At 71.2% G+C, this 55081-nt stretch carries 56 protein-coding genes and 1 pseudogene (2 of these 57 only partly in view); 32 read left to right on the plus strand and 25 right to left on the minus strand.

The genetic code is table 11. The features are described 5' to 3' along the window. From ACZ55A_RS28345 to ACZ55A_RS28355, 3 genes are all read left to right on the plus strand, one after another. Positions 1 to 629, plus strand: the 3' portion of a protein-coding gene (locus ACZ55A_RS28345) for a TetR/AcrR family transcriptional regulator (protein WP_468845704.1). 172 nt of this gene lie to the left of the window's left edge; the window shows 629 of its 801 coding nt (coding positions 173-801); the start codon falls outside the window, past its left edge; it ends in the stop codon at positions 627 to 629. 455 nt (positions 630 to 1084) lie between these two features. Further along, positions 1085 to 2173, plus strand: coding sequence for a right-handed parallel beta-helix repeat-containing protein (locus ACZ55A_RS28350; protein WP_468845707.1), 1089 nt, complete (start codon positions 1085 to 1087; stop codon positions 2171 to 2173). Next, a complete protein-coding gene (locus ACZ55A_RS28355) occupies positions 2170 to 3198 on the plus strand; it encodes a methyltransferase (protein WP_468845709.1) in 1029 nt (342 codons plus the stop codon). The genes ACZ55A_RS28350 and ACZ55A_RS28355 overlap by 4 nt, the downstream gene beginning before the upstream one ends. A gap of 130 nt (positions 3199 to 3328) precedes the next feature. Here ACZ55A_RS28355 and ACZ55A_RS28360 read toward each other — a convergent pair whose 3' ends face one another. From ACZ55A_RS28360 to ACZ55A_RS28390, 7 genes are all read right to left on the minus strand, one after another. Further along, complete coding sequence (locus ACZ55A_RS28360) at positions 3329 to 3661, minus strand: TcmI family type II polyketide cyclase (RefSeq protein ID WP_468845711.1); 333 nt, start codon at positions 3659 to 3661, stop codon at positions 3329 to 3331. A gap of 56 nt (positions 3662 to 3717) precedes the next feature. Beyond that, positions 3718 to 4191, minus strand: a complete 474-nt coding sequence (locus ACZ55A_RS28365) for an SRPBCC family protein (protein WP_468845714.1) — start codon at positions 4189 to 4191, stop codon at positions 3718 to 3720. 1 nt (position 4192) lies between these two features. Beyond that, complete coding sequence (locus ACZ55A_RS28370; RefSeq protein ID WP_468845717.1) at positions 4193 to 4483, minus strand: acyl carrier protein; 291 nt, start codon at positions 4481 to 4483, stop codon at positions 4193 to 4195. 15 nt (positions 4484 to 4498) lie between these two features. Continuing rightward, the gene (locus ACZ55A_RS28375) at positions 4499 to 5749 is read right to left on the minus strand and encodes a beta-ketoacyl synthase N-terminal-like domain-containing protein (RefSeq protein ID WP_468845720.1); all 1251 of its coding nucleotides are present in this window, start codon (positions 5747 to 5749) and stop codon (positions 4499 to 4501) included. Further along, positions 5746 to 7014 (minus strand): beta-ketoacyl-[acyl-carrier-protein] synthase family protein, encoded by a 1269-nt coding sequence (locus ACZ55A_RS28380; protein WP_468845723.1) that lies wholly within the window; start codon positions 7012 to 7014, stop codon positions 5746 to 5748. Before ACZ55A_RS28380 ends, ACZ55A_RS28375 begins: the two co-directional genes overlap by 4 nt. Next, on the minus strand, positions 7011 to 7445 hold the full coding sequence (locus tag ACZ55A_RS28385) for a cupin domain-containing protein (RefSeq protein WP_468845726.1): 435 nt from the start codon (positions 7443 to 7445) through the stop codon (positions 7011 to 7013). Before ACZ55A_RS28385 ends, ACZ55A_RS28380 begins: the two co-directional genes overlap by 4 nt. Before the next feature lie 67 nt (positions 7446 to 7512). Continuing rightward, positions 7513 to 8631: a SchA/CurD-like domain-containing protein gene (locus tag ACZ55A_RS28390; RefSeq protein WP_468845728.1), complete on the minus strand. Its 1119-nt coding sequence runs from the start codon at positions 8629 to 8631 to the stop codon at positions 7513 to 7515. Between the two features lie 254 nt (positions 8632 to 8885). Between ACZ55A_RS28390 and ACZ55A_RS28395 the strand changes: the two genes are divergently transcribed. The 3 genes from ACZ55A_RS28395 (at position 8886) to ACZ55A_RS28405 (ending at position 11450) form a co-directional block, all read left to right on the plus strand. Next, a complete protein-coding gene (locus tag ACZ55A_RS28395) occupies positions 8886 to 10520 on the plus strand; it encodes an FAD-dependent oxidoreductase (RefSeq protein WP_468845731.1) in 1635 nt (544 codons plus the stop codon). A 170-nt stretch (positions 10521 to 10690) separates the two neighbouring features. Beyond that, the gene (locus tag ACZ55A_RS28400; RefSeq protein ID WP_468845734.1) at positions 10691 to 11002 is read left to right on the plus strand and encodes a hypothetical protein; all 312 of its coding nucleotides are present in this window, start codon (positions 10691 to 10693) and stop codon (positions 11000 to 11002) included. Continuing rightward, positions 10962 to 11450 (plus strand): glutathione peroxidase, encoded by a 489-nt coding sequence (locus tag ACZ55A_RS28405; RefSeq protein WP_468845740.1) that lies wholly within the window; start codon positions 10962 to 10964, stop codon positions 11448 to 11450. The genes ACZ55A_RS28400 and ACZ55A_RS28405 overlap by 41 nt, the downstream gene beginning before the upstream one ends. Positions 11451 to 11464: 14 nt before the next feature. Here the strand turns inward: ACZ55A_RS28405 and ACZ55A_RS28410 are convergent, their stop codons facing one another. Both ACZ55A_RS28410 and ACZ55A_RS28415 read right to left on the minus strand, forming a co-directional pair. Then, positions 11465 to 11887, minus strand: a complete 423-nt coding sequence (locus ACZ55A_RS28410; RefSeq protein ID WP_468845743.1) for an STAS domain-containing protein — start codon at positions 11885 to 11887, stop codon at positions 11465 to 11467. A gap of 243 nt (positions 11888 to 12130) precedes the next feature. Continuing rightward, positions 12131 to 12916, minus strand: coding sequence for a class I SAM-dependent methyltransferase (locus tag ACZ55A_RS28415; RefSeq protein WP_468845746.1), 786 nt, complete (start codon positions 12914 to 12916; stop codon positions 12131 to 12133). Between the two features lie 104 nt (positions 12917 to 13020). Between ACZ55A_RS28415 and ACZ55A_RS28420 the strand changes: the two genes are divergently transcribed. From ACZ55A_RS28420 to lnt, 6 genes are all read left to right on the plus strand, one after another. Further along, positions 13021 to 13554, plus strand: a complete 534-nt coding sequence (locus ACZ55A_RS28420; protein ID WP_468845749.1) for a winged helix-turn-helix transcriptional regulator — start codon at positions 13021 to 13023, stop codon at positions 13552 to 13554. Between the two features lie 183 nt (positions 13555 to 13737). Continuing rightward, positions 13738 to 15153: a GAF domain-containing protein gene (locus tag ACZ55A_RS28425; RefSeq protein WP_468845921.1), complete on the plus strand. Its 1416-nt coding sequence runs from the start codon at positions 13738 to 13740 to the stop codon at positions 15151 to 15153. 215 nt (positions 15154 to 15368) lie between these two features. Beyond that, positions 15369 to 15746: an AQJ64_40280 family protein gene (locus ACZ55A_RS28430; RefSeq protein ID WP_468845752.1), complete on the plus strand. Its 378-nt coding sequence runs from the start codon at positions 15369 to 15371 to the stop codon at positions 15744 to 15746. Between the two features lie 242 nt (positions 15747 to 15988). Then, positions 15989 to 18004, plus strand: coding sequence for an ABC transporter ATP-binding protein (locus tag ACZ55A_RS28435; protein WP_468845754.1), 2016 nt, complete (start codon positions 15989 to 15991; stop codon positions 18002 to 18004). A gap of 61 nt (positions 18005 to 18065) precedes the next feature. After that, on the plus strand, positions 18066 to 18548 hold the full coding sequence (locus ACZ55A_RS28440) for a nuclear transport factor 2 family protein (RefSeq protein ID WP_468845757.1): 483 nt from the start codon (positions 18066 to 18068) through the stop codon (positions 18546 to 18548). Positions 18549 to 18656: 108 nt separating this feature from the next. Further along, entirely contained in the window at positions 18657 to 20189 is a 1533-nt protein-coding gene (gene lnt, locus ACZ55A_RS28445) for an apolipoprotein N-acyltransferase (protein WP_468845760.1), read from the plus strand. Here the strand turns inward: lnt and ACZ55A_RS28450 are convergent. The 7 genes from ACZ55A_RS28450 to ACZ55A_RS28480 all read right to left on the minus strand — a co-directional run bounded on the left by ACZ55A_RS28450 (position 20158) and on the right by ACZ55A_RS28480 (position 26174). After that, the gene (locus ACZ55A_RS28450; protein WP_468845763.1) at positions 20158 to 21066 is read right to left on the minus strand and encodes a Gfo/Idh/MocA family protein; all 909 of its coding nucleotides are present in this window, start codon (positions 21064 to 21066) and stop codon (positions 20158 to 20160) included. The two genes, lnt and ACZ55A_RS28450, sit on opposite strands and share 32 nt — an antisense overlap. A gap of 282 nt (positions 21067 to 21348) precedes the next feature. Next, positions 21349 to 21879 (minus strand): hypothetical protein, encoded by a 531-nt coding sequence (locus ACZ55A_RS28455; protein WP_468845765.1) that lies wholly within the window; start codon positions 21877 to 21879, stop codon positions 21349 to 21351. A 141-nt stretch (positions 21880 to 22020) separates the two neighbouring features. Continuing rightward, positions 22021 to 22689 carry a uracil-DNA glycosylase gene (locus ACZ55A_RS28460; RefSeq protein ID WP_468845924.1) on the minus strand — a complete coding sequence of 223 codons (669 nt, stop codon included), beginning with the start codon at positions 22687 to 22689 and terminating at the stop codon, positions 22021 to 22023. 435 nt (positions 22690 to 23124) lie between these two features. Then, positions 23125 to 23895 (minus strand): SDR family oxidoreductase, encoded by a 771-nt coding sequence (locus tag ACZ55A_RS28465; RefSeq protein WP_468845768.1) that lies wholly within the window; start codon positions 23893 to 23895, stop codon positions 23125 to 23127. Positions 23896 to 23923: 28 nt separating this feature from the next. Then, the gene (gene fabG / locus ACZ55A_RS28470; protein WP_468845771.1) at positions 23924 to 24685 is read right to left on the minus strand and encodes a 3-oxoacyl-ACP reductase FabG; all 762 of its coding nucleotides are present in this window, start codon (positions 24683 to 24685) and stop codon (positions 23924 to 23926) included. Positions 24686 to 24957: 272 nt separating this feature from the next. Beyond that, a complete protein-coding gene (locus ACZ55A_RS28475) occupies positions 24958 to 25353 on the minus strand; it encodes a DUF3037 domain-containing protein (protein WP_468845773.1) in 396 nt (131 codons plus the stop codon). Continuing rightward, positions 25350 to 26174 (minus strand): HipA family kinase, encoded by an 825-nt coding sequence (locus ACZ55A_RS28480; protein WP_468845775.1) that lies wholly within the window; start codon positions 26172 to 26174, stop codon positions 25350 to 25352. Before ACZ55A_RS28480 ends, ACZ55A_RS28475 begins: the two co-directional genes overlap by 4 nt. Positions 26175 to 26434: 260 nt before the next feature. On the opposite strand from ACZ55A_RS28480, the gene ACZ55A_RS28485 reads away from it, so the two are divergent. Together ACZ55A_RS28485 and ACZ55A_RS28490 are read left to right on the plus strand one after the other, a co-directional pair. Beyond that, the gene (locus tag ACZ55A_RS28485) at positions 26435 to 28576 is read left to right on the plus strand and encodes a S9 family peptidase (RefSeq protein ID WP_468845927.1); all 2142 of its coding nucleotides are present in this window, start codon (positions 26435 to 26437) and stop codon (positions 28574 to 28576) included. A gap of 158 nt (positions 28577 to 28734) precedes the next feature. Further along, a complete protein-coding gene (locus tag ACZ55A_RS28490; protein WP_468845777.1) occupies positions 28735 to 29298 on the plus strand; it encodes a Rieske (2Fe-2S) protein in 564 nt (187 codons plus the stop codon). Positions 29299 to 29334: 36 nt separating this feature from the next. Here ACZ55A_RS28490 and ACZ55A_RS28495 read toward each other — a convergent pair whose 3' ends face one another. After that, positions 29335 to 29982, minus strand: coding sequence for a cysteine hydrolase family protein (locus tag ACZ55A_RS28495; protein ID WP_468845779.1), 648 nt, complete (start codon positions 29980 to 29982; stop codon positions 29335 to 29337). A 188-nt stretch (positions 29983 to 30170) separates the two neighbouring features. Between ACZ55A_RS28495 and ACZ55A_RS28500 the strand changes: the two genes are divergently transcribed. The 3 genes from ACZ55A_RS28500 to ACZ55A_RS28510 all read left to right on the plus strand — a co-directional run bounded on the left by ACZ55A_RS28500 (position 30171) and on the right by ACZ55A_RS28510 (position 33687). Beyond that, entirely contained in the window at positions 30171 to 30635 is a 465-nt protein-coding gene (locus tag ACZ55A_RS28500; RefSeq protein WP_468845930.1) for a pyridoxamine 5'-phosphate oxidase family protein, read from the plus strand. A 219-nt stretch (positions 30636 to 30854) separates the two neighbouring features. Further along, positions 30855 to 32315 (plus strand): acyl-CoA synthetase, encoded by a 1461-nt coding sequence (locus tag ACZ55A_RS28505; RefSeq protein ID WP_468845782.1) that lies wholly within the window; start codon positions 30855 to 30857, stop codon positions 32313 to 32315. Continuing rightward, complete coding sequence (locus ACZ55A_RS28510; RefSeq protein WP_468845785.1) at positions 32308 to 33687, plus strand: carboxyl transferase domain-containing protein; 1380 nt, start codon at positions 32308 to 32310, stop codon at positions 33685 to 33687. The genes ACZ55A_RS28505 and ACZ55A_RS28510 overlap by 8 nt, the downstream gene beginning before the upstream one ends. 25 nt (positions 33688 to 33712) lie before the next feature. Here the strand turns inward: ACZ55A_RS28510 and ACZ55A_RS28515 are convergent, their stop codons facing one another. Then, positions 33713 to 34621 (minus strand): LysR family transcriptional regulator, encoded by a 909-nt coding sequence (locus tag ACZ55A_RS28515; protein WP_468845788.1) that lies wholly within the window; start codon positions 34619 to 34621, stop codon positions 33713 to 33715. 75 nt (positions 34622 to 34696) lie between these two features. Between ACZ55A_RS28515 and ACZ55A_RS28520 the strand changes: the two genes are divergently transcribed. The 4 genes and pseudogenes from ACZ55A_RS28520 (at position 34697) to ACZ55A_RS28535 (ending at position 37548) form a co-directional block, all read left to right on the plus strand. Next, complete coding sequence (locus tag ACZ55A_RS28520) at positions 34697 to 35737, plus strand: DMT family transporter (RefSeq protein ID WP_468845791.1); 1041 nt, start codon at positions 34697 to 34699, stop codon at positions 35735 to 35737. Positions 35738 to 35883: 146 nt separating this feature from the next. Next, a pseudogene (locus ACZ55A_RS28525) lies at positions 35884 to 36087 on the plus strand (helix-turn-helix domain-containing protein); the annotation flags it as partial. Between the two features lie 175 nt (positions 36088 to 36262). After that, positions 36263 to 37150, plus strand: coding sequence for a hypothetical protein (locus tag ACZ55A_RS28530; RefSeq protein ID WP_468845794.1), 888 nt, complete (start codon positions 36263 to 36265; stop codon positions 37148 to 37150). Next, positions 37063 to 37548 carry a hypothetical protein gene (locus tag ACZ55A_RS28535; RefSeq protein ID WP_468845797.1) on the plus strand — a complete coding sequence of 162 codons (486 nt, stop codon included), beginning with the start codon at positions 37063 to 37065 and terminating at the stop codon, positions 37546 to 37548. Before ACZ55A_RS28530 ends, ACZ55A_RS28535 begins: the two co-directional genes overlap by 88 nt. Before the next feature lie 135 nt (positions 37549 to 37683). On the opposite strand, the gene ACZ55A_RS28540 is transcribed toward ACZ55A_RS28535, so the two are convergent. Next, entirely contained in the window at positions 37684 to 39021 is a 1338-nt protein-coding gene (locus ACZ55A_RS28540) for an aminotransferase class I/II-fold pyridoxal phosphate-dependent enzyme (RefSeq protein WP_468845800.1), read from the minus strand. A 35-nt stretch (positions 39022 to 39056) separates the two neighbouring features. Here ACZ55A_RS28540 and ACZ55A_RS28545 point away from each other — a divergent pair, with 35 nt between their 5' ends. Both ACZ55A_RS28545 and ACZ55A_RS28550 read left to right on the plus strand, forming a co-directional pair. Continuing rightward, positions 39057 to 39722, plus strand: coding sequence for a pyridoxamine 5'-phosphate oxidase family protein (locus ACZ55A_RS28545; protein ID WP_468845803.1), 666 nt, complete (start codon positions 39057 to 39059; stop codon positions 39720 to 39722). A gap of 10 nt (positions 39723 to 39732) precedes the next feature. Continuing rightward, positions 39733 to 40395 (plus strand): FMN-binding negative transcriptional regulator, encoded by a 663-nt coding sequence (locus tag ACZ55A_RS28550; protein WP_468845806.1) that lies wholly within the window; start codon positions 39733 to 39735, stop codon positions 40393 to 40395. 56 nt (positions 40396 to 40451) lie between these two features. Here ACZ55A_RS28550 and ACZ55A_RS28555 read toward each other — a convergent pair whose 3' ends face one another. The 3 genes from ACZ55A_RS28555 to ACZ55A_RS28565 form a co-directional block, all read right to left on the minus strand. Next, a complete protein-coding gene (locus tag ACZ55A_RS28555; RefSeq protein WP_468845809.1) occupies positions 40452 to 41429 on the minus strand; it encodes a DMT family transporter in 978 nt (325 codons plus the stop codon). A 178-nt stretch (positions 41430 to 41607) separates the two neighbouring features. Then, positions 41608 to 42786, minus strand: coding sequence for an EamA family transporter (locus tag ACZ55A_RS28560; RefSeq protein ID WP_468845812.1), 1179 nt, complete (start codon positions 42784 to 42786; stop codon positions 41608 to 41610). A 49-nt stretch (positions 42787 to 42835) separates the two neighbouring features. Beyond that, complete coding sequence (locus ACZ55A_RS28565) at positions 42836 to 43366, minus strand: peptidase (protein ID WP_468845814.1); 531 nt, start codon at positions 43364 to 43366, stop codon at positions 42836 to 42838. Positions 43367 to 43743: 377 nt separating this feature from the next. Between ACZ55A_RS28565 and ACZ55A_RS28570 the strand changes: the two genes are divergently transcribed. Continuing rightward, positions 43744 to 44172: a type II toxin-antitoxin system Rv0910 family toxin gene (locus ACZ55A_RS28570; RefSeq protein WP_468845816.1), complete on the plus strand. Its 429-nt coding sequence runs from the start codon at positions 43744 to 43746 to the stop codon at positions 44170 to 44172. Between the two features lie 64 nt (positions 44173 to 44236). Here ACZ55A_RS28570 and ACZ55A_RS28575 read toward each other — a convergent pair whose 3' ends face one another. Beyond that, positions 44237 to 44860 (minus strand): PadR family transcriptional regulator, encoded by a 624-nt coding sequence (locus ACZ55A_RS28575; protein WP_468845818.1) that lies wholly within the window; start codon positions 44858 to 44860, stop codon positions 44237 to 44239. Positions 44861 to 45209: 349 nt separating this feature from the next. Between ACZ55A_RS28575 and ACZ55A_RS28580 the strand changes: the two genes are divergently transcribed. From ACZ55A_RS28580 to ACZ55A_RS28605, 6 genes are all read left to right on the plus strand, one after another. Beyond that, positions 45210 to 45968, plus strand: coding sequence for a TnsA-like heteromeric transposase endonuclease subunit (locus tag ACZ55A_RS28580; protein ID WP_468845821.1), 759 nt, complete (start codon positions 45210 to 45212; stop codon positions 45966 to 45968). Then, positions 45965 to 48007, plus strand: a complete 2043-nt coding sequence (locus ACZ55A_RS28585; protein ID WP_468845824.1) for a Mu transposase C-terminal domain-containing protein — start codon at positions 45965 to 45967, stop codon at positions 48005 to 48007. Before ACZ55A_RS28580 ends, ACZ55A_RS28585 begins: the two co-directional genes overlap by 4 nt. After that, complete coding sequence (locus tag ACZ55A_RS28590; RefSeq protein ID WP_468845827.1) at positions 48007 to 49062, plus strand: TniB family NTP-binding protein; 1056 nt, start codon at positions 48007 to 48009, stop codon at positions 49060 to 49062. The genes ACZ55A_RS28585 and ACZ55A_RS28590 overlap by 1 nt, the downstream gene beginning before the upstream one ends. Then, positions 49059 to 49916 (plus strand): TniQ family protein, encoded by an 858-nt coding sequence (locus ACZ55A_RS28595; RefSeq protein ID WP_468845830.1) that lies wholly within the window; start codon positions 49059 to 49061, stop codon positions 49914 to 49916. Before ACZ55A_RS28590 ends, ACZ55A_RS28595 begins: the two co-directional genes overlap by 4 nt. Further along, the gene (locus ACZ55A_RS28600; RefSeq protein WP_468845833.1) at positions 49913 to 50950 is read left to right on the plus strand and encodes a hypothetical protein; all 1038 of its coding nucleotides are present in this window, start codon (positions 49913 to 49915) and stop codon (positions 50948 to 50950) included. The genes ACZ55A_RS28595 and ACZ55A_RS28600 overlap by 4 nt, the downstream gene beginning before the upstream one ends. A 359-nt stretch (positions 50951 to 51309) precedes the next feature. Further along, positions 51310 to 51621 carry a hypothetical protein gene (locus ACZ55A_RS28605; RefSeq protein ID WP_468845836.1) on the plus strand — a complete coding sequence of 104 codons (312 nt, stop codon included), beginning with the start codon at positions 51310 to 51312 and terminating at the stop codon, positions 51619 to 51621. 122 nt (positions 51622 to 51743) lie between these two features. Here the strand turns inward: ACZ55A_RS28605 and ACZ55A_RS28610 are convergent, their stop codons facing one another. Both ACZ55A_RS28610 and ACZ55A_RS28615 read right to left on the minus strand, forming a co-directional pair. Continuing rightward, positions 51744 to 52868, minus strand: coding sequence for an NAD(P)/FAD-dependent oxidoreductase (locus tag ACZ55A_RS28610; RefSeq protein WP_468845839.1), 1125 nt, complete (start codon positions 52866 to 52868; stop codon positions 51744 to 51746). Between the two features lie 312 nt (positions 52869 to 53180). Continuing rightward, on the minus strand, positions 53181 to 53591 hold the full coding sequence (locus ACZ55A_RS28615; RefSeq protein ID WP_468845841.1) for a RidA family protein: 411 nt from the start codon (positions 53589 to 53591) through the stop codon (positions 53181 to 53183). 445 nt (positions 53592 to 54036) lie between these two features. Here ACZ55A_RS28615 and ACZ55A_RS28620 point away from each other — a divergent pair, with 445 nt between their 5' ends. Continuing rightward, the gene (locus ACZ55A_RS28620; RefSeq protein WP_468845844.1) at positions 54037 to 54462 is read left to right on the plus strand and encodes a DUF6234 family protein; all 426 of its coding nucleotides are present in this window, start codon (positions 54037 to 54039) and stop codon (positions 54460 to 54462) included. Between the two features lie 132 nt (positions 54463 to 54594). Continuing rightward, positions 54595 to 55081, plus strand: the 5' portion of a protein-coding gene (locus ACZ55A_RS28625) for a PhzF family phenazine biosynthesis protein (RefSeq protein WP_468845847.1). It continues 335 nt past the right edge of the window; 487 of the gene's 822 nt are visible here — the first part of the coding sequence; it begins with the start codon at positions 54595 to 54597; its stop codon lies off the right edge, out of view.

The raw sequence follows: 55081 nt of genomic DNA on the forward strand, positions 1-55081 counted from the left end.
CGCTTTCCATGCGCGCGGTCGGCGAGCGGCTGGGGCGTACCGCCATGGCGCTGTACACATACGTGCCCGGCAAGAGCGAGCTGGTGGACCTGATGTACGACCAGGTGCTGGCGGAGCTGCCGGACGACTACGACCTCACGGCGGGCTGGCGGGCGGCGACGGTCTCCTGGGCCGAGGACACCTGGGAGTTCTACCTCCGCCACCCCTGGGTCCTCCAGGTCTCCCAGGCCCGCCCGGTACTCGGCCCGAACGAGTACCGCGCCCTGGAGGCCCTGCTGCGACTGCTGTACGCCACGGAGCTGAGCCCGGCGGTGCTGCGCCGGGTGGTGGGGACGCTGGTCCACTTCGTACGGGGTGCCGCGCAGACCGTCGTCGAATCGCGGCTGGCCGCGGCGGCGACCGGGGTGTCCGACGAGGACTGGTGGCTGGCCCGGTCCGGCATGCTCAGCGAGGTCGTGCCCGATTTCGCGGAGCGCTTCCCACTGCTGGTCCGGCTGGAGACCGAGGGCGCGGCCCCGGGCACGGACGATTCGGTGCCGTATCTGGAGCGCGAGGCGAGGGAGACCTTCGAGGTCGGGCTCGCCGTCGTGCTGGACGGGATCGAGGCGGCGATCGCCCGGGCCCGCTGAGCCCGCGGCCGTCCCGGTCACGGCCGTTGGGGTGATGAAGCGGGCGCAGGGGCCCCGGACGGGTGTCGTAAGGCGGGCCCCGGGCGTTGATCTTCCATGACCGTCTTCCGCGTCCGACCGTGGTTCCTGCCGACCAGCCTCGCGGCGTTCCTGACCGAGGTGGGGCCGGAGGAGCCGGCTGATGCACCGTCGGATTCCGGCGGCGACGGCCGGTCCGGCCCGCCGTCCGATACCCGGTCAGCTGATTCGGGGCCGGCCGGTTGTCATCCGTACGCCGATCGGGCCGGCACCGCCGACGACGACCCTTCCGGGCCCGCTGACCGGCCATGATGGGTGGCCCCGCGGGCGGCGGGGCAGTGAAGTTGACGGCGTGTCGAAAGTTGGCGGCCGCACACACCGTGGCCATCGGGTCACCCCGTGTGGCGAGCCGTGGTGATCGCCCATAACTTCGCCTCATGGCGCTACGACAGATGAAATACATGGGCTGTGTCGCCGCGATCCTGGTCGGCGGACTGGGCGCGGCAGACCCCTGCGACGCCGAGGGCCGGCACATCGTCCGCCCCGGCCAATCGATCCAGCGTGCGGTGGACCGGGCACGGCCGGGCGACACGATCGTCCTGCGGCCGGGTGTCTACCGCGGGAGCGTACTGATCGACAAGTCGCGACTGCGGCTCGTCGGCGCGGGCCGGAAGACGGTGATCAGACCGTCCGGCAGACGGGCGGAGAACGCCTGCGGACAGGGCGGCAACGGCATCTGCGTCGTCGGCCACAAGGGTCACCGCCTGCACGGCGTCAGCATCCGCTCGCTGACCGTCGAAGGGTTCAAGAAGAGCGGCATCTGGGCCTCCGGCACCGACCGGTTGTCCGTCCGCCGGGTGCTCGTACGGAAGAACGGCGTGTGGGGCATCGCGCAGGAGAAGTCCATCCGCGGTGTGATCGCGGACAACGTCATCACCAGGAACGGTGACGCGGGCATCTTCCTCGCCAACACGGTCAAGGAGGAAGGCGGAGCCACCAACACCCGGGGCACGCTGATCAGCCAGAACCGCCTCACCCACAACCGGATCGGGGTCACCGTCCGCCGGGTCAGGAATCTGACGATCGGCCACAACACGATGACCGGGAACTGCGGCGGCGTCTTCGTCGTCGGCGACGAGTCCCGTCCCCGGGCGGGTGCCCTGACCGTACGGAACAACGACATCTCCCGGAACAACAGGCACTGCCCCGGCAACAGCCGGCTGCCCTACATCCAGGGCTCCGGGATCGTGCTGACCGGCGCCGAGAAGGTGCTGGTGCGGCACAACCTCATCCGGGACAACAGGGGCAAGTCCCCGCTCTCCGGCGGTGTCGTCCTCTTCCACAGCTTCGTCAAGGCCCTCAACGAGCGCAATGTCATCGTCGACAACATCGTGCTGCACAACAAGCCGGCGGACCTGATCAACCACGACCCCGACGGCAAGGGCAACCGATTCATCCACAACACGTGCCGGACCTCGGAGCCGGCCCGTCTGTGCCGGTCTCAACGGGAGAATGAGGACCGATGACCACCGTAAGTCCCACGCCCCAGCCCGCCATGCGGCTGCGGGAGCTCATCTTCGGAGCGGCCTGTGCGGCAGCCGTACGGGCCGCGGCGAAACTCGGTGTCGCCGATGCGCTCGATGACCGGCCCGCCACGGCCGAGGAGCTGGCCGCCGCGGTGCACACCGAGCCGCGGCCACTGGAGCGGCTGCTGCGCGCGCTGTCCTGCTACGGGATCTTCGCGCAGACCGACGACGGCAAGTACGTCCACACGGACATGTCCCGGCTGCTGCGCGAGGACACCCCCAACAGCCTGCGCTACATCTCACTGTGGTGCACCGAGCCCTGGACCTGGGAGGCCTGGCCCCGGCTCGACGACGCGGTGCGCTCGGGCCGCAGCGTCTTCGACGACCTGTACGGCAAGAGCTTCTTCGACTATCTCCACGAGGACGCCCGGGAGTCCGCCCAGGTCTTCGACCGTGCCATGACCACCTCCAGCAAGCAGTCCGCCGAGGACCTCGCGGGGCTGCTCGATCTGAGCGGGGCGTCGTCGGTGGCGGACATCGGCGGTGGCCAGGGGCACGTCCTGGCCAGCCTGCTGGAGAAGTACCCGGGGCTGGAGGGCACCCTGCTCGACCTGCCCGCGGTCGTGGCGAACCCGGACCCCCGGCTGCGCACGGGCGGTCAACTCGCCTCGCGGGTACGGATCGTGCCCGGTGACTGCCGCGAGGAGATCCCCGTCCAGGCCGATGTCTACATCATCAAGAACATCCTGGAGTGGGACGACGACAGCACCCGCAGGACGCTCCAGAACGTCGTCAAGACCGCCCGTCCCGGCGCCCGTGTGGTGATCATCGAGAACCTCGTCGACGACAGTCCCTCGATGAAGTTCACCACCGCCATGGACCTGCTGCTGCTCCTGAACGTCGGTGGGGCCAAGCACACCAAGGCGAGCCTGGTCAGCCGGATGGCGGAGGCGGGGCTGGAGGTCGGCGACATCATGGCCGTCAACCCGTATCTGCACGCCTTCGAGTGCACCGTCCCCGCCTGACGAAGGCCCGGCGATGAAGACGCCCGTGCACGGCAGGCCGCCTGGCGAGGAGGCTTCTCCTCGCCAGGCGGCCGTGTCCGTCGGCGGACGGGCGCGGGAGCCGGGGGATCGCCCCGGCGCCGCGGGCTCGTCAGCCGTTGCCGTCGCGCGTCCAGCTGTAGAACTGCTGGGCCATCGCGTCCTTGGGGCTCCGCCAGGTCTCCGGGTCGTACGCGCTGACGAAGGCGGACAGTTTCTCACTCACCGCGCGGAACTCGGGGTGCTCGGTGACCTTGGCGATCTCCGGTCCCGGCGGCCGGTCGGATTCGATGAGGTGCAGATACACGTCACCGAACTGGAAGAGGGTCCGCCGCGAGACGCCGACCAGGTGCGGCAGTTCCGTACGGTCGGAGGCCTGGAAGACCTCGGCGATGTCCGGAGCCGAACCGGGCTTCATACGAGCGACGATCAGAGCGTGATGCATCGGGGAGATCCCTTCGTTGCCGCCGGGTGGCGGTCCGAACGCGGCGCGGCGGACGGTCAGTTGACGGTGGCGGAGCGCAGCTCGCGGTCGCGCTGCTCGATCTTGTCCCGGATGAGTTCCAGCTGGATCCGGGAGTTGCGGTTGATGAGCTCGGTCATCCCCTTGTCGTCGACCGGGGCGGTGGGCTTCATGGCGAAGTCCTGGGTCCAGTGCATCGACGTGCCGCCCGGGATCTCGGCGTACTTCCAGTGGATGTCCATGTGCTCGAACGGTCCGGTCTCCACGCGGCGGGCGCGGACGGTACGGGCCCTGCGGTCCATGACGCGCTCGGAGACCCAGCTCCAGACGGTGCCGTTGTCGTCCGGGTGCATCGTCAGCCGGAAGGTGGTCTTGTCGCCCTCCCGGGACAGCACCTCGACCGAGGCGTACTCGCTGAACAGCTTCGGCCAGTTCTCGATGTCGTTGGTGATGTCCCAGACGAGGTCGAGGGGCGCCGCGATGGTGATCTCGTTCTCGGTGTGGCCGGGCATATCAGGCTCCTGTCGTAGGCACGGTGGCCTTGTCGGCGTTGGCGTTGGCGTTGTTGGTGTTGACCAGGGCGAGGAAGTCGCGCGGCGTCTTGCAGCGCTCCGCGTCGGTCGGCATCGGCCGGCCGTGCCGGTTCTCCAGCTCGCCCACGATGCCGAGCAGCCCGAGCGAATCGAGGCCGAACTCGGCGAAGGGCATATCGGCGCGGTTGGCCAGGTCCTTCGGGTCGACGGTGAGGCCGGCGGCCGACTTCATCAGCGATGCCAGCTCATTGAGCGTCAGTTGAGCAGTCATGCGGGATTCTCCTTCTCACGAGGGGGACATGGAGCCCCGTCGCAGCACCATTGCCGCGTTCGAGCCCATCAGTCCCCGGCTCAGCACCAGCGCCGTCCGCAACTCGGCGGGCCGGGCCCGGCCGGTCACCACGTCAAGGTCGTGGCACACGTCGACGACGTTGGGGGTGGGCGGCACCACGCCGTTCTCCATGGCGAGCACCGCGGCCGCGATGTCCAGGACGGGGGCACCGCAGTACGCCCGCCCGGTACCGGTCTTGGGTGCGGTCACCGGGACCCGCGCGGCGTGCCGGCCCAGGGCGTCCGCGAGGGCCAGCGCCTCGGCCCGGTCGGCCGAGGGGACGCCGAGCGCATCCGCGAACACCACATCGATCTCCTCCGGGGCGCACTGCGCATCCGCCAGTGCACCGCGGATTGCATGGGCGAGCCCGGCACGGGACTCCTCCCACAGCGAGGCGCCGGTGAACGTCGCCGCGTGCCCGGCGAGCACGGCGCGGACGGTGGCGCCGCGGCTCTCGGCCGCCGCCTCCTCCTCGGCGACCAGCATCGCGCCGCCCTCGGCAGGCACGAAACCGCAGGCGTCACCGGTGAACGGGCGGTAGGCGCGGGCCGGATCGTCGAGTCTGCTCAGATCCTCGTAGCCGAGCTGGCAGACCACCGAGTAGGGGGCCAGCGGCGCCTCGGCGGCGCCCACGACGACGGCGTCGGTGCCGCGCCGTATGGTGCGGCAGGCGTGCGCCAGGGCATCCAGACCGCCCGCCTCGTCGCTGGCCACGACTCCGCAGGGACCCTTGAAGCCGCCGCGGATGGAGATCTGTCCGGTACTGGCCGCGTAGAACCAGGCGATGGACTGGTACGGGCCGACATGGCGGGAGCCCTGGCCCCAGAGCCGTTGCAGCTCCCGCTGGCCGAACTCGCCGCCGCCCGAGCCGGCGGCCGTGACGACCCCCACCGCGAACGGCGAATCGCCGTAGTCGGCGCGGCCGAGCCGGGCGTCGTCCAGCGCGAGGTTGGCCGCCGCCATGGCGAAGTGCGTGAACCGGTCGGTCTGGACGAGGTAACGCTCCTCGATCAGATCCGCCGGGTCGAAGCCGCGCACCTCACCGGCGACCTTGAGCGGCAGATGCTCGCACCCCTCGCGGGTCACCCGGTCCAGGACGCTGATGCCCTCCTTGGTCGCCTTCCAGAAGGCCTCGGTGCTCACCCCGTTGGGGGCGATCACGCCGATGCCCGTGACGACCGAGCGTCTGTCTTTGGGGCGTTTCATGCTGCCCTCCCGCCCTGTCGGGTCAGTACCACCGCTGACTGGAAACCGCCGAAGCCGCTGCCGACCGAGAGCACCGAGCGCAACGGCAACTCCCGTGCCGTCCTTGGCACATAGTCGAGGTCGCACTCCGGGTCGGGCGTCTCGTAGTTCGCCGTCGGCGGCACGACCTGGTGGGTCAGGGCCAGCACACAGGCGACGATCTCGATGGCGCCGATCGCGCCCAGCGAGTGGCCCACCATGGATTTGATGGAGCTCATCGGCACGTTGTAGGCGTGTTTGCCCAGCGACCGCTTGACCGCGGCGGTCTCGTGCCGGTCGTTCTGCTGGGTGCCCGAGCCGTGGGCATTGACGTAGTCGACCTGGGTGGCGTCGAGCGTGGCGTGCGCCAGCGCGTGGTTGATCGCCTCGGCCATCTCCAGGCCCTCCTGGGTGAGCCCGGTCATGTGGTACGCGTTGCCGAAGGTGGCGTAGCCGCGGATCTCGCAGTGCACGGTCGCACCGCGGGCACGGGCGTGCTCCAGCTCCTCCAGGACGAGTACGGCGCCGCCCTCCCCCATGACGAATCCGTCGCGGTGCGCGTCGAACGGCCGTGAGGCGTGGGCGGGGTCGTCGTTGTTCGCGGAGGTCGCCTTGATCGCGTCGAAGCAGGCCACCGTGATCGGGGAGATCGGTGAGTCCGAGGCGCCGGCGATACACACATCGACCCGGCCCTCCTCGATCGACTGGAAGGCGTACCCGATGGCGTCGAGGCCGGAGGTGCAGCCCGTGGAGACGGTCTGCACCGGGCCGTGCGCACCGACCTGTTCGGCCACCGCGGAGGCGAGCGAACTGGGGGAGAACGCCCGCTCCAGGTAGCGGCCGGCCGGCCGGTGGTCGACGTCCCACCGCCGGCCGTGGCTGCTGACGGCGACGTAGTCGTGCTCCAGGCGCGTGGTGCCGCCGACCGCGGTGCCCAAGGAGACCCCGATGCGCCACGGGTCCTCCTTCTCCGTGTCCAGGCCGGCCTCGCGCAGCGCCTCGTCGGCGGCGACCATCGCGAACTGGACGTACCGGTCCGAGCGGGCGATCTGCTCCTCGCTCAGCCCGTGTTGCCGGGGATCGAAGTCGCACTCGGCGGCGATACGTGAGCGGAAACCCTCCGGGTTGAAGAGGGTGATGCCCCGGGTCGCCGTACGTCCGGCGGACAGCAGGTCCCAGAAGGCAGGCACACCCACGCCGCCCGGGGCGACGATCCCGACGCCGGTGACCGCCACGCGGCGGGTCATGACACCGGCTCCGTGCGTTCGGGTGGGGCGGCCGGTGTGCCCTCCTCCGTGCCCTCGGTGTCGACGTGCCCGAGCTCGGGGCGCGGGGCCAGCGGACCGAGGTGGAAGACCATCCGGGCCTCCACGTCCCCCACATTGCGGAACCGGTGCCGCATATAAGGGGGAATCAGCAGCCCCTGGTCCGGGCGCAGCGGGTACGCCTCCCCGTCGAGGTCCACCTCGAGCGCGCCCTGCACGACGTACACGAACTCCTCGGAGTACGGGTGGTAGTGCTCGCCGATGCGCTCGCCGGGCTGCACGAGTGCCATGCCCATGAAGCCGCTCGTGGCGCCCACCGCGCTGGGTGTCAGCATGGCGCGCAGATCACCTCCGCGCCGGCGGTTGGGCTGGGTCTCGCTGAGGTCCACGATGCGTGGGCGGTGCGTGGTCATGGCTGATTCCTCCAGGGGCGTGAGGCCGGCGGTTGAGTGGGGTGGGACCTGCTGCGGCCCGGTGCGGTCAGGCGTCCGGAGCCCGGCGGTCGGTGATCAGGGCCATGTCGGAGCGCGCGAGGAAGCTCGCGATCTCGCGGTCGTTGGACAGACCGCCGGCCACATCGGTGTCGAGGAGGCGCCGCAGCACGGCCGTCTTGCGGGGGCCGCGCACGCCGAGCGACAGCATCGGATCGCTGTCGATGGGGATCCTCAGGTCGATGAGCCGGACGACGATGTCGTCGCGCTGGAAGATGGTGCTGCCGGCGACCGGACACGCCGGGTCGTCGGCGGCCAGCTCGTCCTGGCGGGCCAGCATCCTGGCCAGCGCCATACCGCAGCCCTCCTTGGCGGGGTAGTACAGCGCATGTCGCCGTACGCCCTCGGGCTGCTTTCCGTGGGCGGCGACATGGTGCACCGCGGGCAGCGCGGCGCGGGTGAAGAACACCCGGGCGGAGTTCGGATCGCTCAGATCGCGGTCCTGCTCCAGATACGGGTTGATGGCCTCCTCGACGGCCCGGACCTCGGGCTGACGCGAGACATGGCGCAGCGCGGCGACCAGGTCGCCCTGCACCTCCACCGCCCGTACGACGCGGTTGCCGTGCATGAACAGGGAGGTGCGGCGCAGCCGGGTGGTGTCGTCGACCCGGGCCTCGGGAGAGGTGTAGCCGGCCAGGATCTCGGCGACCTTCTCCTCACTGCCGGGCTTCACGGTGAAGGTCAGGGCATGCCGGACCACACCGTCGCCGACGCGGGGGTTTGCCTGGAGCCGGCCCTTGGGGGGCTCCGGGGTGAGGCTGGCGATGTTCGAGGTCTCCCGCAGGACGCTGAAGCGCAGCGAGCGGGTGTCGCGGACACAGCTGTGCAACGGCTGGACCATCTTGACGTGTTCCTCGCTGTTGACCCACGCGAGGAAGGGCGGTGCGCTCTCCCATTCACTGGTGATGAGCCACTGCGAGGGGTTCTCGATGGACTGGCACAGCTGGTCGGTGATGTGCCCGGGGACGGACGCGACCTGGTTGCGCAGGTGCTCGTAGGCTTCCAGGAAGCGCTGTTGGGCTCCGTCATGGAGATCCAGGAGCAGCACGACCCGGAGCCGGGAGCCGTCGAAGGCTGACTGGGATATTCGTTCCGACAGCGTTGTCATCGTCTACGCATCTCCTTCGGGGCCCCATGGCCCCTGTGGTGCGTCGTCAGTTGCCGGTGCGATCCGGACGACTGAGCCGGATGGTGGGGGCGGCCTGCCCGGTGATCCGGGGGCGTCCCGGATTCGATCGTCGCCGCCGCCCACGGGCGGCGCGAGATCTATGAGCCATGCAGGTGAACCGTGATCGAACAGGTCCGCGGACGGGCATTCGTGCTCCATCTGCCCTCAATGCGCCCTTGGAGCTGGAGCACGCAATGAATCCCACCGTCGAAGACCGGGTCCCGGTACTCGTCGTGGGCGGGTCCCTGGTGGGCCTGTCCGCGTCGCTGTTCCTGGGACGTCTGGGTGTGCGGCATCTGCTGGTCGAGAAGCACTCGGACACCTCGCATCACCCACGTGGCCGAGGCAACAACGTCCGCACGATGGAGCTGTTCCGGGTCGCCGGAGCCGAAGAGCGGATCCGTGAGGCGGCGTCGACGCTGGCCGACAACCACGGCATCCTCCAGGCCCCCTCCCTCACCGGCGACGAGCAGGAGTGGTTGTTCAAGGAGATCGACCCGGGCGGCGGGCTGGCCCGGTTCAGCCCGGCGAGCTGGTGTCTGTGCAGCCAGAACGACCTGGAGCCCGTACTGGTGCGCTGCGCCCGCGAGCACGGCGGTGATCTGCGGTTCTCCACCGAGCTGGTCTCCTTCGAGCAGGACGCGCGGGGTGTGACCGCGCTCCTGAGGAGCCGGGAGACCGGCGAGGAGTCCACGGTGCGCGCGGACTATCTGGTCGCCGCCGACGGCCCCCGCAGCCCGGTCCGCGAGCGGCTGGGCTTCGGTCAGACGGGGCCCGGCGACCTCTTCCACAACGTGAGCATCACCTTCCGCGCCCCGGGCCTCGCGGACGTGGTGGGCGACCGCCGGTTCATCGCCTGCTACCTGACCAACCCCGAGGCCGACGGCGCGCTGCTGCCGGTGGACAACCACAAGGACTGGGTCTTCCACGCCCCCTGGCACCCCGACCAGGGCGAAACCCTGGAGGACTTCACCGACGAGCGGTGCATCGACCACATCCGCCGGGCGACGGGCGCGCTGGACCTCGACATCGAGATCACCGGCAAGGCCCCCTGGCACGCCGCCGAGCGGGTCGCGGAGCACTATGCGGCCGGCCGGGTCTTCCTCGCCGGTGACTCGGCCCACGAGATGTCCCCCACCGGGGCCTTCGGCTCCAACACCGGTATTCAGGACGCCCACAACCTCGCCTGGAAGCTGGCGGCCGTACTGAAGGGTGCGGCGGACCCCGCGCTGCTGGAGACGTACGAGACGGAGCGTCAGCCGGTGGCGCGCGAGACCAGCGCCCGTGCCTCGGCCCGCTCCGCCGAGCACAGCCACCCGGGGTACTCCCCGGCGCCCGGCGTGGCCGGCGGCCGGCAGCGCGGGGTGCTCACCGTCGCCCTCGGCTACTGCTATCCGCACGGCGCGGTGGTGGGCGCCGACCCCGAGCTGCCGGTGGTGCCCGAACAACTGCGGCTCACGGGCGAACCGGGCACCCGCGCCCCGCACATGTGGCTGCACAAGGGCGGTGAGCGCTGCTCGACTCTGGACCTCTACGAGAAGTCCTTCGTCCTGCTGAGCGGTTCCGACGGCGATATGTGGCGCACCGCGGCCAAGGGCGTCATCCAGCGCTTCAACGTCCCGCTGGACTGCTATCTGATCGGCACCGAGCCGGACGACGACATGGCCCCCGGGGAAGACACCGACTGGGCCGAGAAGCACGGCACCACGCCCGAGGGCGCGGTGCTGGTCCGCCCCGACGGCTTCGTCGCCTGGCGGGCGGAGGGCATGGTGGCCGACCCGGAAGCGGCGCTCCAGAAGGTGTTTGCGTCACTCCTGTGCAGGAACTGACCCAAGAGGTGTGACGCACGGGGCTGCTGATGCCCAAGGGACCGGCGGGGCCTCCGCCGGTCCCTTCGCGTCGCGAACGTATCTTCTGCCCGTCACCACCGCAGGGGCATCTGCGGTCCGTCCCGGCCACGTCCCGCAACCCGGGGGCCGATTTCCGGTTGAGTCCGGGCATGGACGCCAAGAAGCCCGCCTCGCACCCGTTCCATCGCATCTCCCTCCCCCATCAGCCACCGCCGCTGCCGCCGCCCGCTCCCCAGCCACGGCGTCGCACCGAGGAAGAGACGCCGATCTTCGACCAGTTGCTCAAGGAGTGGCGCTCGGGCATGCTGCGCCCGAGCGTTTCCTGGCCGGTCGACGATCCGGGGAAGATCCGGACGGGCGCCGCTGTTGGGACCGATGATGGCCGTCCCTATCCGCGGAAACGTGACAAGGAGCCCCACCGTGAGCCTGTACGACATCCCGCTGCGCACCCTGAACGGTGAGCCGGCCTCGCTCTCCGACTACCGGGGCAAGGCCCTGCTGGTGGTGAACGTGGCGTCCAAATGCGGGCTGACCCCGCAGTACACGGGCCTGGAGCGACTTCAGCAGCGCTACGGGGACCGTGGTTTCACCGTGCTGGGCTTCCCCAGCAACCAGTTCGCCGGCCAGGAGCCGGGCACCGCCGAGGAGATCGCCACCTTCTGCTCGGCGACGTACGGCGTGAGTTTCCCGCTGTTCGAGAAGACCGACGTCAACGGCGCACAGCGGCATCCGCTGTACGCCACGCTGACCGGCACCGCGGACGCCGAAGGGGCGGCCGGCGATGTGCAGTGGAACTTCGAGAAATTCCTGATCGACGCCGAGGGCGGGATCGCCGGGCGCTTCCGGCCGCGTACGGAGCCCGAGGCCGACGAGCTGGTCGCCGCCATCGAGGCGGTGCTGCCGGCCTGAGCCCGGCGGCGCGGTCAGGCCACGGCGATGTCCGTGCCGCCGCCCCCTCCGGCGGTCGTGTCGGGGGCGTCCGGGGCCGCTTCGCCGGCCATGCCGTCGTCGGGGACGATCTCGAAGTCGCCGGTGAGCCCGGTCATCCGCAGCAGGCGTGCGACGCTTCCGTCGGTGACGACGCCGGTCAGCCGCAGCCGGCCGCCCCGCTGCCGGGTCCGGTAGCGGGCGCGGCTGAGCAGTGACAGCCCGGCGCAGTCGATGAAGGTCACCTCGCGCACATCGACGACGAGGTCGGAGCCCCTGGCGGCGGTGAGCTCGTCGAGCTGGTGGGAGAGCACCGACACGGCGAAGATGTCCAGGTCACCGCGGAGTTCGAGGAGGACCGTGCCGCCCGCGGTGCGACGCGGGCCCACAAGCCTCGGGTAGTACTGACCGTCTTCCATCGGCCCGACCCACTTTCGTGCCGGGGCGCGGGATATGGCCACGCGTCCCCGGCGGAGACGTTCGGAAGGTGTGGGGGCGCCCGGCGCGATCCGGGCGGGTCGGCCCGTTTCCGGGTCGTCGGTGGTGCGGTTGCGTAACGGCGGTGCCACTACGTTTCTGCAGCTGGCGCCCGTATGTTGTCTACGGCTTACCCGCCGACCGCCCCCCTCAAGTCCCGGCGCACGCCACATACGCAGGTTGTCTCAAAGTCGCCCCTTGTGCGCATGGCCGATATACGTGACCAAGGGCCTGCTCCCCGGCGCGAGTTCACAGCCGACCGCCCCCTCGATGCCCTCGTCGTCGAGGCGGCCGCTGCGGCGCGCCAGGATCCCGGTCACCAGACTGCGCAGACTGCGCGGCCGGAAGTCGCAGAGACCGCCGTCGGCCAGGCCGTGGCGTGCCAGGAGCGCGCCGACCTCCGCCGGCGTGCGCAACCGGCGCGCGGCATAACGGCCGGCCGGCATGACCCGCGTCAGCGGAAGCCGCTGGAACGCCACGAGGTAGACGAACCGGGAGACGACCGTACGGTTGACGGTGTCGTAGACGAGGACCCCGCCGGGAGCCAGGGCCTGCGCGGCCTGCTCCATGACCCGGTCGGGGTCGGTGGTGATCTCCAGGGTGTCCGCGAGGTAGACGAGGTCGAACGCGGCCGCCGGGACGTCGAGTTGCTCCGCGGGGGCGGTGCGGTGCTCGACGTCGAGGCCGTCGTGTGCGGCGGCCGCCGCCCGGGCCAGCGCGGTCGCGGACGCGGACGGATCAACGGCGGTGACCGCGAAGCCCAGTCCGGCCAGTCCGTGCGCCAGCAGTCCGCGGCCGCTGCCCACGACCAGCGCGCGCCCCGACGGCGCCCGCCCCAGACCCTCCAGAACTCCTGTGGTGTACGCCAGCCGTACGGCCTGGAAGGCGGCCGCGCGGATCTGCCGCCCGTCGACCACCCCCGGGCCGGCCGAGTCCAGTGCGATCAGTGGAGCGCTGCCCCTGACGGTCATCGCGTCCCCCTAGGACCTGGGATCGAGCAATCCGAGTTCCCTGAGGGAACCCAAGGAGCATCTCACACCCGAGTTCCCTCGGGGAACTTGGGTACGGTGGACCCATGACCCGCACCCCGCTCTCCCACGTGGCCTGCTCGATCGCCCGCGCCACCGACCTGTTCGGCGACGCCTGGACGGCGCTGATCATGCGCGACGTACTGACCGGGATCGGCCGCTTCGACGACCTCGCCCTGGACCTCGGCATCTCCCGCAAGGTCCTCACCGCCCGGCTGTCACGACTGGTCGAGGAGGGCGTGCTGGCCCGCGAGCGCTATCAGGAGCGGCCGCCGCGCGAGCACTACGTCGCGACGGAGAAGGGCCGGGAGCTCTACCCGGTCCTGCTGGCGCTGATGAACTGGGGCGACCGCTGGTACGCGGGCGAGGCCGGCCCCCCGGCCCGTATCCACCACCTCGACTGCGACCGGGACACCACGATGGTCGCCGCCTGTGCGCACTGCGGCGGGCCCTTGACCGCGGACAACACCACCCAGCTGCCCGGCCCCGGGGGCCGGACCGGTCCCGGCACCCAGGTGATCGGCCCGCTCATCGCGTCCCGCACACCCGGACGGCCGGCGGAAACCGACCCGCCCGTATGAACCCGTTTCGGGCGTTTTAGACTGGCCGGACCGCCCGAAAGAGTGAGGTGTGTCCTGAAGTCGCCCGACCCGGCAGCCGAGCCCCCCGCGGACGCCGCGGCCGATCTCGCCGAGCGCACCGCGCAGAACCTACGCGAGCTGGCCGGCGGGCCGGTCACCCGGCTCCCGGAGCTCCTGGAGGCGATGGCCGCGGTCGGCTCCGACCACGATCTGCACCGTGCGCTCACCCGCATCGCCGAGACCACGGCCGCCCTCACCGGCGCGCGCTATGTCGCCCTCGGCATCCGCGCCGAGCACGGCCACGGGACCGGCAGCCTGATCACCCACGGCGTCCCTCCGGCCCCGGACGGCCGGCCGGCCCTGGCGGCCTCCCTGGAAGTGCCCATCACCTTCCACGGCGAGCTCTTCGGCAGTCTCGCCCTCATGGGGAAGCAGGGCGCCACGGCGCACGGCGAGCCGGCCGACGGACGGTTCACCGAGGAGGACCTTCACCTGGTACGGGTACTGGCCACCGAGGCCGGCATCGCGATGGGCAATGCCCGGATGCACGCCGCCGCCCGGCAGCGCACCCGCTGGATCGACGGCGCCGCCTCCGTCACCACGGCCCTGCTGGCCGGACCCGAGACCCACTCGACGACCGAGGACGCCCTCACCGTCGTCGCCGAGAAGGGCAGGGAGCTGGCCGAGGCGGCCACCGGAGCGGTCCTGCTGCCGCACGCCGAGGGCGGAATGGAGGTGGTGGCGATCTCCACCCAACTGTCCGAGGCGGTACGGACCGAGGCGTACCGCGGCCGGATCCCGCCGGAGAGCCCGGTCCTCCACCAGATCAACGCCGGGCTCGCGGTCTTCGCCGACGACTTCGCCACCGATCCCCGTTCGATCTCCCCGCTGTCACGCCACTACGGCCCGACGATGCTGCTGCCGCTGCGCAGCAACGGGCGGGTGCTGGGCGCGCTGGCGCTGTGCCGGATGCCCGACGGGCGGCCCTACAGCCACTCCGAACGCACCCTGGGAACCCAGTTCGCCGCCCAGGCCGCGCTGGCGCTGGTACTCGCCGACCGGCACCGCGACCGCGAACGACTCGCCGTCTACGAGGACCGCGACCGCATCGCGCGCGACCTCCACGACCTGGTCATCCAGCGGCTGTTCGCCACCGGCATGCTGCTGGAGACCGCCCAGCGCAAGGCCCGGATACCGGAGGTGCGGGACGGCGTCGGCCAGGCGGTCGACGAGCTGGACGCGACGATCCAGGAGATACGGACGGCGATCATCGCGCTCCAGCAGGGGCCGCCGGACGCACCGCCGGGACTGCGTACCCGCATCCTGCGGGAGGCCGGCGCGGCGACGGCGGCGCTCGGCACCCGCCCGTCCGTGCAGTTCGTCGGCCCGGTCGACGCCCGCATCGACGACGCCTGCGGCCGCGCCCTGCTGACCGCGCTCCGCATGGCCCTGGCGACGGACCGGCCGGCCCGCACCGAGATCGTCGTGGACGCCACCGCCACCCTCCCCGACGGCCGCCCCGCCGCACGCCTGACGGTCACCCGCCCTGACACCTCCGCCACCCCTTTCGTCTGGGAACGCCACCTCCAGGGGTCCTAGCTCACCTTGGCTTGTGCCGCGGCGCAGTTGAGGCTCTTTCACCGGGACGCCTGGGCCGTTGCGTTCGGACCATCGGCTCGTGCGTGCGGGCCATCAGCTCGTTTGCCGGCCGGCGTGCAGGGGACGCGGAGGGTGCAGCCGCAATTCTGTGGCCAATGCCAGGCCTGGGCGCCAAGAATGGCGTCTTCAATGGAGGGCCGGAGCCGGGAGCGGACATGGACGCAGTGGTGGAGTGGGTGGACGCACGCGAGAGGCTGCCGAGGCCCGGGATGCCTGTGGCAGCGGCGACGACGGGCCGCTACCCGCCCGACAGCGCGGCGGAGCGCGAGACCGGGGTGGGCCAGGAATTCTGGCTGGTGCTGCCCATGTACTTCACCCCCCGCCACTTCGCTGAGGACGGGACCGAGTACCGCGACTGCTTCGTCGACTCCGACCGTGTCGTTCGCCTGCCCTACGGCCGCCCCTGCGACGAACCCGTCACCCACTGGGCAGCGCTGCCCACCCTGCCGGGCATGGCCGTGCACGGGGTGCTGGGTGAGGGCGTGCGGACCGCTCTCAAGAACGCCTGGGACGAGGGAACGGCAGGGGGATGACGCGCCCGCCATCAGGTAACGGTCGTTGGCCAGGCCGCGTTGGCCTCCGAAGTCGGTGAGGCGCGGCGGCAGCAGGAGCGTCGCGGTACCGCCGGCGGAGCTCGGGAGCTCGCCGGTGAACGCCCCGGAGGGTGGTCGCAGGGGAATGAGTTGACCTCAAGTTTGGTTGAGGTCTTAGGTTTCTTTTATGTCGCCGGTCACTCACGGCGATCCCGTGACGACCCGGCACACAGGAGGCCACCATGGACATGGAAGTCACCGCCTGGCATGCGATGCACACCACGATGACCGCGCAGCAGGGCCGACGAAGGTTCTCGCGCGGGACGCTGCGCCGCATCCTGGCGTTCGCGCGGCCGCACCGGCGGCACCTGGTGTGGTTCCTCGTGCTGAGCACGGTGACCGCGATGCTCGCAGTGGCGACACCGTTGCTCGCGGGCCGGGTGGTGGACGCGATCGTGGGCGGCGACTCGGCGGCCATCGTCGTCGGACTGTCCGGGCTGATCGCCGTGATCGCGGTCGCGGAGGCCGGCCTGGGGCTGCTGACCCGCTGGCTCTCGGCCAGCATCGGCGAGGGACTGATCCTGGATCTGCGGACCACGGTGTACGACCACGTCCAGCGGATGCCGATCGCGTTCTTCACCCGTACCCGCACCGGCGCGCTGGTCAGCCGGCTCAACAACGATGTGATCGGCGCCCAGCGGGCCTTCAGCGACACCCTGTCCGGGGTCGTCAGCAATATCGTGACGCTGCTGCTCACCCTCGGCGTGATGCTGACCCTGTCATGGCAGATCACGCTGATCGCACTGGTCCTGCTGCCGGTGTTCGTACTGCCCGCCCGCCGGGTCGGCCGGCGGCTCGCGGACCTGCGGCGGGAGGGCGCCGACCACAACGCGGCGATGGGCACCCAGATGACCGAGCGGTTCTCGGCGCCCGGCGCCACCCTCGTCAAGCTGATGGGCCGTCCGGACCGCGAGTCCGCGGAGTTCGCCACCCGGGCCCGGCGGGTGCGCGACATCGGCGTCCGGTCGGCCATGGTCCAGACGTACTTCGTCACCGCGCTCACCCTGGTCTCCGCCCTGGCACTGGCCGTCGTCTACGGCCTGGGCGGCTTCCTCGCCCTCCAGGGCCGGCTGGAGGCCGGTGCGATCGTCTCGCTCGCCCTGCTGCTCACCCGGCTCTACGCCCCGCTGACCGCGCTGTCCGGTGCGCACATCGAGGTGATGAGCGCGCTGGTCAGCTTCGAGCGGGTCTTCGAGGTGCTCGACCTCAAGCCGCTGATCACCGAGAAGCCGGACGCCCGCCCGGTACCCGAGGGCCCGGTGTCGGTGGAGTTCGACTCCGTACGCTTCGGCTACCCGTCCGCCGACAAGGTCTCGCTGGCCTCTCTGGAGGAGGTCGCCACCCTCGACACCCGGGGCGGCGAAGAGGTCCTGCACGACATCTCCTTCCGCGCCGAACCCGGCCAGATGGTCGCGCTGGTCGGCTCGTCGGGCGCCGGCAAGTCGACCGTCGCCCAGCTGCTGCCGCGGCTGTACGACACCGACGCCGGCGCGGTCCGGCTGTCCGGGGTGGACGTCCGCGAGCTGAGTTCCGCCGCGCTGCGCGAGGCGCTCGGCATGGTCACCCAGGACGGCCACCTCTTCCACGACTCCATCCGCGAGAACCTGCTGCTGGCCAAGCCTGAGGCGACCGAGGACGAGCTGTGGGACGTGCTCCGCCGGGCCCGTCTGGAGGAGTTGATCGCCGGGCTGCCGGACGGTCTGGACACCGTGGTCGGCGAGCGCGGCTACCGCCTCTCGGGCGGCGAGCGGCAGCGGCTGACCATCGCCCGGCTGCTGCTGGCCCACCCCCGGGTGGTGATCCTCGACGAGGCCACCGCCCACCTGGACAACACCTCGGAAGCGGCGGTGCAGGAAGCCCTCACCGAGGCGCTGGAGGGCCGTACGGCGCTGGTCATCGCGCACCGGCTGTCGACCGTACGGGCCGCGGACCTGATCCTGGTCGTCGAGAGCGGGCGGATCGTCGAGCGCGGGACGCACGAGACGCTGCTGGCGGCCGACGGGCGGTACGCGGAGCTGTACCGGACGCAGTTCACGGACTCGGAGGGCCGGCAGGAGGCCGGGGAGCGGGCCGCGCTGGAGGCCGAGGACGAGGCCGCGGAGGTCGCCGTGGAAGAGGCCACGCGGGTGGCCGTGGCGCAGGCCGGCGGCTCGGATTCCGGCCCGGAGCCGGTCGCGGAAACGGCTCTGGTGAACTGAAGCCTCACCGGAAGGCCCCCGCCCCTTGGCGGGGGCCTTCCACATGCCGAAAACTGAGGAGATGACGCAGCGCGCGGAACACTCCATGGTCATGGACCGCCTCGCCCTCGACGATCTGATCACGGCCTACGCCATCGCCGTGGACGACGGCGACTGGCCGGGCTACCGGGCCCTGTTCACCGCGGACGGCCGGGTCGACTACCGCTCGGCGGGCGGCATCGAAGGCGGTGCCGAAGAGGTCGCTACCTGGCTCGCCGAGATGCTCCAGCACTTCGTGATACGGCAGCATCTGATCGTCAACCGCCGGGTCACCCTGTCCCGGCGGGACGGCGCAGCCGGCGATACCGCGACCGTGCGGGCCGACTACCTCAACCCGATGCGGCTCGCCGGCTCGGACGAGGACTCCGAGGGCGGCCCCACCGCTCCCAACTACACCTGCGCCGGCCGCTATGTCTTCACCGCCCGGCGTACCGCGGACGGCTGGCGGCTGACCGGGGTCGTGGTCCACGAGAAGTGGCGGGAGGTACGGCCCGCGGGCGACTGAGCCACCTGGCGGCTCGAATCGGCCGACCCGGCGACACCCCCTTTCCTTGATCGGTCCGCCCCCGCACACTGGCCGTCCGACCGGCGGCAACCGGCACCAGGAGGCCGTATGGACAGATCGCCCGGCCCTCGGGCGTGGTGGCTCGGCTCTCCTTGGGGCCGGGGGGCGGCCGCGGTGCTCGCCGGGGCCCTGCCGGCGCTCACCTTTCCCGCTCCCTCCTGGTGGTGGCTGGCCTTCTTCGCGCTGGTGCCCTGGCTGCTGTTGGTGCGGTCGGCGCCCACGTACGGCCGCGCCGCGCTGGACGGCTGGCTGGGCGGAACCGGCTTCATGCTGGCGGTGCACCACTGGCTGCTGCCGAACCTGCATGTCTTCATCCTGGTGCTGGCACTGCTGCTGGGGGCGCTGTGGGCGCCCTGGGGGCTGCTGGTGCGGGCCCTGCTGGGCGGCGCGCCCGGCAGCGGGACGTGCGCCGCCGCGCTGGTGCTGGTGCCGTCCGGCTGGCTGATGGTCGAACTGGTCCGCTCCTGGGAGTACTTGGGCGGGCCCTGGGGGCTGCTGGGCGCCAGTCAGTGGCAGGTACCGCCCGCGCTGCGGCTGGCGTCGCTGGGCGGGGTGTGGCTGGTCAGCCTGCTGATCCTGGCGGTGAACACCGCACTGGCCGAGCTGATCGCCCGCCCGGCGGTGCGCCTCCCCGCCGTCGCCGGACTGCTGGTGTGCGCCCTGGCGGCCACCGCGGCCTGGTTCTGGGCACCGGTCCCCCGCCCCGCGGGCACGGTCCGGATCGCGGTGGTCCAGCCCGGCCTCACCGGAACCCCCACCGAACGGCTGGCCCGGAGCGAAGCACTCACCCGCGCGCTCGCCGGCCGCGGGGTGCGCCTGGTCGTCTGGGGTGAGAGCAGCCTCTACCGGGACCCCGTGGACCGCCCCGAGCTCGCCGCCCGGCTCGCCGCGCTCTCCCGGCAGACCGGCGCGGAGCTGCTGATCAACGCCGATGCCCCGCGCAACGGCGGACCGGGCATCTACAAGACCGCGGAGCTGATCGGGCCGGCCGGGCCGACCGGCGACCGCTACGCCAAGATGCGGCTGGTGCCGTTCGGCGAATACATACCGCTGCGCTCCGTACTGGGCTGGGCGACCCGCGTCGGCAAGGCGGCCACCGCCGACCGGATACGCGGCCCCCACCAGGTGGTGATGCCGGTGGCCTCCGCGGGCGGGCTGCGGACCGGGCCACTGGTGTGCTTCGAGACCGCCTTCCCCGACATGAGCCGCCATCTGGCGCGCGACGGTGCGCAGGTGCTGGTCGCCCAGTCCTCGACCTCGACGTTCCAGGGCAGCTGGGCGCCCGCACAGCACGCCTCGCTGGGTGCGCTGCGCGCCGCGGAGACCTGGCGGCCGATGGTGCACGCCACGCTCACCGGCGTCAGCGCGGTGTACGGCCCCCGGGGCGAGCGGATCGGCGAGCGGATGGGCACCGACCGCAGCGCGGCGGCCGTCTACGACCTTCCGCTGGCCGAGGGCACCAGCCCGTATACCCGCTTCGGCGAATGGCCGGTGTACGGGGCGGTGGGCGCGCTGGTGCTCGCGGGGGTGTACGCGGGCCTGCGCGCGCTCAGCAGGCGGACCGCCCAACCGCCTCGGTGATCACCCGTTCGCACAGTTCATGAGTGCGCAGCGCGTCCTGGGCGGACGGCTGCCTGCCGGCCCGTACGTCGTCCAGGAACGCCAGAACAATCTGCTCGATGCCGCGCTGCCGGGCGACCGGCACCCAGTCGCCGCGGCGCCGGATCGTGGGCTGCCCCTTGTGGTCGATGACCTCGGCGAGGTTGACGACCTGACGCTTGGTGTCCTGGCCGGAGACGTCCAGGATCTCCTCCGCGGAGCCGCTGAGACGGTTCATGGTGCCGAGGGCGGTGAAGCCGTCACCGGACAGTTGCAGCACCACATGGTGCATCAGTCCGTCGCGGATCCTGGCCCGGACGTCGATGTGGTCGACCTCGCCGGGGACGAGGAACCGCAGGGTGTCGACGACATGGATGAAGTCGTCCAGCACCAGCGTGCGCGGGTCCTCGGGCAGTCCGACGCGGTTCTTCTGCATCAGAATCAGATCGCGGGCGTGCTCACGGCACTGGGCGTAGGCGGGCGCGAAGCGCCGGTTGAACCCGACCGTGAGGCCCACCCCGCGCTCCTCGGCGAGCGCCACGATCCGCTCGGACTCGGCCAGCTCATAGGAGAGCGGCTTGTCGACATACGTCGGAACCCCCGCCTCCAGCAGCCGGGTCACTATCCCGGGGTGCGCGGAGGTCGCCGCGTGCACGAAGGCCGCGTCCAGGCCCGTGGCGAGCAGCGAGTCCAGGTCGGCGTGGAGCTGCCGCCCGGTCAGGTGGTGCGCGGCGCCGACCCGTTCGAGGGTGGCCGGGGTGCGGGTGTGCAGATGCAGTTCGATCCCCGGTTGCAGGCCCAGTACAGGGAGGTACGCCTTCTGGGCGATATCGCCGAGTCCGATGCAGCCGACCTTCACTCGTACTCCTTGGGTAGGGCCATGGTCCTGGTCCCCCGCGCCCCGGCAGCATACGTGCCACCCGGCGGCCGCCGGTCGGCGATGCCGTCCAGGCCACGCGGCGCGAGATCCGGCGCGAGGCGGGTAGGCGGGTGGTGGCCGGCCGTCAGGACGGCGCGCAGCGCACAGGCGGGCCGGGAGCGCCGGGTGGGGGCCGGCCGTGCCGCGCTGCACACCTGGTGCGAGGAACTGCTTCCCGGGATGCTCCGCCGGTAGCGGTGTGGCGTGGTGGCCGGGCAGGGCCTACCCCGTTACGCCGTCGATCCTCAGCTGGAGCCGGTCGATCGCGTCCCTGAGGCCCTGGCGGTATTCGCCGTCGGCGAGGGCGTTGACCGAGGCCCGGGCCCGCCGGAGCTGGGCGCGGGCGTCGGCCGGCCGGTCGAGGGCGGCGTAGTCGGCCGCGATATTGAGATGCAGCGAGGGAAAGAAGGCCCGGAGCGCGACGAGCGGATGACGGGGGCCGGGCCCGTCCGCGACGCTCGTCCCGCCCGGCGTGGACCCCGCGCCGGCGGGCCGCTCGGTCACAAAGCCCTCGGCAGCCTCCAGGGCCCGGAGGTCCCAGTCGAGTTCGTCCCTGGGGTCGTCCTGGGTGTCGGCCATGTAGTGGGCGAGGGTGCAACGGTGGAAGGCGTCTCCCTGCGGCCCGATCTCGTGCCACAGCGCCGAGAGGCGGTTACGGGCCTCTTCGCGGTCACCGGCGCGATGCAGCATGATCGCCTGACCGATCCGGGTCAGTACCCCGTCCTCGGGCGTCGCCTCCCGCCGCTTCTCCATCACCGCGCACTCTCCGTATTTTGCCCACTACCGTCAGCGCCCTCCCCTCGACGCTAACCGCCGGAGGAGACCTTCGCGCGGTGTGCGCGACGCGCCGGGGCGGCAGAGCCGTACGGCCCGGCCACCCGGCAGGCCCGTCGCTCAGCCCAGGTCAGGGATGCGCCAGTCGATCGGGGCGTGGCCCTGCGCGGCGATCGCGGTATTGATCTGGGTGAACGGACGGGACCCGAAGAACTTCTTCGCCGACAGCGGGGAGGGGTGCGCGCCCTGCACCACGGCATGGCGTTCCTCGTCGATCAGCGGCAGCTTCTTCTTCGCGTAGTTCCCCCAGAGCACGAAGACCGCAGGATCGGGCCGGGAGGCCACCGCGCGGATCACCGCGTCGGTGACCTTCTCCCACCCCTTGCCCTTGTGCGAATTGGCCTCGGCCTCGCGGACGGTCAGGACGGCGTTCAGCAGCAGCACGCCCTGCTGGGCCCAGGGCATCAGATAGCCGTTGTCCGGGATCGGGTGGCCCAGCTCCTCCTTCATCTCCTTGTAGATGTTCCGCAGCGACGGCGGCGTCTTGACGCCGGGCTGCACGGAGAAGCACAGGCCGTGGCCCTGCCCCGCACCGTGGTACGGGTCCTGGCCGAGGATGAGCACCTTCACCTGGTCGTAGGGGGTCGCCTCCAGCGCCGCGAAGACCTGCCCGCGGGGCGGGTAGACCGGACCGTTGGCCCGCTCCTGCTCGACGAAGTCGAGGAGCTCCTTGAAGTAGGGCTTCTCCAACTCCTCGCCGAGGACCCCGCGCCAGGATTCGGGCAGCATGTCGGTCACCACGTCAACAACCTCCGGTGTACGTTGCGTTCTCCTCAGAACCTACCGGCGACCACTGACAACGCCGCCCGCGGGCCGATTGCCGGGGCGGAGACCGGGCCGGAGGCCGAGCCCGAGGCCGGGCCTGATCCTGTCTGAAGGCCGGCCCCGCGGCGCTTCCCCCGCCCCCTCCCCCTCCTCCCCCTTCGGGGAGGGGGCGGGGGTGGGTTCGGGGGTGGGGGGGAGCGCACCGCGCCGCCTCAGGCCCCGTTAGCCAGGACCGTACGGCCCCCGCAACGCATGCCTCCGCGGCAGGTCCGCCGACGCAGCTGGTGCCGGCCCCGCTGGGGACCGGCACCACCGACTCTGCCTCTTGGCGCGCGCACCTAATGCAAGCCCGCTACCGCGGACGCTCGTACCACCTCACCGTCCACGGCCTCCAGACGTTCAGACGCCGGCGTTGAGGAACAGACCGCCGTCCACGACCAGCGTCTGGCCGGTGATCCAGCCCGACGCGTCGGACAGCAGGAAGGCCGCCGCCCCGCCGATGTCCTCCGGGAGGCCGAGCCGCGCCATCGGGTAGGCAGCCGCCGCCTCCTCCTCGCGGTTCTCGTACAGCGCGGCGGCGAACTTGGTCTTGACCACCGCGGGCGCGATGGAGTTGACCCGCACACCCGGCGCGAACTCGTGGGCGAGCTGGATCGTGAGGTTCACCATCGCGGCCTTGCTGATGCCGTACGCGCCGATGAAGGGCGAGGGGGCGAGGCCGGCGATCGAGGCGATGTTGACGATCGCGCCGCCGTTCTCCTTCTGCCAGGCGTGCCAGGTGCGCTGCGCGAACCCGAGCGCGGAGACGACATTGGTCTCGAAGACCTTGCGCGCGACATTGAGGTCGAGGTCCGCGATCGGGCCGAACACCGGGTTCGTACCGGCGTTGTTGACCAGGTAGTCGACCCGCCCGAAGGCCTCCATCGCGCGCTCGACGGCGACGGCCTGGTGGGCCTCGTCGTGCGCCTTGCCGGCGACGCCGATCGCCCGGTCCGCGCCCAGCTTCTCGACGGCCTCCTTGAGGGCGTCCTCGTTGCGGCCGGTGATCACGACCCGGTCGCCGCGGGCGACCAGGGCCTCGGCGATGCCGTAGCCGATGCCGCGGCTGGCGCCGGTGACCAGCGCCACCTTGCCGGAGGGCTCCGGGAGCCCCTTGTCCTGCTCGGTCATGTCCTGTGCTCCTGGGTCGGTGGGGCGGTCAGTTGAGGGGGCCGCCGGCGACGTACATGACCTGGCCGGACACGAACCCGGCCGCGTCGCCCGTGAAGAAGGCGATCGCGTTGGCGATGTCCTCCGGCTTGCCGACCCGCTGCACCGGGATCTGGCCGGCGGCCGCCGCCTGGAACTCCTCGAAGCCCATGCCGACCCGCTCGGCGGTGGCGGCGGTCATGTCCGTGACGATGAAACCGGGGGCGACGGCGTTGGCGGTCACACCGAACTTGCCGAGCTCGATGGCGAGGGTCTTGGTGAAGCCCTGGAGACCGGCCTTGGCGGCGGAGTAGTTGACCTGGCCGCGGTTGCCGAGCGCCGAGCTGGAGGAGAGGTTGACGACCCGGCCGAACTTGGCGTCCACCATGTGCTTCTGGCAGGCGCGGGACATCAGGAACGCACCCCGCAGGTGCACGTTCATGACCGTGTCCCAGTCGCTCTCGCTCATCTTGAACAGCAGGTTGTCGCGGAGCACACCGGCGTTGTTGACGAGGATGGTGGGCGCGCCGAGCTCGGACGCGACCCGGGTGACCGCCGCCTCCACCTGTTCCGCGTCCGAGACGTCGCAGCCGACCGCGATGGCCTTGCCGCCGGCCGCGGTGATCTTCTCGACGGTGTCCTTGCAGGCCGCCTCGTCGAGGTCGAGTACGGCTACGGCGCGGCCCTCGGCGGCCAGGCGTACGGCGGTGGCCGCGCCGATGCCGCGGGCCGCGCCCGTCACGATGGCGACGCGCTGCTCGGTGGTGGACATGCGGGTTCTCCTCATCCTCGAAGCCTCGACAAGCGGTCCGCCGCACCGATCCCGTAGGTGAGCAACCGCTTAGTACCCTGAGCAGGGCTGACGCTAGAAGCCCGGCAGGACGCTGTCAACGCCCCACAGCGCGCCGTTGCCGAGCTCACCTGCGGTGCGGCAGGAAGGTACCCCCTCGCGCCGAGCCGGCCTGGCGCGATCGCGTGCATACGACGGGGCGCCCGGCCCGCCGTACTACGGCAGACCGGGCGCCCCTGACGACACATGCGGCCTCAGCGCACCAACAGCTCCAGCAGCCGCTCCGCCTCCGCGGCGGGGTCGGCGGTCAGGCCGGTGTGCACCGGCCCCGGCTGGACGATGGTGCTGCGCGGCGCGATCAGCCAGCGGAACCGCCGCCCGGCGTCGTCCCCCGCCGCCTGTCCGGCCCGTTCGCCGCCCTGGCAGATGCCCTCGACGGCGCCGAGCGCGGCCCGTACGCCCGCCACATCGACAGTCGGGTCCAGCGCCAGCAGCCGGGCCTCGTCCAGATAGGTCCGGGCCTCCACAAAGCGCCGGGCGTGGCAGTACACGACCACGCCGGCGTTGATCATCTCGCCGCGCTCCACCCGGGGCACGACCTTCAGCAGGGCGTACTCGAAAACATCGCGTCCATTGTGCAGACCGGTCACTTCACTGCCCTCCGCGGCAACTTTCCCGCCAGCCACGCCGGCGCCTGCGAGGGCTTGTCCTTGGTGGGCTCCCCGAGGGTGATGTGGTCGCTGATCGTCCGGGCGCGGGCCAGCAGCGTATTGACGTACGCCTGGCGCAGCACGTCCGGCGTCGCAAAGCCGGGCTCGTCGGCCAGCCATTCGTCCGGGACGTCCGCCGCGATCCCGGTCAGCAGCTCCTCGGTGATCTGTGGCGCGAATTCGTCGGCTGCCGACGCGATATCCGGACCGAAGGTGGCGAGCACATGGTCGGACGCGTTGTACGGGCGGGCCGCCGCCTTCTCCGCGCTCGGCCAGTTGTGGTGCCAGATCATCGCGGCGCCATGGTCGATCAGCCACAGTTCGCCGTGCCAGACCAGGAGATTGGGGTTGCGCCAGGAGCGGTCGACGTTGTTGATCAGCGCATCGAACCACACCACGCGGCCCGCCTCACGGGCAGTCACCTCGAAGGCGAGCGGATCGAAACCCAGCGATCCGGGAAGGTAATCCATGCCGAGGTTCAGCCCGCCGCTGGCCTTCAGCAACTCCTGGACCTCCTGGTCCGGCTCCCCGAGGCCGATGACGGGGTCGAGCTGCATCTGCACCAGGTCCGGTACCCGCAGTCCGAGACGGCGGCCCAGCTGACCGCAGATGATCTCGGCGACAAGAGTCTTACGGCCCTGGCCGGCACCGGTGAACTTCATGATATAAGTACCGAGATCGTCGCCCTCGACGATTCCCGGGAGCGACCCGCCCTCACGCAAAGGCGTGACATAGCGCGTCGCAACGACTTCGGTCAACATCCCCACAGGCTACGGCAGCTTCCCGCCGCTCGTTATTCCTTATTCGCCCCGGTCCGGTACCGGCACTCAGCGCTGCGCAGAGATCCGCAGCGCCGTGCAGGGCTGCGCAGGACCGGGGAATGGGCCCTTTCGGTCAGGCCTTTTCCGGGAAACGCTGACCTGCCTAGGTTGCCTCCAGGGATCGCCGTACCCGGGACCGCCGCACCACCTGACCACCGGACAACCGGACCACCATCGTGGAGGACAGCACCTTGGACAGCATCACCACGAACTCCGCATCGCCCGCGCCCACCACCGAGAACTCCGCTGGGTTTCCCCGCCAATTCGCGTACAGCCGCCGTTTCTCCCTGGGAGTCCCCGGGCGTTTCACGGTCTCCCCGGACGGTCGCCGGGTCCTCTTCGTCCGTACGGGCTCGGGCATCGACCCCATAGGCCGGCTGTGGCAGTACGAGGACGGCGCAGAAAGGCTGTTGGTCGATCCTGGCCTCCTGGTGGGGGCCACGGCCGAGGCGGTGCCCGAGGAGGAGCGGCTGCGCCGGGAGCGGGCCCGGGAGCGGTCGGCGGGCGTGGTGTCGTACGCGGCCGATGACGCCGTGCGGCTCGTGGCGTTCGCGCTCTCCGGTGCGCTGTGGGCGGTGCGGACGGACGGCGGCGCCCCGTTCTCCGTCCCGGCGGCGGGCCCGGTGGTCGACCCCCGTCCGTCCCCCGACGGCCGGTACATCGCGTATGTGAGCCGTCGCTCCCTCCATGTGACCGACCTGGCCGGCCACGACCGGCAACTGGCGTGCGCGCAGGCGCCCGAGGTCTCCTACGGGCTGTCGGAATATGTGGCGGCTGAGTCCATGCACCGGCTGCGCGGCTACTGGTGGGCGCCGGACAGTCGTCACCTCCTGGTGGCGAGGGTCGACACCGGCCCCGTGGAACGGCGGTACCTCTGCGACCCCGCCGACCCGGCGAAGCCGCCACAGGAGATCGCGTATCCGGCGGCCGGTACCCCCAATGCGGAGGTCACCGTCCATCTGCTCTCCCTGGAGGGCGAGCGGGTCGAGGTGGTGTGGGACCGGAAGGCGTACGAATACCTCGTCGATGCGGGCTGGGACGGGCACGGCCCGTTCCTCGTCGTACAGAGCCGCGACCAGCGCACGGTGCGGATGCTCACGGTCGACCGGGCCACCGGGGCCACCGAGGTACGGCACGAGCGGACCGATCCGGCGTGGGTGGAGCTGGTACCCGGCACTCCGGCCCGTACCGCTTCCGGCGCACTGGTGCTCCCGGAGGACGACGGCGACACGCGGTATCTGACCGTGGGAGGCCGGCGGGTCACTCCTGGCGGGCTGCAACTGAGCGAGGTCCTGGGGGTCGAGGGCGAAGCGGTGCTCTTCACGGCGAGCGAGGACCCTTTGGAGACCCATGTGTGGCGCCATGAGCCGGGCCGCGGCCTCCGCCGGCTGAGCCGGGACCCCGGCAGGTACACGGGCGTGGCGCGGGGCGGGACGGTCGTTCTTGCGGGACGCACACCGCAGGGCAGTGCGGTGAGCGTGGTGCGCGACCCGGAGGTGGGGCCGGACGGGGGCGCGCCCCATGGGGTCATCGCCTCGCTCGCCGAGGAGCCGGTCCTCTCCCCACGACCGGTCCATCTCACCCTCGGCGAACGGCAGTTGCGCGCCGCCCTCTATCTGCCGTCGTGGCACCAGGAGGGGGCGGGGCGGCTGCCGGTGCTGCTCGATCCGTACGCCGGTGCCGGCCTCCAGACGGTGGGGCGGACCCGCGACTGGTTCGTCTGTGTGTCGCAGTGGTTCGCCGAGCAGGGCTTCGCGGTGCTGGTCGTCGACGGCCGCGGGACGCCGGGGCGGGGTCCCGCCTGGGAGAAGGCCCTGCACGGCGATCTGCTCACCCCTGTTCTGGAGGACCAGGTGGACGCCCTTCAGGCGGCCGGGGCGCGCTTCGGCGACCTGGATCTGACGCGGGTGGCGATCCGCGGGTGGTCGTTCGGCGGGTTCCTGGCGGCGGCCGCGGTACTGCACCGCCCGGATGTCTTCCATGCGGCGGTCGCCGGCGCTCCGCCCACCGACCAACGGCTGTACGACACCCACTGGAAGGAGCGCTTCCTCGGCCACCCGGAGGAGCAACCGGAGAACTACGCGCGCTCCTCCCTGGCCGGCCACGGCCATCTGCTGCGCCGCCCGCTGCTGCTGATCCACGGACTCGCCGACGACAACGTCGCGGTCGCGCACACCCTGCGCTTCTCGGCCGAACTGCTTGCCGCGGGCCGGCCGCACAGCGTGCTGCCGCTGTCCGGCGCCACCCATGCGCCGTCCGACGCAACCGTGAATGAGCAGCTGCTCCACTTCCAGCGGGACTTCCTGCTGAACGCCCTGAAGGGGCGCGCCGACGGGGACTGACGCCGGCCGGCCGGGGGCTGTCCGCCCCCGGTCTTTGGCATACGGCGCCAAAAAACGGAAGCCGTTGAATGCCTCCAACTGCCCTTCCGTACGGCCCTGTGCAACGTCCATGGACCAGCACATCGCGCACCGAAGGCACCAGGAACCGGAGGCACACCATGGCTCGACAGGCAGCATCGGACCGCACGGAGACCGAGGCGGTCACGGCGGAGAGTACGGCGGACGGAGCGGCGCCTAAGGGGCGCGGGGCGGCCCGCCGGACGGTCGTCGCGGCCGTCGGAGCGGCCGGGCTGACCGCCGCGCTCGCGGCCTGTGGAGGCAGCAGCATGGCGGAAGGGGGCGGCAATGGCTCGGCGGGGGCGGACGCGGGCGGCTCACCGGAGTCGGGCGGCTCCGGAGGGAGTGCGGGCGGGGGCGAGGCCGGTGGGGGCGCCGGCGCCGCGCTGGCCAAGACCACGGAGATCCCCAAGGGCGGCGGCAAGATCTTCAAGGCCGAGAAGGTCGTCGTCACCCAGCCTCAGGACGGCGAGATCAAGGCGTTCTCCGCCGTCTGCACCCATGCGGGCTGCCTGGTCGGCGAGGTCTCCGGCGGCACCATCAACTGCATGTGCCACGGCAGCAAGTTCGACATCACCGATGGCAGCGTGAAGACCGGCCCCGCCACCAAGGGGCTGCCGCCCGCCAAGGTGAGCGTCAAGGGCGGCTCGGTCACCCTGGGCTGACGGGGCCCGCTCCCCCCGGGCCGTTCACGGGTCCCTTCAGCGGCTGCGCCGTGGCCGCTTCCAGGTGGTCAGCACGTCGTCGGTGGTGGTGACGGTGGCGACCAGGGCGAGGGTGTTGCGGACCATCGCAGGGGTGTAGTCGGCCGGCACCCCGGCGATGGCGTCCGCGGGCACCACGGCCGTATAGCCGAGGTTGACCGCGTCGAACACGGCATTGGGGATCGCCACGTTCGCCGACACCCCGGTGACGACGAGCGTCCGGCAGCCGACATTGCGCAGCAGCGCGTCCACCTCGGTGCCGGCGATCGGCGACAGACCGTGCAGCCGCCGCACCACCAGGTCGCCCTCCGACACCGGTATCGGATCGGCGATGCGTACCGCGGTGGAACCGATGATCTGCTGGACGGGCAGCCGCTCGGCGGCCTTGAAGAGGCGGGCGTTGTGGCTGGCGCCCCGGCCGTCGGGGCGGCGTTCGGCGACCGCGTGCAGCACCTGGACGCCGGCGTCGTGGGCGGCCGCCACCAGGCGGGCGATGTTCGCCAGCGCCCCTGATTTACGGGCCGTGGCGGCGAGTTCGGGCAGTGCGCTGTCGGGACCGACCACACCGCGCTGGCACTCGACGGTGAGCAGCACCGTCGAGGCCGGGTCCAGTAGCTCGCCGAGCCTTACGGCGTCCGGTGGCATGGCACTTCCCTTCTGGCGGTCCGCTCCGCCGGCCGGTCTCCGTCGGAACGCCCCTGGGGCCGGCCCTTCGCCGGCCGCCCCTTCGGGACGGCGAGGGTAGCGGGCATTGCCTCCACCAGGAAGAGCACCCATGCTCTTCTGACGACCAGTCAGGTATGGGTGAGCGGCAGGCTGCGGAGGCGATGACGATGGACGGCACACAGCGGCGCGGGCGCCGGATCATGATGACCCAGGACGAACTGGACGCGTTCCTCGCCGAGCAGCGCACCTGCCGGGTCGCCACGGTCGGCGACGACGGCGCCCCGCACGTCGGGGCGCTGTGGTTCGCCTGGGACGGGGCGGCGCTGTGGCTGTACTCGATCACCCGCAGCAAGCGGTGGGCCCAGCTGCGCAAGGACCCCCGGATCGCGGTCGTGGTCGACGACGGGCACGAGTACGGCGAGCTGCGCGGGGCCGAGCTGACGGGACGCGCGGAGTGCGTGGGCGAGGCACCGCGCACCGGTGAGCCGTGTCCCGCACTGGACGAACCGGAGCGGCTGTTCGCGCGGAAGTACTTCGGCATGGCCGCGATGCCGCACGACGGCCGGCACGCCTGGCTGCGGCTCGTACCGGAGTCCGTCGCGTCCTGGGACTTCCGCAAGATCCCGGGGTGAGGCGGGGGCGGGCACGTGGGGTGACGGCGCGGGGTGGTTCCGGGCCCGGCGCCGACCACTGCGAGGAGAACACGCTCACATGCGCCGGCCGCCGCCGATGGCGTTGTCAGTGGTCTCTGCGAGAGTGGTGAGGGTCAGCCCGTTCCGCGCCGGGCAGGGTGCGGGAGCGGACGGCCCGGCCGCTGCGGGCCGGGCTCCGACCAGGACGAAGGAGATCCGGTGAACGTGCTCTTCCCCTCGCTGCGCGACGCATCGCCCGCACCCGCGTTGCGCTTCGGCGACCGCTCGCTGAGCTATCGCCAACTGGCGTCGGTGGCGGGCGCGCTCGCCGAGCGGATCACCAGTGGGTCCCGGATCGCGGTCTGGGCGACGCCGACGCTGGAGACCGCGGTCGGCGTGATCGCCGCGCTGCTCGCCGGCGCGGCCGCCGTCCCGGTCAATCCGAAGATCGGCGAGAGCGAACTGGCGCACATCGTGGCGGACAGCACGCCCTCGCTCGTCCTGGCCGAGCCGGGCGCCGAGCTGCCGGACGCGCTCGCGACACTGCCCCGGATCGAGGTCGAGGCCGCCGAACCGCCCGGAGAGGCCGGACCGGTCCCGCTGCCGTACGAACCGGGCGACGAGACAGCAGCCCTGATCGTGTACACCTCCGGCACGACCGGTCCGCCCAAGGGCGTCGTCCTCCCCCGGCGCGCGATCGCGCACACCCTCGACGCCCTTGAGGACGCCTGGCAGTGGACGGCCGACGACGTCCTGGTGCACGCCCTGCCGCTGTTCCATGTCCACGGCCTGATCCTCGGCATCCTCGGCCCGCTGCGGCGCGGCGGCAGCGTGCACCACCTCGGGCGCTTCAGCACCGAGGCGGTCGCCAGGGAGCTGTCGGCGGAGGGCACGATGCTGTTCGGCGTCCCGACGATGTACCACCGCCTGGCCACCGAGGCCGGCCGCGATCCCGTGCTGGCCAAGGCGCTGGGCCGGGCCCGGCTGCTGGTCTCCGGTTCGGCCGCGCTGCCGCTGACCGATCACGAGCGGATCGCGGCGGCCTCCGGGCGACGGGTGATCGAGCGCTACGGCATGACGGAGACCCTGATGAACACCAGCGTGCGGGCGGACGGCCCGGATGCCGCGGGCACGGTCGGGGTGCCACTGCCGGGGGTGTACGTCCGGCTGGTCGACGATGCGGGCCGGCCCATCGAGGGCAACGACGGCGAGACGGTCGGCGAGATCCAGGTCCGCGGGCCGAACCTCTTCGTCGAGTACCTCAACCGCCCCGACGCCACCGCCGCCGCGTTCGACGGCGGATGGTTCCGTACGGGCGATATGGCGATCCGTGATGCGTCCGGGAACTACCGGATCGTCGGACGCAAGGCCACCGACCTGATCAAGAGCGGCGGTTACAAGATCGGCGCGGGCGAGATCGAGAATGCGCTGCTGGCGCACCCCGGGGTCGCCGAGGCTGCGGTGACCGGCGTCCCGGACGAGGACCTCGGCGAGCGGATCGTCGCATGGATCGTGCCGGAGACCGGTCCCGAGGCCGGCCCGGCGCCGTCCGCCCAGGAGCTCGCCGACCATGTCGCCCTCCAGCTCGCACCGCACAAACGCCCCCGCACCGTGCACTTCCTGGACGCGCTGCCGCGCAATGACATGGGCAAGGTCATGAAGCGAGAGCTCCATGCCTGACGGCGCACCGCCCTGCACCCGACTGACGGCCCGTCAGGCCCTCGCGGCGGTCGCGGATTCCTACCACGAGCTCGCAGACCCCTCGGGCGGCCTCGGCTCGGATGCCGCACCGGACGGGCCGCTCGGCTGGCAGGGCTATGACGAGGCGCGGGCCCGGGCCCGCGCCCGGACCGGCGAGGACGAGTCGGTGGTGACGGCCCGGGCCGTGATCGGCGGTGTGGAAGCGCTCGTGCTCTCCTTCGAGTTCCGCTATCTGGGCGGCTCGCTGGGCGAGCGCACCGGCGACCGGCTGGAGGCCGCCTACACCGAGGCCCGCGCCCGGGGGCTGCCGGTGGTCTCACTGATCGCCACCGGCGGCAGCCGGATGCAGGAGGGGATGCGGGCGCTGTCCCAACTCCAGCGGGTGGCCCGGCAGTCGGCGCTGAACCGTGCCGCAGGACTGCCGCAGATCGCCGTACTGCGCGATCCGACGACCGGGGGCGGCTGGGCCACGCTCGGCGCGTCCGCCGATGTGATCCTCGCGCTCCCGGGTGCCCAGATCGGATTCGCCGGCTCGCGGGTGCGCCCGCCGGACGCCGACCGGTACGCGTACTCCGCTGAGGGCCAGCTGGCGTCCGGCCATATCGATGCCGTCGTCCCGCCCGACCGGCTGCGCGCCACGCTCCAGCGGTGGCTGCGGCTGCTGGGCGCGCCGGGGGAGCCCGGCGGCCGGAACGCCGAGCCGGCGCCGCCGCCGAAGGCGCTGGGCGCACGAGGGCTGCCGGAGTCCGGCTGGGATGCGGTACGGCGCGCCCGCGAGGCCGGGCGGCCGCGCGCGGAGGCGTATCTGCGGGCGTACTTCGACGACCGGGAGGAGATCAGCGGCGACCGCTGCGGCGGCGTCGACCCCGGGATACGGTGCGGCTTCGGCCGGCGCGACGGCCGGACGATAGCCTTCGCGGCCCAGTGCGGTACGGCCACCCGCCCGGCCGGCTTCCGCACCGCGGTCCGGATCGTCCGGCTCGCGGACCGCCTAGGCATCCCGGTCCTCACCCTGGTGGACACCCCGGGCGCGGCGAACGACGCGGCGGCCGAACGGTCCGGTGCCGGCGCGGCGATCGCCGATACCTTCGCGGCGCTGGCCACCGCCGAGGTTCCCGTGACGTCCCTGCTCATCGGCGAGGGCGGTTCGGGCGGCGCGCTGGCGCTGGCCGCGCCGGGCCGGCTGTGGGCGACGCCGGACAGCTACTTCTCGGTGATCGCCCCGGAGGCGGCGGCCGCCATCCTCAAACGCGATACCACCGAGATCCGTCACACCGCCGATCAACTCCGCATCCGGCCCCAGGACTTGCAGGAGCTGGGCATCGTCCGCGCGATCGTCCCGGCGGCCTGAGCGGGGTCCGCAGGCCGCGCCTGGTTCAGCAGCCTTCGACGCTCCTCCCGGCCGTGCGCAGCGCCTCCACCGCGGCGCGGATCGAGGGCCTGCGGTCCGCGTCCGCGCGCCAGATGGCGTAGACGTGGCGGCGCATCGTATGGCGTACGGGCACCACGCTCACCCCTTCGGGTACCGGCCCGCGGCCGAGGCGCGGAGCCACCGCGACGCCCAGCCCGGCCGCGATCAGGGCGAGCTGGGTGCCGTGCTCCTCCGCCATATGCGCGATGCGCGGCTCGATGCCCTTGCTGCGCAGGGTGAACATCAGCCATTCGTTGCAGAACTCCCCCTGCGGCCAGGAGATCCACTCGTCGTCCGCGAACTCCTCCAGCTCCACGGACCGCCGCCCGGCCAGCGGATGCGTCGCCGGCATCGCGACATCGGCCGGATCGTCCAGGAGGGGGGCCTTCGCCAGTCCGTCGGGCAGTGACAGGGGCCGGTTGTACCAGTCGAGGACCACTGCCAGATCGATATCGCCGCGCACCACGCCGCGCACCGCCGCATCCGGCTCCATCTCGGTCAGCCCCGCGCGCAGCTGGGGGTGCTCGGCGCGGAGGGCGACCAGCGCGGGCGGGAAGAGCCCGCGCGCCGCGGTGGGGAACGCGCCCATCCGCAGCTCGCCCACCGCCTGGCCGCGATGCGCCTCCAGTTCGGCCTGGGCCAGCTCCACCTGGGAGAGGATGCGCACCGCGTGGTCGGCGAGCAGCCGTCCGGCATCGGTCAGCCGTACGCCGCGCCCGTTCTTCGCGAGCAGCTGCTGTCCGGTCTCCCGTTCCAGCTTGGCGATCTGCTGCGAGACGGCCGAGGTCGTCACATGCAGTCCGTCGGCGGCCGCGCTCACCGAGCCATGGCGGGCGACCGCACTCAGCGTCCGTAGGCGATCAAGGTTCAACATGTAAGCAATGCTAAGCGATACCTCCCACGAATATTCGCTTGTGCTACGAAGTTTCTCCCCCGCATCGTGGAGCACATGAGCACCGCCACGGGCGCACCGACCGCCTCCGACGCCACCAACTCCCCCACGCCGCACACTTCCAGGCCCCACCGGCCCACCGGCCCGGCTGCCCCGGGCGCACCCGGTTCCGGCAGCGGACCCACGCGCCGCCGCGCCCTCGGCTGGCGGGTCCACTTCGCCGTCCTCTCCCTGATCTGGGGCTTCAGCTTCCTCTTCATCAAGGTGGGCACCCAGGCCTTCGCACCGCTACAGGTCACGCTGGGCCGGGTGGCGTGCGGTGCGCTGGTGCTGCTGACCATCCTCGTGATCAAGCGCGAGCGGCTTCCCCGCTCCGTCCGGACCTGGGGTCATCTGGCGGTGGCCGCGTTCCTCCTCAACGCGCTGCCGTTCTCCCTCTTCGCCTACTCCGAGCTGACCATCCCCTCCACACTGGCCGGTATCTGCAACGCCACCTCCCCGCTGTGGGGCATGGCGCTGTCGGTCGTCGCACTCTCCGAGGACCGGCCCACCCGGCGCCGGGTCGCGGGCCTCGGCATCGGATTCCTGGGCGTGCTGACCGTGCTCGGCGCCTGGCAGGGCTTCACCGGTACGGATCTGACCGGCACCGCGCTGGCGCTCGGCGCCTCGCTCAGCTACCCGATCGGCTGGATCTACGTCCGGCGCACCCTGGCGGGCACGTCGCACTCCCACCTCTCCATGTCCAGCACCCAGTTGCTGCTGGCCACCGCCCAACTCGCCGTGGTGACACCCCTGTTCACCACCGCACCGACCGGCTACCCGGTGCTCCCGCTGCTGGCCGTCTTCGCGCTCGGCGCACTGGGCACCGGCTTCGCCTTCCTCCTCCAGTACGGTCTGGTCGCCGAGGTCGGCCCCACCACGGCGCAGATGGTCACCTACTTCGTCCCGGTGATCGCCACCGCCGCCGGTGTCGCCCTCCTGGGTGAGCAGCTGAGCTGGAACACCCCCGTCGGCGCCCTGATCGTGCTGGCGGGCGCCGCCCTCACCCAGAGCAGGCCCCGCCCGTCCGCGGGCCGGCGCGCAACGGCCACCGACTGAGGGCGTCTCTCCCCGGAGGGCCCCAGGCCACCGAGCCCGTTCCAGGTGGCCAACCTTCCAGGTGGCCAACGCCCCGAATTTCGACGGCGGTTCCGCGCACCGTGCCAAGCTGTAGGGCTGTGCGGAGGGTGCGCGAAGGGGGCGTCGTGGACGGGGCGGACGAGGAACGGACCCTTGCCTGGCTGCTGTGCGAGCTGAAGAACCGGGCGGGCGTCAGCTATGCGGCGCTGGCCAGAAGGACCTTCACCACCCGTTCGAGTCTGCACCGTTACTGCCGGGGCGAGAGTGTGCCGCGTGACTACGCCGTGGTCGCCGCCCTCGCGAAGGAGTGCGGCGCCACCCCTCAGGAGCTCACCGAGCTGCTGCGTCTGTGGACCGCCGCCACCACTCCCCCGCCGGACGCACCGTCCCCCGCGCCGCAACGGGAGCCCCCGGCAACGCCGGAGGAGCGGACGCCCGGAGCTCCGCTGCCACCGCCGGGGCCGAGGGGCGCGCGCTCTCGCCTGTGCGGCGGTATGCCTGGCCATGCTGCTGCTCCTCAACCCGGCCGGGCCGCAGCGCACCCCCGGCGACGGCCAGCGCTCCTCGGCCGGACCGCCCGCCGGGACCGCGTCCGGCGGCGGTCCCGGCGACCGCTGGACCTGGGCCCCGTACCCGCTGGCCGGCTCGGTCTACGGCGTCACCATGAACAGCAACACGGGCACCATGCCGTCCTTCCGGATCGGCAGTGTGCGCTTCTGGGACAGCGGCACCCGCTGGTCGGGGCTGGAGCCCCGGCGCGGCAGCTACCGCTGGGCGGGCCTCGACCGTCTGGTCACGGCCGCCCAACGCACCCACAGGGACAGCCTGTTCACCCTCGGCGGTACCCCTTCCTGGGCGGCGCCGGACGGGCACAAGTCCCTCTACACCGACGGTGCCCGCAGCGCGCAGCCCGACCGGCTCGCGGACTGGGACGCCTTCGTGACAGCGCTGGTCACACGCTTTCGAGGCCGCCTCGACGCCTATGAACTGTGGGACACGGTCAATGACCGGCACTTCTACTCCGGCAGCGTGCGGACCATGGCGGAGATGGCACGCCCTGCCGCACGCATCATCAAGCGCGCCGACCCGGAGACCACCGTCATCTGCCCCTCCATGGGCCACCTCAACGAGGCAGCCGGGCTGCGCTTCCTCCGCGATTTCGCGGCGGCCCACGGCTATCAGTCGTGTGATGTGGCTGGACTCAAGACCCGCCAGCGCCCCGCGGAGCAGCCTCCGGAGGCAGTGAGCGGTGAGCTCGCCGCCATGAACCAGGTGCTGCACACCGCCGGTGTCGGCATTACGTTGTGGATCACCGGCCCGACTACGACGTCGCCTACCAGCCACGCCCCACCGGCGGACCGGCCCGTGACTACGCCGTCCGCTGCTTCCTGATGGCGCTGTACGGGCTGGACCAGGGAGTCCGGCGGGCCTACTTCTACAACTGGGGCGGTGCGAAGATCCCCGTCGTCCTTCAGGTCGAGGGCGAGCGTCCGGCCCCGGCCGCGCTCGCGGTGGAGCGGTTGCAGCGCTGGCCGGCCGGTGCCCGTATCCGCGGCTGCGGCCACGGCAGCGCCGCCGGGCTGCCCGCCCCTGTCCGCGAGTGCAGATTCCTGGGCCCGGGCCGGAGCGCGCCCCTCACGATCCGGTGGGCCGACCGGGGATCCGCCCTCGCCCCGGCCGGCCGGGGCGCCTCCCGGCTGACCCGGCTGGACGGTTCGACGCATCGCCTCACTCCCTCCACTCCGCTGCGTATGACGGGCAGCCCGGTCCTCATCACCGGCGCAGGCTGACGACCGTCCGCCTGCCGCCGGACCGGTATGTGGCCTCCGCCGGCATGCCGTTCGTGGCTGACGCCCACCCGGCTGATTGCCCACCGGCTGGCCACCGGACCCCCGCCCTCGGCCTGACCTGGCGCGCCCCCTGGCTCACTCGTACCGTCGCGCCTCCCCCTCCCCCACCCCCGTCGCCGCGGCCACGGCGTCGGCCACGGGGAGGAGGTCGTCGTCGGACAGGCCGGAGACGGTGATGCGTATACCGGGCGGGGAGTGCAGCCGGAAGCGCGCGCCGGGGGCCACCGCCCAGCCCGAGTGCAGCAGCCGGGCCACCGCGCCGGTCTCGTCCGGCACGGGCACCCAGACGTTCATCCCGCTGCGGCCCCGCGCAGCCACTCCGCGCCCGGCCAGTTCCCGTATCAGCGCGTCCCGTCGCCGTCCATACGCTGCGGCCACCGCCTTCGGGTCCACCGCGGCGGTCCGCCACAGATGCGCCACCGTGTCCTGGAGCAGATGGCTGACCCAGCCGGGGCCCAGCCGCTGTCTCCCCCGCACCCGGTCCACCGTCACGGCGTCGCCGGTGAGCACCGCGAGGCGCAGATCCGGGCCGTAGGCCTTGGCCGTCGAGCGGACCAGAGCCCAGTGGTCGGTGACGCCGGAGAGCGGATGGAGCGGGAGGTCGACGATGCCGTGGCCGTGGTCGTCCTCGATGAGGAGGACGCCGGGGTGTTCGGCGAGGAGACTACGGAGTTCACCGGCGCGGGCGCGGCCGACCGCGGCTCCCGTGGGGTTCTGTGCCCGGTCGGTGATGACGGCGGCGCGGGCGCCGCCTTGGAGGGCACGCGCCAACTGCTCGGGCAGCGGGCCGTCGTCGTCCACCCCCACCGGCGCGGGGCGCAGCCCGAGGGCCGGGATGAGGTCGAGCAGACTGCCCCACCCCGGGTCCTCCACCGCCACGGTGTCCCCGGGCCGCAGATGCGCGGCGAGCACCCGCTCTATGGCATCGAGCGAGCCACTGGTGACAGCGATGGGTCCCTCGGTCACGCCATCGGCGGCCAAGGCCGAGCGGGCCAGCGCCGCCAGGTCTTCGTCGATGGACGGGGCGCCGTAGAGCACCGGCCGGCGCGCACTGCGCGCCGCGGCCTCGGCCAGCGCCCGCTCCAGCGGGGGCAGCAGGGACGGGTCGGGGTTGCCGTCGGAGGCGTCCCGGACGCCCGGCGGTACCTCCACCCGCAGCGCCTCGCGTGCGGTGCTGGCAGGGCGGGGGCGTACCCGACTGCCGCGCCGGCCCGAGGTTTCGATCACTCCCCGGTCGCGGAGCGTGCGGTACGCGGCCGCGACCGTATTCGGATTCACCTCCAGATAGACGGCCAACTCCCGCAGCGGGGGCAGGACTTCGCCTGGTTGGAGCTCGCCCGCACCGATGGCTCGCTCGACGCTGGCGGCAATCTCCGATGCGCGCCGCCCTTCGATCCGATACTCTCCTAGCACAAACTCGATTATGCACTAGTGCAATGGAGATTGCAATGGCCCGAGCCGAGACGTACGAACCGACCGACCGCACGGTCCCCACCCGCGCCCGCGAGCGCGCCGCATACGACCACGAGACGGTGCACGGCATCCTCGACGAGGGCTACGTCTGCCACCTGGGCTTCGTCCGCGACGGCTCCCCGGTCGTCCTGCCCACGCTCTACGGCCGGGTCGGCGACCGCCTCTACCTGCACGGCTCGACGGGGTCCCGCCCGCTGCGGATGGCCGGCCAGGCATCGGACCCGGGCCTCGAGGTGTGCGTCACAGTCACCCATGTCGACGGCCTGGTCCTGGCCAGGTCCGCCTTCCACCACTCCCTCAACTACCGCTCCGTCGTGGTGCACGGCACCGCCTTCCAGGTCACCGACGAGGCGGAGAAGTCGGCCGCGCTCGACGCGCTGGTCGACCATGTGCTGCCCGGGCGCGCCGCCGACTCCCGCCCCGGCAACGCCAAGGAGCTGGCCGCCACCGCCGTCATACGCCTCGACCTGCGCGAGGTCTCCGCCAAGATCCGTACCGGCGGCCCCAACGACGAGCCGGAAGATCTCGCGCTCCCGTACTGGAGCGGCGTCCTTCCCGTGGCCCCGGTGTACGGCACTCCCATACCGTCCGACGACCTCGCACCCGGCACCCCGACGCCGGCGTACCTCACCGCCCGCTGAGGAGCCCCCTGTGCTGATCCACCCCTGGGACGCACCCACCGACGACGCCGAATGGCAAGACTGGCTCGCGGCCCACGACTTCGGGCAGCTGGCCGCCAACGGCGCACCCGGCGAACCGCCGCTGGTACAGCCACTGCACTTCGCCTACGACCCCGGGCGCCGCGAGGCCGTGACACATCTGGCCCGCCCCAACCCCCTCTGGGGCGCGCTGGAGCACCGTCCGACGGTCCTGCTGAGCGTGGTGGACGACTACACCTTCATCCCCGGCCCCTGGCAGGCGACGGAGGACCAGCCGCCCGAGCACGGCGTCCCCACCAGCTTCTATGCAGCGGTCCAGCTGACCTGCACCGCCCATGTCGTGGACGACCCGGAGGCCAAGGCGGCGTTGCTCCAGCGGCAGGTGGGCCACTTCCAGCCCGAGGGCGGCTCGGCACCGGTCGCCGCGGGTGAGGCTCCGTACGGGCGCCTGCTGTCCGGCATCCGTGGCCTGCGCCTCGAAGTGCGGGAGGTACGCGCCAAGTTCAAGTACGGGGGCAAGCGGAGCGAGAGCGTCCAGCACCGCATCTCGGCGCGCCTCGCCGAGCGGAACGGCCCCGGCGACGCGGCCGCCCGCACCCACCAGCAGCGCCGTCTGGGACGGGCCGCCACCTCCACGGGAACCCCCGTCTTCTGAAACGGCCGGTCCGGCCCGCGGGTGCCCGGCCGGCGCAGCCTGCCGGGCACCCGTCCTCAGCTCGCCACCGGCGCCGCGGAGCGGGTGGCCGCCACCGCCCCGCGCGCCTCCGTCACCGCCAGCGCGGCAACCGCCGTCAGCAGCACACCGGTTCCCACGGCCGTCGCCATCGTCAGCCGCTCCCCCAGGAAGAGCACGGCGATGACCGCGGCGGACACCGGCTCGATCAGGGAGATCACGGACGCGGTCGCGGCGCGCACGGCGGCCAGCCCGGCGAAGTACAGCCCGTAGGCCAGCGCCGTCGGCACCGCCGCGATATAGCCCATCAGCCAGAGGCTGCGTCCCAGATCGTGTGCTTGGGGCCACAGCCCCTCCACGGCCGCGAGCGGCAGCAGGCACAGCGCGCCGACCGCGAAGGCCCCGATCGTCGAGGCGTACGGGTCGCTGCCGCCGCCCTTGCCCAGCCGCCGGGTGGTCAGCGTCATCGCCGCACAGCCGGCCGCGGAGAGCAGGGCGTAGCCGACGCCTGCGGGACGGACGGTCGCTGCGCCGTCGCCTCCGAGGACCAGGACGGTCAGCCCGGCCAGCGCCCCGCCGACGGCCATGACCCCGCCCACTCCGAGACGTTCGCCCATCGTCACGCGCGCCCCGATGGCGATGAGGACGGGCCCCGCCCCCATGGTGACGACGGTGCCCACGGCCAGCCCCGTGGCCGCGACGGCAGCGAAGTAGGCGGCCTGGAAGACCGCGAGGGCGAGCCCGGTCACGACGGTCCGTGCGAGGCGCCGGCGGACGGGCTCGTACGGGGCAGGGACGGCCCGAGCGCCGGTCCGTCGGCGCAGCAGCGCCCGGAGGACGAGCAGGAGGACCAGCCCGCCGAAGGTGCGCCAGAAGGTGAGGGCGACCGGGCCCAGTCCGCTGCCCCTGTAGAGAAGCGCGGCGGCCGCGCCCGCGGTGCCCCAGGCGGTTGCGGCGAAGGTGACGTACAGCAGCCCCCGGCCCACGGGCAGGGCAGAGGAAGAAGTGGCATGCATGACAGATGTGCTCCGGGAAATCCGGCACGGCGCGGTGCGCCGAGGAATGGTCGCGTGGTCCCGTGTGCAGGCAGCGACGATCGGCTCGGGAAGCTGCCCGAGCCCGGGTCTCCTCGGAGGCCGCCGCCCGCCTTACGCGGCGGGAGGGGGCAGCACGGTCGAATGCATGATCGCCACCCTATGTGGCGTGCGGATCCGCGGACAAGTCATTACCGCAGCCGCCCGGTGGCCCTGTCGGCCCCGGGCCCGCCGCACCGCCGGAAAGCTCCGCGTCCACGGCCTCGCCGCTCTCCACCGCGGCACCCGGCCCCGCTCCCGCCGCCACCACGACCGTCTCCGTAGCCTTCGGCTTGGCGGACTGCGCGATGAACGCACCGATCAGCACCACCGCTCCGCCCACGATCTGCGGCGCGGAAAGGTGCTCGCCGAGCAGCACCCAGGCCAGCACCGTCGCGATGACCGCCTCCAGACAGGCCACCACGCCCGCCACCTGGGGAGAGAGCCGCCGGATGGACACCACCCCGGTGAGGTAGGCACCGACCGTGGCGATCAGCACGATCCAGGCGAGCAGCGCAAGTGCGGGCACCTGGGCGCCGTTCATCTCCGCACTGCCGCCGAGCACCGACCAGTCCATGCCCCAGGGGCGGGCGATCACGGTGAGGACGACGGCGCCGATCAGCAGCCCGTAGGCGATCACACCGAGCGGATCGGCGGAGTCCTCGCCCTCGGTGCCGTGGTCGGACAGCACGAAGTAGCCGACCTGACAGCAGGCCGCACCAAGCGCGAGGGCAAGGCCGATGACGTCGAAACTCAGCCCGGACCAGACCTCGACGACACACGCCAGACCGCCGACGGCCAACACCACGCCGACGGCGGCGGCGCGGGTGACCGGCCGCTTCTGGACGAACCGCACCCAGCCCAGGACGAGCGCGGGAGCCAGGTATTCGATGAGCAGCGCGACACCGACCGGGATACGGGAGAGCGCGGCGAAGTAGCAGGCCTGCACACCGGCCACGGCGAGCAGGCCGAAGCCGGCGAGCAGGGCCGGCCGGCGGCGCGGCAGATCGCGGTGGCGCCAGGCGAGCGGCAGCATCACCAGCGCGGCGCCGACGACCCGCAGCCAGGTGACATACAGCGGTTCGAGACCGGCCGCTATCAGGGGCTTCGCGGCCACACCCGAACCGCCGAAGGCCAGGGCGGAGAGCAGGGCGATCCCCAGGCCGGCACCGCGTCCGCGCGCCGGGCCGCCATGGCTCGACGCGACGGCGGACGTCGGCCGTCCCTCCGCTCGGGGCCCTGGAGTTGCCTGCCCCAGGCCGCTCGACGGACCCGCGGGGCTCCCGGAAGACGCGTGCATCGGGTCATCATGGCAGCCGTCGTCAGTAGCGCAACCCCCGAGACCCCTGTCAGTCCTGACCGGGGCGCTCCCCGTCGAGACGGGCGGCGAGCCGGGCGGTGTCGACCGAGGCCCGTTGCAGCACTTCGACGGCCCGGGATTCGGGGTCGTCCACCAGCGCGGCAAGCAGATCCAGACAGCCGGCCCTGGTGGCATAGCGGGCGTGCGCACGGTCGAGGGCCCCGTCCATGGCGGCAGCCGCGGCCGGCGACCATCCGGGGACGCCGCCATCGCCGACCACGGGGACCGCACCGGAGTCCTCGACGGTGCCGTGCCACTGAAGTCCGTAGCCGATGCTGCGCTGGACGAGATAGCCGAGCAGTCGCGCCACCTGCGGCCCGCCGTCGAAGGCGGCACGTACGGCGGGGTCCGATTCCAGGAGGCCGTGCAGCAGATGCGCGGTGTCGACCTGGGGGTCACCGTCGCGGGTGGCCCGCCTGCGCGCCGCGGAGACCACCGATGCAAGCTCGACGGTGAGCCGAGCTCCAAGGTCCTCCTGGGCGGAGCCGTCGCCGCCACTGTACGCAGTACGGTTTTGCACAGCACCCACCCCACCAGCCGATGAGCGCCGGAACATCCCCGGCGGGAAGCATTTGCGCCTGCCACGCTGGTTGGGCACGCCCGTAGGCGATCTCATCCTTACGGAGGAGATATGGCGAAGAAGACACGAGGAAATCGCAAAGGTCGCACATATCGGGCAGTTGGCGGACCGCCCCGGACCTGCCCCTCGGCCATGAGCCCACCATCCCCTCTCGCGTACGAACCCTCCTCCCGGCGCATACCCCCGCCCCCCGTCGGCGAGCGGGCAGCCACACCTGACACCGCATCAGTTCCGGCCCGCCATCGGTATTGAACCTTCACCCCGTTACGGCTACGTTCCGCCGCACCAGCCAGGACCGTCACCTAAGGGGTGCCCGCATGGCCGAAGTCACCGCCCAGTCCCGTATCGATGCGCCCGCCGAGAAGGTCTGGGACCGGCTCACCGACTTCGATGCGTACGGGGAGTGGAACGCCACCCACACCGCCTTCCCCAAGGGCGGCCCGGAGACGCTTGAGGTGGGCGCGGCCTACGAGGAGAACATGAAGCTGATGGGCTTCCCCGCAGAGGTCGTCTGGACCGTGCAGGGACTGGAGCCGGGCCGGCTGCTCGACATCCAGGGCAAGGGCCCGATGGGCGTCAGCCTGGGGATGCGCTACACCCTCACCCCGGACGGCGAGGCGACAACGGTCCGGATCGACGGGACGTTCACCGGCGCCGCGGTCTCCCTGATGGCCGGCAAGCTCAAGGACTCGGCGAACGCCGCGCTCAATGAGTCACTGCGCAAGCTCACCGGCCTGGTCACCTGACCCCGGCCGACACCCCCGAGCCGACACCCCGAGCCGACACCCTCGAGCGGCTGCCCCCAGCCGCTCAGTCCTCCTCGGCGAGGATCAGATACAGCTCCTTGCGGGCCTTGTTGACCACCGCCATGGCCTTCTCCCGCTGCTCGGGGCTGCCGGTGGCCCATACCTGCCGGAACGCCTCGACCAGGCCGCCACCCGCCTTGCGTATCTCGTTCATCGCCTCCCAGTCGACACCGCGGCCGGCGTCCTCCCAGGGGGCGTCCGAGCCGCTGTCGGCCTCGGCGCGCCCATCATCGGTCAGCGAGAACAGCTTCTTGCCGCCCTCACTGGCACTGCTGATCAGCCCCTCGTCCTCGAGGAGTTGCAGGGTCGGATAGACCGAGCCGGGGCTGGGCTTCCACGCCCCACCGCTGCGCTCGGCGATCTCCTGGATCATCTCGTAGCCGTGCATCGGGCGGTCCTTGAGCAGGGCCAGTATCGAGGCGCGCACCTCGCCGCGCCGCGCCCGGCCGCGCGGTCCGCCGCGGCCCCGGCCACCACCGAAGGGCGGCCCGCCGAAAGGCGGCCCGAACGGCCCGAATGCGGAGCGCCGCCGCTCCCAGCCACCCGCGAAGTCGCGGCCACCGTGCCGCCCGGGTCCACAGTGCTCATGCCGATGCTCATGTCCGTGTTCGTGTCCTTGCGAACGCATGGTGATGTCCTCCCACACTCTTTCGTTGATCGGTCGCGATGCTTCAACGATATATCGGGACTGTTCGCCGAAGCAAGACCCCGAGCTACCTCAGTCCGCTGTCCCGTCTCACTCAATCGAGTCGTTTTCTCAACGAACCGAGTCGTTTGGGCTTCTGTCTCAGCGAACCTAGGCGCGCGACTGACAGCGCTGTCCCGTCTCGCTGAGCTTGGAGAAGTCTCACTGATCTGAGTGGCGGCGGCCTCGAATCTCATGTCCGGTGGCTGTTGTCGAGGGTGCGGTCACCCACAGGGGTGAACCGTGTCCCGTTCCATGTGGCTTGTCTCACGGCATCCGTGATGGTCGAGTCATGGGTGGGGTACGGGTCCTGCGGGGTGGGGCTCCGCCGGAGGTCTCGGATTTCGATCTGGCCTGGCTGGAGCGTGGCGACGAGGTACGTAAGCCGTTGGGGTACGCGGAGGAGGTGGCCTTCGAGGAGGTCGCGCCGGTTCGGGACTTTCCGTCGTACCGAGGTCAGCGGCATTTCCCGGGCCTGTACTGGTCGGCGACGACGGGTCGGCATGTCGGGTTCGAGTCGTGGCTGGAGCGTGATCACGCGATCCTGATGGATTTCGATCCGCAGGTCGTGGGTTTCGCCTCGCAGCCGTTCTGGCTGTTCTGGCGCGATGAGGTATCGGGCCGTGGGCGGTCGCACGCGCCGGACTTCTTTGCGCGGGCAGCGGACGGCACGGGCTTGGTGGTGGACTGCCGTCCGGCGGACCGTGTCGATGCCCGGTCCGCGGTGGCGTTCGCCGCGATGCGGCGCGCATGCGACCAGCTGGGCTGGGCCTATCGGCTGGCCGGGGAGATCGATGCGGTGCGGGTGGCGAATCTGCGCTGGCTCGCCGGCTACCGCCACCCCCGTTACGGGGAGTCGGAGGGGCTCAATGCGGCGGTGACCGCGTCCTTTGCCATCCCGGGACCGCTGGTTGCCCAGGCCGCGTCCGTGGGCGATCCCCTCCAGGTGCTGCCGGTGGTGTTCCACCTGCTGTGGTGCGGGCGCCTGGCTGCCGATCTGTCCTATTCGCTGAGCGATCGCACGCTGGTGAGCCGAAGCGAGGAGCGATGAGTCAGACAAGTCCGCGCGGAGTGCTGCGCGTTGGCGACCGCGTCCGCTTCGACGGTCAGGTTCACACGGTGGCCGGGCTGGCGGGCACCACGGTCCGGCTGGTCGACAGCCACGGGGCGCCGTCGCTGATGATGTTCACCCATCTGATGGCCGCCGAGGACTTCGAGCTGCTCGACTCGCAGGCCGCCACGCCGGGTCTGCCGCCGTTCGGGCAGCTGGACACGGTTCCCGAACCCGCTTTACGCAAGGCGCAGTTCTTCGAGCGGCACCTGATCGAGGTCGAGACCGGGGTGCCGCCGGATGCGGCCGCGGGCACCGAGCCCCGGCCTGAGTTTGATCCGAAATGGCGGACGATCAACGAGCGGATCGTCGCGAAGGCCGCCGAGCTGACCGCCTCGGGGACGTCGGTCTCGCAGCGGACCTTGCACCGCATGCGGCTGCGATGGCGGGACGAAGGTGTGTGGGGTCTGGTCGACCGTCGGGCCACGCGGCTGTCCATGCCGAGTACGGGACGAGTGGACGAGCGGCTGGTGGAGGCCCTCATCGAGGTGCTCGCCTCGCAGGAGAACAAGTCGACCGGCACCCGCACTCGGGTGATGCGGCAGGCCGAGCAGTTGGTGGCCGAGCGCCATGGCGAAGGGGCGGTGCTCATTCCTTCACGGGCGACGTTCTACCGGCTGGTCAAGGCTCTGTCTGAGGGGCGGCACACTTTTGAGGCTGCGACGACGAGGCGGTCGCAGGCCCGGCGGCCGGAGGCGCCGTTCACTGCGACCATGGCCGCCCGGCCCGGCGAAGTGGTGCAGATCGATACCACTCCGCTGGACGTGCTGGCGGTCCTGGACGACGGGGTGACCGGCAGAGTCGAGCTGACCATCGCGGTCGATATCGCCTCGCGGACGATCTGCGCGGCCATCCTGCGGCCGGCGGGCACGAAGGCGGTCGATGCCGCCTTGCTGCTGGCGCGGATGCTGGTGCCCGAGCCGATGCGGCCCGGCTGGGCGGACGCGTTGCGCATGTCAGCCTCGCTGATCCCGCACGCCCGCCTGATGAGTATCGATGCCCGACTGGAGCACGCTGCGGCCAAGCCGGTGATCGTCCCGGACACGATTGTCGTCGACCGAGGCAAGGTCTTCATCTCCGACACCTTCATCGCGGCCTGCCGGACACTGGGCGTCTCGGTCCAGCCCGCACGGCCGGCCACCCCGACCGACAAGAGTGTGGTCGAGCGCACCTTCTCCTCGATCAACACTCTGTTCTGCCAGCACGTCGCCGGATACGTCGGCTCCAACGTCACCCGCCGCGGCCAGGACGTCGAAGCCGTCTGGACCATCACGGAACTCGCCGACCTCTTCCAGGAGTGGGTTATCGCCTGCTGGCAAACCCGGCCCCACGACGCGTTGCGCAGTCTGTTCCTGCCGGGCAGGGCGCTGTCGCCGAACGACGTCTATGCGCTGCTGGTCTCCCGCTCGGGACATCTGCCGGTCTGCCTGAGCGGGGATGACTACATCGAGCTGCTGCCGGTGGAGTGGCGGAAGATCAACGACTACGGGATCACCCTCGACTACCGCACCTACGACTGCCGGGGGCTGGGCCCCTACCGGCGCCAGCCGTCCGGCGTCGACGTGAAGGGCAATCTCTGGGAGGTCCATCACGACCCCTACGACATCTCCCACGTCTGGGTACGCGACACCCGGGCCGGAGGATGGATCACCGTCCCGTGGACCCGGTTGGGCACCGTGTCCGCCCCGTTCGCCGATTTCACCTGGCGCCATGCACGGTCGCTGCTGGCCGCGCGGGGAGCGGATGCCACCGACGAGGGCGCCATCGCTGCGGCGGTCGAGGACCTGCTGACCCGGGCCGGGGCAGGCCCGGACCGGCAGATCGCCGCCCGGACCCGGGCCGCGTCCGCACTTCCCGGCCGCCCGGCGGCAGAGGTCTCGCCGGAGGCGGTCGAGGAGGCGGAGTTGGACGAAGACGAGGCAGCGGGCAAGGTCATCCCCTTCGGCGTGTTCGATGCCTTCACCGATGGGAGCCGCTGATGACGCACTTCCTGGAGCCGGAAGAAGTCGACTACCCGCTGACGACGAAGGAGGGCTGGGCCGCCTTTGTCGCAGAGACCATCGCACCGCCCGTCATCCTGCCGCCCGCGTCGCTGCAGCGGCTGCCGGAGCCCGAACGGGCGGAGTATGACCAGGCACGGGAGGACTACCACTCCCAGTTGGTGATCGTCTCCACCCCAACGATCCGCCATGTCGCCGCGACCGGCCGCAAGCGCATCCTGCTCAACCGGCACCAGCACTCCGCCCGCCGAGGATTGATCGTCTCGGGCCCGGCAGGCACCGGGAAGACCACCGGCATCACCCAACTGGGCAAGAACTATGAACAGTTGGGCCGACGCCGGGGAGAGATCCAACCGAAGGCCCTGCCGGTTGTCTATGTCACCGTCCCGCCGGCCGCCACCCCGAAGATGCTGGCCATCGAGTTCGCCCGGTTCATCGGCCTGCCGTTGCCGTCCCGCTACAGCCAGGTCGAGGTCACCAACAAGGTCTGCGACCTGCTCTGCTCCCTCGGCTGCCGTCTCGTGCTCATCGACGAACTACACAATCTCGACATCGGTACACGGGTTGGAGCCGAGGCGTCCGACCAGATCAAGTATCTGTCCGAGCGTATCCCCGCGACCTTCGTCCTGGCCGGTGTCGATGTCGAGGGCACGGGGCTGTTCGCGGGACGCCGCGGCGGGCAGATCGCCAGCCGCTACAGCCTCATCCCCACCAGCCCTTTCCGGCACAACACCGCAGACCAGCGCAGTTCTTGGCAGTCCCTTATCGCGACGCTCGAGGAATCGCTGCGGCTGCACGCCCACCGGCCGGGCACTCTGCTTAAGCTCAGCAGCTACCTGCACGACCGCACCGGCGGCATGATCGGCAGTCTGTCTCACCTCGTCCGCGAAGCCGCCCTGGACGCCATCCTCGACGGCAGCGAAAGAATCACCAAGGTGTCGCTGGAGCGGGTCGACCTGGACGAGAGCGCCGAGCAGCAGAATCTCCCCCGCGTACGCCGGCGCCGGGCCCGCAACGAGAAACGCACCGCATGACCACCCGGCTGCGGGCTCTGCCGCTCACGCCACCGCCCGTTCACGGCGAGACGATCGGCTCCTACCTGAACCGGCTCGCCGACGCCAACCACCTCACCATCGGGCACCTTTCGTCCTTGATCGGCCCGTCGCGTCAGCACCGCCGTGACGACAACCGAGTCGGCTACTGGACCTCTGAGGAGCTGGTGCGACTCGCCGCCCTGACCCGCCGGAGCCCAGCCTCCCTGATACACGCGATGCCCCCGCTCGGCACGATCGGCGAACCGATCCGGCGGCTGCCGCTGTCCGCCACCGAGGAGGTCACCGAGCCGCGGCGCCGCCCGGCCTGCCGCCTCTGCATGGCCCGCCGCCACATCCGCGGTCTCGTCATCCGCAGCACTCCGCACCATGAAGGCGTCTGTCCCTGGCACCACCGCTGGCTCCTCGGGAACGAACAGCATGCCCTCACGCGGCTGCCCGAGGTACTTCGCGCCAACCGCCAGCACAAGCGGATCGTCCGCCGCGGCATCCATCCCTCCACCACGCTGGCCTACGTCGATGCCCGAGACCGCCTGATCAAGTGGTTCACCAACGAGGCCGGCAGCCCGCCGCTTCCGCAGCGTTGGAACCGTCGCCTCGACGTACTGGGCGAGGACCCGTTCGGTGACCCTCACCGCCCCTCCGAAGCCCGGATCGAACTGGCCACCTATCCCGAAGCCGTCATTCTCACCAGCCTGTTCGCCTCGCCGCACTGGCGAGACCACCCCCAACTGCCCACCGAAGCGGCACGGCGACTCGGCATCGCATCGCACCAGCCACAGCACACTGGAACAATGAAGGTCTTGCACTCACCACCAGGGGGAATTTGTCTGTGAAGGTCGGACTGGCACGTTCCGCCGCGGTCCATTGGGTCGCCCAGCATGCCCAATCTGATGCCGGCTATCGGGGCGCCTACTTCAGCGGCTCGACCGTCGGGTTGCAGGACGATGCCGAACTGCCACCCTCCTCCGACGTCGACATCTTCGTCGTCACCGCCGCCGACAACCCGCCGGCCAAGCCAGGCAAGCTCCGCTACCAGGGCGCCCTTCTGGAAGTCAGCTACCTGCCCTGGGCCGAGCTCGCCTCCGCCGACGAGGTCCTCGCGTCCTACCACCTGGCCGGCAGCTTCCGCACCGACACGATCATCGATGACCCCACCGGCCATCTGCACAAGCTGCACGCACACATCTCGCCCCAGTTCGCCGCCCGGCCCTGGGTTCGCCGCCGATGCCAGGATGCCCGCCACCGGGTCGAAGCCCGCCTCGCGGCGATCGACACCTCGGCACCGTTCCACGAGCAGGTGACCGCCTGGCTGTTCCCCACCGGCGTGACCTGCCACGTGCTTCTCGCCGCCGCCCTGCGCAACCCCACCATCCGCCTGCGCTACCCAGCCGCACGCAAGGTCCTCACCGACTACGGCCACCTCAGCCTCTACCCCGAACTCCTCGGTCTCCTCGGCTGTTCACACCTGTCCGCACAACGCGTCCAGCACCATCTGCGCGAACTCGCCGCGACGTTCGACGCCACTACCCAGGTGGCGAAGACCCCGTTCTTCTTCAGCAGCGACATCACCCCCACCGCACGGCCGATCGCCATCGACGGAAGCCAGACCCTCATCGATACCGGCGACTACCGCGAGGCGGTCTTCTGGATCATCGCGACCTTCGCCCGCTGCCACACCATCCTGGCCACCGACGCTCCCCAACTGCACAACTCCCTCGCTCCAGCGTTCCAGGCAGCGGTCGCCGACCTCGGCATCAGCTCCAGCAGCGACCTCCTCCACCGGGCCGAAGAAGTCACCCGGTTCCTGCCCCGGCTCTGGCAGACCACCGAGGACATCCTGACCAGCAACGCCAAGATCACCGAATAGCGAAGGAAGAACGTCGCCTCGTCCAAGGAGCGGTCTCAGTTCTCGCGGACATTTCACGTTCCAGTGATCGACGAGGGGTGTCCGTTCTCGCTTACCAAGCCCAGCCACCGGTCCTGACCCGGAAACTGCCACCTTCAGTGAGAGCCCCGACAGCAACCGTCCCACCGTCCTGACACAGCCCAGCTCAGGACACATCGGCACGGCCATGATCGATGAGACACGTGCTCGGCGACGGAGTCGCGACCGCAGATGACACCCTGCGCTCCCACCACGAATCCCACTTCAATCTGTCACCCCGCAGGTCAACGCCCCTATCTCTGCAAGATCTAATGAGACCGGACAAGCGCTGGGGGTGCTGGATGGCTGTGCCGGCTGGGGTGGACCAGGCAGGGACGTGCATCGAGTTGTCGTACGTGGACGCGGTACACGGGCGTCGTCGGCGTCCGCTCCGGGACTGTGTGACGAGCCGGTTCGAGGATGTCGATCCGGTACGTACGTTCCGCTGGTCGCGCGGTGAGCGTCACTTCCCGGGCTGGTACTGGGCGGCGACGACCGGCCGGCACGTCGGCTTCGAGTCGTGCCTGGAGCGGGACCGGCTTCCACCGCGCCAGCCCGATGAAGCCGACGCCGAAACACGCTGGAGCCCGTTCCACCCCTACTACCGCTGCTGAAGCCCGGTCGCCCCGAAGTCAATACCGTGATCAGAAGGGATCAGGGGAGGCACCGGTCACGATCCCGATTCGGGCGCACGGAGACGCATCTGCCTGTTCGGAACTGGCGTCTCCGCACGCTGTCACTGAGGGAACCGTTCCGGGCGGAAGTCCGCAAGCATCTCGTCCCTCTTCCCGCTGAGGATCTCCGAAGCAAGCAGCCGGCCGATCACCGGCCCGAGTGTGATGCCACTGTGGGAGACAGCCTCGTAGTAGCCCGGCACTGAAGGCACCGCACCCACCGAGGGGAATCCGTCGGCTGGGATGGGCCGGTGGGCCACCTGTGTCTGCGCGATGAGGGAGTTGCCGAGTTCCGGAACGACATGCCTCGCCGATTCGTGGAGCAGCCGTGCAAGTTCCGCTGGCTCTTCACCGGTGTCGATGAGTGCGTCGATCTCGCGGCTGTGAAGGACCACCGACGCATCTCCGTCAGGACGGATCTCGACGTGGGGCGCGTGCATGGCTCGGCGAACTGGGACCCGATCACAGTCGATCCGGGTGACGGCGCCGGGTTCCCGGCGCATCGGCAAGTGCCGAGCAATGAGCCCGGCGACCCGGGAAGCGCTGGGCCCTGCCGCGTTCACGACGGCATCGACGTCGAGACAGCTCCCATCCGACAGAGTCACGGTCCGGATGCTCCCGTCGGCGCCGATGCCGATGTCGCAGACCGCGGTGCCGGACCTGCGTTCGGCACCGGACTCGACGGCTCGGTCGACCAGGCGGCCGACGAGTTGCCGTCCGTGCACCCATGCCTCGTCGGGATAGAACAGGACCGGAGTCTTGCCGGGCACCGTGAGAGCAGGTTCGAGGCGACGGCGCACCTCGGCCCCCGTGCACACCTCGACCCTGTAGTCCCAACTAGCCAGCAGCTCGGCTGTTTCCAGGAGCTTCGCCTCCGCTGCGGGGTCCCCAGCCCAACGCAGGTGGCCGCTGGGATGCCACCATGAGGCCGGCCCGATGGTCTCTGCAAGCTCCCGGTACGCCGCCATGCCCGCAACGTTCAGGTCGAAGTACGACCTGCGCCCGGTCTTGTTGCTGGCGTTGACCCACGAGAAAGACCAGTTGGTAACCCCTTCACCTGGCTGGCCGGCGTCGATGAAGACCACCTCGGCTCCATGCCGGGACAGGTTCCAGCCCACGCTGGCTCCGAGAATGCCCACTCCGATGACAGCAACACGTTCAGACCGCTGCACGCACCCAACGCTCACGAACGCCCCCCTTCCAGGGTCGCGGCCCAACTCCCATTTCCTAGCATGCCCTCGCCCCGTTCGGTGATGAGCGTGTGTTGAGCGGCGACGTCCGGCTAGGTCCACAGCTGCAACCTCAGCCAGGCGGTTTCAAGTTGGACCGGCATCGGTGTCCTTTGCCACTGAAGCCAGTCGTTGTGTCATTCAACCCAGTCGACCGGCGGTTCATGTCATGAGCCGAAGGGCGACAACTGCCGCCGAGGCAAGGCTTGTTGCCACCAAACCTCTTCCGGTCCACGACCGTGTTCGGCCGCCACGGTGCGTCAGCGGGTCTCAAGAATCGAGAACGGCGGCGACGGCCTCGATCTCGACGAGCTGGTCCTGGTAGCCGAGCACGGTGACGCCCATCAGGGTGCTGGGGACGTCATGGTCGCCGAACGAGTCCCGGACTACCTCCCAGGCAGCCACCAGGTCCTCTCGCCGGGCGGACGCCACAAGGACCCGTGTACTGATGACGTCCTGGAGTGACGCACCGGAGGCAGCGAGAGCAGCTTTCGTGTTCTCGATGGCTTTCGCTGCTTGGCCCGCGTAGTCCCCGATCGCCGCCGTGGAGCCGTCATCGTTCAGCGGACACGCCCCGGCGAGGAAGATCAGGCGTGACTCGGCGGGCGCTGTGGCCGCGTAGGCGTACTCGGCGACGTCGGAGAGGGAGGCGGAGCGGATCAAAGTGACGGCACGAGCCACGATCGTCGGGTCCTTTCGCATCGGGCGTGGAACGCGGACATCCTGCCAAGGCCCCTGGGTTCCCGCCTTCCCTTTTCTTCGCCGGGCCGCCACGCCACGACTGTCAGCTGAGACCGGTCGCACGAGTCGACTGAGTTGGATGACATAACGGCTGGATTCACTGACCAAGGACAATCGGCGAACACGGCGCAGCGACACTGCCTGCATTCTGTCTCAACCAACCGAGCCCACGTGTCTCACTCAATCCAGTCCATGCAGGTCAGCAGCGTGCGGACGACTAACTTCGTTGAGACAGGACACTCAGTCCGCCTGCGAGACCGGCCCTGGGCCGGCTTGCCCCCGCCGCGGTCGGTCGGTGTTGGTCCAGGGCTCGGCGGTTCCGGCAAGTGCCCGTATGAGTACGCGTACTCAGGCGCGCACGCTCCGGACCCGGCATGCTCCGCCCGTGCACACCTCACCTCAGGAACCAGCGGCCCGGCGCAGATGGCCCCGGCCTCGAAAGCCGTCGCGCGCCGCGGACCTCGTCCTCGCCTTCCTGCTGTTCGGCGGCGAGGCGCTCGTCTACCTGTGGGGGATGTTCGGCATCGGCATGGAGAACTGGGCCGCGGGCCCGTCGGCCGACCCCGACGCAGCGTCTCTCGCGTCCCTCGCATGGACTCAGCAGCTCCTGATCGCGGCGGGCGTCCTCCTCGTACTGGCGGCCGTGTTCCGCGCACCATGGACGGCGGTTTCCCAGTTCCTCGCCGCCGGGACGCTGGCGGTGTTCCTGCTTCTGGCGCAGCACGAGTACGACGTCAGGCACCCGGCTCCGGCGCCCACCCCCGCACCCGGCTACTCGCCCTGTTACAGCGGCAGCGGGAAGTGCAACTGAACGGGCCGGCCGCACTCTGCGCCAGCACCGGCCCCCACCCATGCCGCCCGCGTCCGGCACACCACTCTTCATGTCCAATTCCCTGCAATTGGCCTTGGCCGGTGGACTGGTGGCACCTCTACGCTCGCGGTCATGAGGATTCGTATCGTCGACGCCTTCAGTGCGCGTCCGTTCACCGGCAACCCCGCGGGAGTCGTGCTCCTCGACTCCGACGCGTTTCCCGATACCGCCTGGCTCCAGCAGGTCGCCACCGAGGTCAACCTCTCCGAGACCGCCTTCGCGCACCCGCTGCCCGCGGGCGGCGACGCCGACTGGGCGCTGCGCTGGCTCACGCCGACCGCCGAGGTGAATATGTGCGGGCACGCCACTTTGGCCACCGCGCATGTGCTGCACACCACCGGAACGGCCACCGGTACGGTCCGCTTCCGCACCCGTAGCGGGGTGCTGACCACGACGGCCGACGACGGTGGGGCGATCAGCATGGACTTCCCGACCGCGCCGCTGACGCCCGTTGCGGTACCGCCGGTCGTCGCCGCCGCGCTGGGCACCGAGATCGTCTCGGCGTACGACACCGGCCCCGATGTCGGCGATCTGCTGGTCGAGCTGGCCGACGAGAAGT

It is taken from the genome of Streptomyces sp. NPDC034111, assembly GCF_055575375.1.

Coding starts and splice junctions, on each gene's coding strand:
- ACZ55A_RS28350 (WP_468845707.1), top strand. CDS start 1,085: ATGGCGCTACGACAGATGAAATACATGGGCTGTGTCGCCGCGATCCTG.
- ACZ55A_RS28355 (WP_468845709.1), top strand. CDS start 2,170: ATGACCACCGTAAGTCCCACGCCCCAGCCCGCCATGCGGCTGCGGGAG.
- ACZ55A_RS28360 (WP_468845711.1), bottom strand. CDS start 3,661: ATGCATCACGCTCTGATCGTCGCTCGTATGAAGCCCGGTTCGGCTCCG.
- ACZ55A_RS28365 (WP_468845714.1), bottom strand. CDS start 4,191: ATGCCCGGCCACACCGAGAACGAGATCACCATCGCGGCGCCCCTCGAC.
- ACZ55A_RS28370 (WP_468845717.1), bottom strand. CDS start 4,483: ATGACTGCTCAACTGACGCTCAATGAGCTGGCATCGCTGATGAAGTCG.
- ACZ55A_RS28375 (WP_468845720.1), bottom strand. CDS start 5,749: ATGAAACGCCCCAAAGACAGACGCTCGGTCGTCACGGGCATCGGCGTG.
- ACZ55A_RS28380 (WP_468845723.1), bottom strand. CDS start 7,014: ATGACCCGCCGCGTGGCGGTCACCGGCGTCGGGATCGTCGCCCCGGGC.
- ACZ55A_RS28385 (WP_468845726.1), bottom strand. CDS start 7,445: ATGACCACGCACCGCCCACGCATCGTGGACCTCAGCGAGACCCAGCCC.
- ACZ55A_RS28390 (WP_468845728.1), bottom strand. CDS start 8,631: ATGACAACGCTGTCGGAACGAATATCCCAGTCAGCCTTCGACGGCTCC.
- ACZ55A_RS28395 (WP_468845731.1), top strand. CDS start 8,886: ATGAATCCCACCGTCGAAGACCGGGTCCCGGTACTCGTCGTGGGCGGG.
- ACZ55A_RS28400 (WP_468845734.1), top strand. CDS start 10,691: ATGGACGCCAAGAAGCCCGCCTCGCACCCGTTCCATCGCATCTCCCTC.
- ACZ55A_RS28410 (WP_468845743.1), bottom strand. CDS start 11,887: ATGGAAGACGGTCAGTACTACCCGAGGCTTGTGGGCCCGCGTCGCACC.
- ACZ55A_RS28415 (WP_468845746.1), bottom strand. CDS start 12,916: ATGACCGTCAGGGGCAGCGCTCCACTGATCGCACTGGACTCGGCCGGC.
- ACZ55A_RS28420 (WP_468845749.1), top strand. CDS start 13,021: ATGACCCGCACCCCGCTCTCCCACGTGGCCTGCTCGATCGCCCGCGCC.
- ACZ55A_RS28425 (WP_468845921.1), top strand. CDS start 13,738: ATGGCCGCGGTCGGCTCCGACCACGATCTGCACCGTGCGCTCACCCGC.
- ACZ55A_RS28430 (WP_468845752.1), top strand. CDS start 15,369: ATGGACGCAGTGGTGGAGTGGGTGGACGCACGCGAGAGGCTGCCGAGG.
- ACZ55A_RS28435 (WP_468845754.1), top strand. CDS start 15,989: ATGGACATGGAAGTCACCGCCTGGCATGCGATGCACACCACGATGACC.
- ACZ55A_RS28440 (WP_468845757.1), top strand. CDS start 18,066: ATGACGCAGCGCGCGGAACACTCCATGGTCATGGACCGCCTCGCCCTC.
- lnt (WP_468845760.1), top strand. CDS start 18,657: ATGGACAGATCGCCCGGCCCTCGGGCGTGGTGGCTCGGCTCTCCTTGG.
- ACZ55A_RS28455 (WP_468845765.1), bottom strand. CDS start 21,879: ATGGAGAAGCGGCGGGAGGCGACGCCCGAGGACGGGGTACTGACCCGG.
- ACZ55A_RS28460 (WP_468845924.1), bottom strand. CDS start 22,689: ATGCTGCCCGAATCCTGGCGCGGGGTCCTCGGCGAGGAGTTGGAGAAG.
- ACZ55A_RS28465 (WP_468845768.1), bottom strand. CDS start 23,895: ATGACCGAGCAGGACAAGGGGCTCCCGGAGCCCTCCGGCAAGGTGGCG.
- fabG (WP_468845771.1), bottom strand. CDS start 24,685: ATGTCCACCACCGAGCAGCGCGTCGCCATCGTGACGGGCGCGGCCCGC.
- ACZ55A_RS28480 (WP_468845775.1), bottom strand. CDS start 26,174: ATGTTGACCGAAGTCGTTGCGACGCGCTATGTCACGCCTTTGCGTGAG.
- ACZ55A_RS28490 (WP_468845777.1), top strand. CDS start 28,735: ATGGCTCGACAGGCAGCATCGGACCGCACGGAGACCGAGGCGGTCACG.
- ACZ55A_RS28495 (WP_468845779.1), bottom strand. CDS start 29,982: ATGCCACCGGACGCCGTAAGGCTCGGCGAGCTACTGGACCCGGCCTCG.
- ACZ55A_RS28500 (WP_468845930.1), top strand. CDS start 30,171: ATGGACGGCACACAGCGGCGCGGGCGCCGGATCATGATGACCCAGGAC.
- ACZ55A_RS28510 (WP_468845785.1), top strand. CDS start 32,308: ATGCCTGACGGCGCACCGCCCTGCACCCGACTGACGGCCCGTCAGGCC.
- ACZ55A_RS28515 (WP_468845788.1), bottom strand. CDS start 34,621: ATGTTGAACCTTGATCGCCTACGGACGCTGAGTGCGGTCGCCCGCCAT.
- ACZ55A_RS28520 (WP_468845791.1), top strand. CDS start 34,697: ATGAGCACCGCCACGGGCGCACCGACCGCCTCCGACGCCACCAACTCC.
- ACZ55A_RS28530 (WP_468845794.1), top strand. CDS start 36,263: ATGCTGCTGCTCCTCAACCCGGCCGGGCCGCAGCGCACCCCCGGCGAC.
- ACZ55A_RS28545 (WP_468845803.1), top strand. CDS start 39,057: ATGGCCCGAGCCGAGACGTACGAACCGACCGACCGCACGGTCCCCACC.
- ACZ55A_RS28555 (WP_468845809.1), bottom strand. CDS start 41,429: ATGCATGCCACTTCTTCCTCTGCCCTGCCCGTGGGCCGGGGGCTGCTG.
- ACZ55A_RS28560 (WP_468845812.1), bottom strand. CDS start 42,786: ATGCACGCGTCTTCCGGGAGCCCCGCGGGTCCGTCGAGCGGCCTGGGG.
- ACZ55A_RS28570 (WP_468845816.1), top strand. CDS start 43,744: ATGGCCGAAGTCACCGCCCAGTCCCGTATCGATGCGCCCGCCGAGAAG.
- ACZ55A_RS28575 (WP_468845818.1), bottom strand. CDS start 44,860: ATGCGTTCGCAAGGACACGAACACGGACATGAGCATCGGCATGAGCAC.
- ACZ55A_RS28580 (WP_468845821.1), top strand. CDS start 45,210: ATGGGTGGGGTACGGGTCCTGCGGGGTGGGGCTCCGCCGGAGGTCTCG.
- ACZ55A_RS28585 (WP_468845824.1), top strand. CDS start 45,965: ATGAGTCAGACAAGTCCGCGCGGAGTGCTGCGCGTTGGCGACCGCGTC.
- ACZ55A_RS28590 (WP_468845827.1), top strand. CDS start 48,007: ATGACGCACTTCCTGGAGCCGGAAGAAGTCGACTACCCGCTGACGACG.
- ACZ55A_RS28595 (WP_468845830.1), top strand. CDS start 49,059: ATGACCACCCGGCTGCGGGCTCTGCCGCTCACGCCACCGCCCGTTCAC.
- ACZ55A_RS28605 (WP_468845836.1), top strand. CDS start 51,310: ATGGCTGTGCCGGCTGGGGTGGACCAGGCAGGGACGTGCATCGAGTTG.